This window comes from Streptomyces sp. NBC_01197, from assembly GCF_036010505.1.
In the GTDB taxonomy this organism is placed as follows: Bacteria; Actinomycetota; Actinomycetes; order Streptomycetales; family Streptomycetaceae; genus Streptomyces.
In genome coordinates this window covers 2,030,686-2,086,233 of record NZ_CP108569.1, presented here as the reverse complement: position 1 = coordinate 2,086,233, position 55,548 = coordinate 2,030,686, and the positions used below count along the sequence as shown (strand labels likewise).

56 protein-coding genes and 1 riboswitch (2 of these 57 cut by a window edge) are annotated in these 55,548 nt (G+C 69.5%); of the genes, 38 read left to right on the top strand and 18 right to left on the bottom strand.

The window, feature by feature from the left end:
• The 4 genes from OG452_RS09310 to OG452_RS09295 form a co-directional block, all read left to right on the top strand.
• Positions 1-448: the 3' portion of an enoyl-CoA hydratase/isomerase family protein gene (locus OG452_RS09310; protein ID WP_327295144.1), read on the top strand. It extends 320 nt beyond the left edge of the window; 448 of the gene's 768 nt are visible here — the last part of the coding sequence; its start codon lies beyond the left edge, outside the window; it ends in the stop codon at positions 446-448.
• 221 nt (positions 449-669) lie between these two features.
• Positions 670-1,194, top strand: coding sequence for an ATP-binding protein (locus tag OG452_RS09305; protein WP_327295143.1), 525 nt, complete (start codon positions 670-672; stop codon positions 1,192-1,194).
• A 288-nt stretch (positions 1,195-1,482) separates the two neighbouring features.
• On the top strand, positions 1,483-2,286 hold the full coding sequence (locus tag OG452_RS09300; RefSeq protein WP_327295142.1) for a polysaccharide deacetylase family protein: 804 nt from the start codon (positions 1,483-1,485) through the stop codon (positions 2,284-2,286).
• Positions 2,283-3,488 carry a YncE family protein gene (locus OG452_RS09295; RefSeq protein ID WP_327295141.1) on the top strand — a complete coding sequence of 402 codons (1,206 nt, stop codon included), beginning with the start codon at positions 2,283-2,285 and terminating at the stop codon, positions 3,486-3,488. The genes OG452_RS09300 and OG452_RS09295 overlap by 4 nt, the downstream gene beginning before the upstream one ends.
• A gap of 24 nt (positions 3,489-3,512) precedes the next feature.
• Here the strand turns inward: OG452_RS09295 and OG452_RS09290 are convergent, their stop codons facing one another.
• Positions 3,513-4,175, bottom strand: coding sequence for a GNAT family N-acetyltransferase (locus OG452_RS09290; RefSeq protein WP_327295140.1), 663 nt, complete (start codon positions 4,173-4,175; stop codon positions 3,513-3,515).
• 176 nt (positions 4,176-4,351) lie between these two features.
• Between OG452_RS09290 and OG452_RS09285 the strand changes: the two genes are divergently transcribed.
• Positions 4,352-4,564, top strand: a complete 213-nt coding sequence (locus OG452_RS09285) for an EF-hand domain-containing protein (protein ID WP_327295139.1) — start codon at positions 4,352-4,354, stop codon at positions 4,562-4,564.
• A 44-nt stretch (positions 4,565-4,608) separates the two neighbouring features.
• Here OG452_RS09285 and OG452_RS09280 read toward each other — a convergent pair whose 3' ends face one another.
• A complete protein-coding gene (locus OG452_RS09280) occupies positions 4,609-5,829 on the bottom strand; it encodes a glycoside hydrolase family 64 protein (protein ID WP_327295138.1) in 1,221 nt (406 codons plus the stop codon).
• A 300-nt stretch (positions 5,830-6,129) separates the two neighbouring features.
• Between OG452_RS09280 and OG452_RS09275 the strand changes: the two genes are divergently transcribed.
• Positions 6,130-6,921, top strand: coding sequence for an NADPH-dependent F420 reductase (locus OG452_RS09275; protein ID WP_327295137.1), 792 nt, complete (start codon positions 6,130-6,132; stop codon positions 6,919-6,921).
• Positions 6,922-6,978: 57 nt separating this feature from the next.
• Here OG452_RS09275 and OG452_RS09270 read toward each other — a convergent pair whose 3' ends face one another.
• Positions 6,979-7,536, bottom strand: a complete 558-nt coding sequence (locus OG452_RS09270; RefSeq protein WP_327295136.1) for a GH25 family lysozyme — start codon at positions 7,534-7,536, stop codon at positions 6,979-6,981.
• 83 nt (positions 7,537-7,619) lie between these two features.
• Positions 7,620-8,843 (bottom strand): beta-ketoacyl-[acyl-carrier-protein] synthase family protein, encoded by a 1,224-nt coding sequence (locus OG452_RS09265; protein ID WP_327295135.1) that lies wholly within the window; start codon positions 8,841-8,843, stop codon positions 7,620-7,622.
• A 56-nt stretch (positions 8,844-8,899) separates the two neighbouring features.
• On the opposite strand from OG452_RS09265, the gene OG452_RS09260 reads away from it, so the two are divergent.
• On the top strand, positions 8,900-9,514 hold the full coding sequence (locus OG452_RS09260) for a TetR family transcriptional regulator (RefSeq protein ID WP_327295134.1): 615 nt from the start codon (positions 8,900-8,902) through the stop codon (positions 9,512-9,514).
• Here the strand turns inward: OG452_RS09260 and OG452_RS09255 are convergent.
• On the bottom strand, positions 9,487-10,317 hold the full coding sequence (locus tag OG452_RS09255; RefSeq protein ID WP_327295133.1) for an SAM-dependent methyltransferase: 831 nt from the start codon (positions 10,315-10,317) through the stop codon (positions 9,487-9,489). The two genes, OG452_RS09260 and OG452_RS09255, sit on opposite strands and share 28 nt — an antisense overlap.
• Before the next feature lie 342 nt (positions 10,318-10,659).
• Between OG452_RS09255 and OG452_RS09250 the strand changes: the two genes are divergently transcribed.
• Positions 10,660-11,268 (top strand): sigma-70 family RNA polymerase sigma factor, encoded by a 609-nt coding sequence (locus tag OG452_RS09250; RefSeq protein ID WP_327295132.1) that lies wholly within the window; start codon positions 10,660-10,662, stop codon positions 11,266-11,268.
• Positions 11,269-11,271: 3 nt separating this feature from the next.
• Positions 11,272-11,880, top strand: coding sequence for a hypothetical protein (locus tag OG452_RS09245; RefSeq protein WP_327295131.1), 609 nt, complete (start codon positions 11,272-11,274; stop codon positions 11,878-11,880).
• A 49-nt stretch (positions 11,881-11,929) separates the two neighbouring features.
• On the opposite strand, the gene OG452_RS09240 is transcribed toward OG452_RS09245, so the two are convergent.
• On the bottom strand, positions 11,930-12,661 hold the full coding sequence (locus OG452_RS09240) for an alpha/beta hydrolase (RefSeq protein ID WP_327295130.1): 732 nt from the start codon (positions 12,659-12,661) through the stop codon (positions 11,930-11,932).
• Between the two features lie 151 nt (positions 12,662-12,812).
• Between OG452_RS09240 and OG452_RS09235 the strand changes: the two genes are divergently transcribed.
• Both OG452_RS09235 and OG452_RS09230 read left to right on the top strand, forming a co-directional pair.
• Complete coding sequence (locus tag OG452_RS09235; RefSeq protein WP_327295129.1) at positions 12,813-13,442, top strand: dihydrofolate reductase family protein; 630 nt, start codon at positions 12,813-12,815, stop codon at positions 13,440-13,442.
• Between the two features lie 420 nt (positions 13,443-13,862).
• Positions 13,863-14,351 (top strand): GtrA family protein, encoded by a 489-nt coding sequence (locus OG452_RS09230; RefSeq protein ID WP_327295128.1) that lies wholly within the window; start codon positions 13,863-13,865, stop codon positions 14,349-14,351.
• 285 nt (positions 14,352-14,636) lie between these two features.
• Here OG452_RS09230 and OG452_RS09225 read toward each other — a convergent pair whose 3' ends face one another.
• Positions 14,637-15,539 carry a LysR family transcriptional regulator gene (locus OG452_RS09225; protein ID WP_327295127.1) on the bottom strand — a complete coding sequence of 301 codons (903 nt, stop codon included), beginning with the start codon at positions 15,537-15,539 and terminating at the stop codon, positions 14,637-14,639.
• A gap of 99 nt (positions 15,540-15,638) precedes the next feature.
• On the opposite strand from OG452_RS09225, the gene OG452_RS09220 reads away from it, so the two are divergent.
• Positions 15,639-16,385, top strand: coding sequence for an SDR family oxidoreductase (locus OG452_RS09220; protein ID WP_327295126.1), 747 nt, complete (start codon positions 15,639-15,641; stop codon positions 16,383-16,385).
• Between the two features lie 183 nt (positions 16,386-16,568).
• Here the strand turns inward: OG452_RS09220 and OG452_RS09215 are convergent, their stop codons facing one another.
• From OG452_RS09215 to gcvT, 6 genes are all read right to left on the bottom strand, one after another.
• Positions 16,569-16,961, bottom strand: coding sequence for a type II toxin-antitoxin system VapC family toxin (locus OG452_RS09215; protein WP_327295125.1), 393 nt, complete (start codon positions 16,959-16,961; stop codon positions 16,569-16,571).
• The gene (locus tag OG452_RS09210; protein WP_327295124.1) at positions 16,958-17,230 is read right to left on the bottom strand and encodes a hypothetical protein; all 273 of its coding nucleotides are present in this window, start codon (positions 17,228-17,230) and stop codon (positions 16,958-16,960) included. Before OG452_RS09210 ends, OG452_RS09215 begins: the two co-directional genes overlap by 4 nt.
• Positions 17,231-17,480: 250 nt before the next feature.
• Positions 17,481-18,848, bottom strand: a complete 1,368-nt coding sequence (locus tag OG452_RS09205) for an L-serine ammonia-lyase (protein ID WP_327295123.1) — start codon at positions 18,846-18,848, stop codon at positions 17,481-17,483.
• Positions 18,849-19,020: 172 nt separating this feature from the next.
• On the bottom strand, positions 19,021-20,283 hold the full coding sequence (gene glyA / locus OG452_RS09200; RefSeq protein ID WP_327295122.1) for a serine hydroxymethyltransferase: 1,263 nt from the start codon (positions 20,281-20,283) through the stop codon (positions 19,021-19,023).
• Positions 20,284-20,292: 9 nt separating this feature from the next.
• Complete coding sequence (gcvH, locus tag OG452_RS09195) at positions 20,293-20,673, bottom strand: glycine cleavage system protein GcvH (RefSeq protein WP_327295121.1); 381 nt, start codon at positions 20,671-20,673, stop codon at positions 20,293-20,295.
• Positions 20,674-20,740: 67 nt separating this feature from the next.
• The gene (gene gcvT / locus OG452_RS09190) at positions 20,741-21,856 is read right to left on the bottom strand and encodes a glycine cleavage system aminomethyltransferase GcvT (RefSeq protein WP_327295120.1); all 1,116 of its coding nucleotides are present in this window, start codon (positions 21,854-21,856) and stop codon (positions 20,741-20,743) included.
• A 140-nt stretch (positions 21,857-21,996) separates the two neighbouring features.
• A riboswitch (glycine riboswitch) is annotated at positions 21,997-22,092 on the bottom strand.
• A 143-nt stretch (positions 22,093-22,235) separates the two neighbouring features.
• Between gcvT and OG452_RS09185 the strand changes: the two genes are divergently transcribed.
• The 11 genes from OG452_RS09185 (at position 22,236) to OG452_RS09135 (ending at position 34,691) form a co-directional block, all read left to right on the top strand.
• A complete protein-coding gene (locus OG452_RS09185; protein WP_327295119.1) occupies positions 22,236-22,937 on the top strand; it encodes an ABC transporter ATP-binding protein in 702 nt (233 codons plus the stop codon).
• A gap of 92 nt (positions 22,938-23,029) precedes the next feature.
• A complete protein-coding gene (locus OG452_RS09180; protein ID WP_327295118.1) occupies positions 23,030-23,779 on the top strand; it encodes an enhanced serine sensitivity protein SseB in 750 nt (249 codons plus the stop codon).
• 331 nt (positions 23,780-24,110) lie between these two features.
• Positions 24,111-24,881: an enhanced serine sensitivity protein SseB C-terminal domain-containing protein gene (locus OG452_RS09175; protein ID WP_327295117.1), complete on the top strand. Its 771-nt coding sequence runs from the start codon at positions 24,111-24,113 to the stop codon at positions 24,879-24,881.
• A gap of 337 nt (positions 24,882-25,218) precedes the next feature.
• Positions 25,219-26,217 carry an ABC transporter permease gene (locus OG452_RS09170; RefSeq protein ID WP_327295116.1) on the top strand — a complete coding sequence of 333 codons (999 nt, stop codon included), beginning with the start codon at positions 25,219-25,221 and terminating at the stop codon, positions 26,215-26,217.
• 46 nt (positions 26,218-26,263) lie between these two features.
• On the top strand, positions 26,264-28,009 hold the full coding sequence (locus tag OG452_RS09165; protein ID WP_327295115.1) for an ABC transporter substrate-binding protein: 1,746 nt from the start codon (positions 26,264-26,266) through the stop codon (positions 28,007-28,009).
• A gap of 95 nt (positions 28,010-28,104) precedes the next feature.
• The gene (locus OG452_RS09160) at positions 28,105-29,112 is read left to right on the top strand and encodes an ABC transporter permease (protein WP_327295114.1); all 1,008 of its coding nucleotides are present in this window, start codon (positions 28,105-28,107) and stop codon (positions 29,110-29,112) included.
• Entirely contained in the window at positions 29,109-30,203 is a 1,095-nt protein-coding gene (locus tag OG452_RS09155) for an ABC transporter ATP-binding protein (RefSeq protein ID WP_327295113.1), read from the top strand. The genes OG452_RS09160 and OG452_RS09155 overlap by 4 nt, the downstream gene beginning before the upstream one ends.
• Before the next feature lie 104 nt (positions 30,204-30,307).
• Entirely contained in the window at positions 30,308-31,597 is a 1,290-nt protein-coding gene (locus OG452_RS09150) for an ABC transporter ATP-binding protein (protein WP_327299563.1), read from the top strand.
• 123 nt (positions 31,598-31,720) lie between these two features.
• Positions 31,721-33,112, top strand: coding sequence for a M1 family metallopeptidase (locus tag OG452_RS09145; RefSeq protein WP_327295112.1), 1,392 nt, complete (start codon positions 31,721-31,723; stop codon positions 33,110-33,112).
• Between the two features lie 56 nt (positions 33,113-33,168).
• A complete protein-coding gene (locus OG452_RS09140) occupies positions 33,169-33,831 on the top strand; it encodes a trimeric intracellular cation channel family protein (protein WP_327295111.1) in 663 nt (220 codons plus the stop codon).
• 23 nt (positions 33,832-33,854) lie between these two features.
• Entirely contained in the window at positions 33,855-34,691 is an 837-nt protein-coding gene (locus OG452_RS09135; protein WP_327295110.1) for a thioesterase family protein, read from the top strand.
• Positions 34,692-34,820: 129 nt separating this feature from the next.
• Here OG452_RS09135 and OG452_RS09130 read toward each other — a convergent pair whose 3' ends face one another.
• Positions 34,821-35,447, bottom strand: a complete 627-nt coding sequence (locus OG452_RS09130; protein ID WP_327295109.1) for a TetR family transcriptional regulator — start codon at positions 35,445-35,447, stop codon at positions 34,821-34,823.
• A gap of 132 nt (positions 35,448-35,579) precedes the next feature.
• On the opposite strand from OG452_RS09130, the gene OG452_RS09125 reads away from it, so the two are divergent.
• The 3 genes from OG452_RS09125 (at position 35,580) to OG452_RS09115 (ending at position 37,316) form a co-directional block, all read left to right on the top strand.
• Positions 35,580-35,753, top strand: coding sequence for a hypothetical protein (locus OG452_RS09125; protein ID WP_327295108.1), 174 nt, complete (start codon positions 35,580-35,582; stop codon positions 35,751-35,753).
• 49 nt (positions 35,754-35,802) lie between these two features.
• On the top strand, positions 35,803-36,081 hold the full coding sequence (locus OG452_RS09120) for a DUF4190 domain-containing protein (protein WP_327295107.1): 279 nt from the start codon (positions 35,803-35,805) through the stop codon (positions 36,079-36,081).
• Between the two features lie 71 nt (positions 36,082-36,152).
• Positions 36,153-37,316, top strand: coding sequence for a cysteine desulfurase family protein (locus OG452_RS09115; protein ID WP_327295106.1), 1,164 nt, complete (start codon positions 36,153-36,155; stop codon positions 37,314-37,316).
• A gap of 84 nt (positions 37,317-37,400) precedes the next feature.
• On the opposite strand, the gene OG452_RS09110 is transcribed toward OG452_RS09115, so the two are convergent.
• Positions 37,401-38,105 carry an N-acetylmuramoyl-L-alanine amidase gene (locus OG452_RS09110; protein ID WP_327295105.1) on the bottom strand — a complete coding sequence of 235 codons (705 nt, stop codon included), beginning with the start codon at positions 38,103-38,105 and terminating at the stop codon, positions 37,401-37,403.
• A gap of 60 nt (positions 38,106-38,165) precedes the next feature.
• Here OG452_RS09110 and mnmA point away from each other — a divergent pair, with 60 nt between their 5' ends.
• Positions 38,166-39,350, top strand: a complete 1,185-nt coding sequence (mnmA, locus tag OG452_RS09105) for a tRNA 2-thiouridine(34) synthase MnmA (RefSeq protein WP_327295104.1) — start codon at positions 38,166-38,168, stop codon at positions 39,348-39,350.
• Between the two features lie 26 nt (positions 39,351-39,376).
• Here the strand turns inward: mnmA and OG452_RS09100 are convergent, their stop codons facing one another.
• Positions 39,377-39,700: a DUF427 domain-containing protein gene (locus OG452_RS09100; RefSeq protein ID WP_327295103.1), complete on the bottom strand. Its 324-nt coding sequence runs from the start codon at positions 39,698-39,700 to the stop codon at positions 39,377-39,379.
• Between the two features lie 61 nt (positions 39,701-39,761).
• Between OG452_RS09100 and OG452_RS09095 the strand changes: the two genes are divergently transcribed.
• Both OG452_RS09095 and OG452_RS09090 read left to right on the top strand, forming a co-directional pair.
• Positions 39,762-40,301, top strand: coding sequence for a TIGR00730 family Rossman fold protein (locus OG452_RS09095; protein ID WP_327295102.1), 540 nt, complete (start codon positions 39,762-39,764; stop codon positions 40,299-40,301).
• 7 nt (positions 40,302-40,308) lie between these two features.
• Complete coding sequence (locus OG452_RS09090; protein ID WP_327295101.1) at positions 40,309-41,007, top strand: SDR family oxidoreductase; 699 nt, start codon at positions 40,309-40,311, stop codon at positions 41,005-41,007.
• Positions 41,008-41,106: 99 nt separating this feature from the next.
• Here the strand turns inward: OG452_RS09090 and OG452_RS09085 are convergent, their stop codons facing one another.
• Positions 41,107-42,318: an outer membrane protein assembly factor BamB family protein gene (locus OG452_RS09085; protein WP_327295100.1), complete on the bottom strand. Its 1,212-nt coding sequence runs from the start codon at positions 42,316-42,318 to the stop codon at positions 41,107-41,109.
• A 266-nt stretch (positions 42,319-42,584) separates the two neighbouring features.
• Between OG452_RS09085 and OG452_RS09080 the strand changes: the two genes are divergently transcribed.
• From OG452_RS09080 to OG452_RS09045, 8 genes are all read left to right on the top strand, one after another.
• Positions 42,585-43,589, top strand: a complete 1,005-nt coding sequence (locus OG452_RS09080) for a methionine synthase (RefSeq protein ID WP_327295099.1) — start codon at positions 42,585-42,587, stop codon at positions 43,587-43,589.
• A 33-nt stretch (positions 43,590-43,622) separates the two neighbouring features.
• Positions 43,623-45,803: an NAD-dependent DNA ligase LigA gene (gene ligA, locus OG452_RS09075; RefSeq protein WP_327295097.1), complete on the top strand. Its 2,181-nt coding sequence runs from the start codon at positions 43,623-43,625 to the stop codon at positions 45,801-45,803.
• Positions 45,804-46,097: 294 nt separating this feature from the next.
• A complete protein-coding gene (locus OG452_RS09070) occupies positions 46,098-48,263 on the top strand; it encodes a putative bifunctional diguanylate cyclase/phosphodiesterase (protein WP_327295096.1) in 2,166 nt (721 codons plus the stop codon).
• Between the two features lie 153 nt (positions 48,264-48,416).
• Positions 48,417-48,713: an Asp-tRNA(Asn)/Glu-tRNA(Gln) amidotransferase subunit GatC gene (gene gatC, locus OG452_RS09065; protein WP_327295095.1), complete on the top strand. Its 297-nt coding sequence runs from the start codon at positions 48,417-48,419 to the stop codon at positions 48,711-48,713.
• A gap of 3 nt (positions 48,714-48,716) precedes the next feature.
• Entirely contained in the window at positions 48,717-50,216 is a 1,500-nt protein-coding gene (gene gatA / locus OG452_RS09060) for an Asp-tRNA(Asn)/Glu-tRNA(Gln) amidotransferase subunit GatA (RefSeq protein WP_327295094.1), read from the top strand.
• Positions 50,213-50,452 (top strand): hypothetical protein, encoded by a 240-nt coding sequence (locus OG452_RS09055; RefSeq protein ID WP_327295093.1) that lies wholly within the window; start codon positions 50,213-50,215, stop codon positions 50,450-50,452. The genes gatA and OG452_RS09055 overlap by 4 nt, the downstream gene beginning before the upstream one ends.
• 16 nt (positions 50,453-50,468) lie before the next feature.
• Positions 50,469-51,977 (top strand): Asp-tRNA(Asn)/Glu-tRNA(Gln) amidotransferase subunit GatB, encoded by a 1,509-nt coding sequence (gene gatB / locus OG452_RS09050; RefSeq protein WP_327295092.1) that lies wholly within the window; start codon positions 50,469-50,471, stop codon positions 51,975-51,977.
• A gap of 157 nt (positions 51,978-52,134) precedes the next feature.
• The gene (locus OG452_RS09045) at positions 52,135-53,391 is read left to right on the top strand and encodes an SLC13 family permease (RefSeq protein WP_327299562.1); all 1,257 of its coding nucleotides are present in this window, start codon (positions 52,135-52,137) and stop codon (positions 53,389-53,391) included.
• Between the two features lie 53 nt (positions 53,392-53,444).
• On the opposite strand, the gene OG452_RS09040 is transcribed toward OG452_RS09045, so the two are convergent.
• Positions 53,445-53,831, bottom strand: coding sequence for an RNA-binding S4 domain-containing protein (locus tag OG452_RS09040; RefSeq protein WP_327295091.1), 387 nt, complete (start codon positions 53,829-53,831; stop codon positions 53,445-53,447).
• 163 nt (positions 53,832-53,994) lie between these two features.
• On the opposite strand from OG452_RS09040, the gene OG452_RS09035 reads away from it, so the two are divergent.
• On the top strand, positions 53,995-55,548 hold the 5' portion of the coding sequence (locus OG452_RS09035) for an MMPL family transporter (RefSeq protein WP_327295090.1). It continues 645 nt past the right edge of the window; the window shows 1,554 of its 2,199 coding nt (coding positions 1-1,554); it begins with the start codon at positions 53,995-53,997; the stop codon falls past the right edge of the window.

Sequence of the window (55,548 nt, the reverse complement as noted above, 5' to 3'; positions counted from 1 at the left end):
CTGCGAACTGGCGCTCTGCGCCGACTTCCGTATCGCGGCCGACAACGCCAAGCTCGGCCAGCCCGAGATCCTGCTCGGCCTGATCCCCGGCGCGGGCGGCACCCAGCGGCTCTCCCGGCTGATCGGTCCCTCCAAGGCCAAGGACCTGATTTTCACCGGCCGTCAGGTCAAAGCGCCCGAGGCGCTCGCCCTCGGCCTGGTCGACCGGGTCGTCCCGGCGGCCGAGGTGTACGAGCAGGCGCAGGCCTGGGCGGCTCGGCTCGCCCAGGGGCCGGCCATCGCGCTGCGCGCCGCCAAGGAGTCCATCGACGCGGGTCTGGAGACGGACCTCGGCACCGGACTGGCCATCGAGCGCACCTGGTTCGCCGGTCTCTTCGCGACGGAGGACCGTGAACTGGGGATGCGCAGCTTCGTCGAAGAGGGCCCCGGCAAGGCCAAGTTCCGCTGAGGGGCACCCGGTTGGGTGGATTTTCCACGCCTTAAGGGAACCTTAAGGCGTGGGCGATCGTTACTCTTGAATTTCGTTCATGAGGAGAGGGTTCTTGCAGCTCAGGGTGGGTGTCACGGCCCCTGCAATGCCAAGTGCATATGCCAAAACGTGGGGTGTCCGGCCCCGGTCCCTGGCTGCGGATTCCGCCGGAACGGCCCCGGAGGCCGCTTCGGGCAGCCATGATGGGGGGCATGGCGGGCCTGGAGGGTGTGGAGCAACCGCGGCAGCGCGTTCAAGCGGATGCTGCGCGATGGGTACCGGCCGTTGAGGACGAACAGGCCCTGAAAGCACTGGAGTTGTTCGGAAGCCCAACGGACGCGGAGGTGCGCCTGGCGTCCCGTCCGGAGTCGGCGGCGACCGCGCGGCGGCTCACCCGGGGCGTCGTACTGCGTCAGTGGGGGCTCTCCGCGCAGACCGCCGAGTACGCGGTGTTACTGGTGTCGGAGCTCGTCGGCAACGCGGTCCGCCACACCGGCGCCCGGGTCTTCGGGCTCCGGATGCTGCGTCGCCGGGGCTGGATCCGGGTGGAGGTGCGCGATCCGTCCCGCGGGCTGCCCTGTCTGATGCCGGTCCAGCCGATGGATGTCAGTGGCCGCGGCCTCTTCCTGGTCGACAAGCTCTCGGACCGCTGGGGGGTGGACCTGCTGCCGCGCGGCAAGACCACCTGGTTCGAGATGAGGGTCGCCGACCGTCAGTCCTCGTGACACCCGGCGGGCCACGTCAAAGTGCGTGCCCGTGGAAGTCCGTACTGGTGAAATCGGGTCCCGTACGGCTGGGGCGCCACCCGGTTGTACCCATCCGGATCGCGGCGTGGCTGCTGTGAATCCCAGGTGAGGTGACCGACCCACCTGGAAATCAGTGAGTGAGCGCGAGTTCAGACGGATGATTGCCGGTTCAGGGGCGCGATCGCCCGCTCCTAGGGGCCTCGTGTCGCCGCTGGGCGGAAAGAGGCAAAAAAGGCCGGGTCGGGCGATTCCTCATTAAATGGTCGCGTGACTGATATAAGCCGCCGCAGCGCACTGCGGGCAGGAGCCGGCGCGGCCGTCGCCGGGGCGTTCACCGCGGGCTGTTCCGGCGGTGGCGCACCCGCGGCGGCCCCTTCCCCGGCCGGAGCCCGCCCCGCACGCTCCCCTTCCGGGCCCGCGAAGCCCCCGGCCCCCCTCCACGCCCCGGCCCCCCTCGCCTTCGCCGGGCAGCCGGTCCAGATCGCGAACGGCCCCCGCGGCCGCCCCCGCGTCGCGCTCACCTTCCACGGCCAGGGCAAACCCGCCGTCGCCGAGTCCGTGCTCGCAGAGGTGGAACGGGCCGGAGCGCGGGTCACCGTCCTCGCCGTCGGCACCTGGCTCGACGAGTATCCCGCGATGGCCCGCCGGATCCTCGACGGCGGTCACGACCTGGGCAACCACACCCTCCATCACACCTCCATCTCGGCGATGAGCGAGCGGGAGGCGTACGCGGAGATCACCGGCTGTGCCGACCGGCTGCGGCGGCTCACGGGCTCCATCGGCACCTGGTTCCGCCCCTCGCGCACCCAGTACGCGACCCCCCTGGTCCAGCGGCTCGCGAGACGCGCGGGGTACCCGCACGTGCTCTCGTACGACACCGACTCTCTCGACTTCACCTCGCCCGGCAGCGCGGCCGTCGTCCGCAACGTCACCGGCGCGGTCCGGCCGGGGTCGGTGGTCTCGATGCACTTCGGCTACGCGGACACGGTCGCCGCGCTGCCCGCCATCCTCGACGCCTTCGACCGCCGCGGGCTGCACGCGGTGACGACTACGGAGCTGCTGACCTCATGATCACCAAACGCACCACCGGGCTGTTCGCCACCGCCGTCATCACCGGCCTCACCGTCGCACTCGGCGGCTGCGGGTCGTCCGGCGGGGCCGGGCACGCACACCCGGACACCACCAGGCCCACCACAGCGGCCGTCGCGAAGCGGGGCACCGTGGCGAAGCCGGCGGAACCCGCGCCGCTGGCCGGTATGCCCCCGGTTCTCAATCCCAAGGACCTGTACGCGGCCGACCATCCGGGCAAACTCTCGCCCGTCGTAAGGAAGTTCCCGTCCCTGGTCTATGTTCCGAACACCAACTCCAACACGGTCGATGTGATCAACCCCAGGACGTACAAGGTCATCCGCACCATCCCGGTCGGTGTGCAGCCGCAGCACGTCGTGCCTTCCTGGGACCTGAAGACGCTCTGGGTCAACAACGACCGCGGCAACACGCTCACGCCGATCGATCCGGCGACGGGCAAGGTGGGGAAGGCGCTCGCCGTCCACGACCCGTACAACCTCTACTTCACACCCAACGGCAAGTACGCCATCGTCATGGCCTCGCTCGACCGTCAGCTCGTCTTCCGCGACCCGCACACCATGAAGGTCAAGAAGGCGCTCCCGGTGGCGTGTGCCGGCGTCAACCACGCGGACTTCTCCGCCGACGGGCGGTACTTCATCGTCTCCTGTGAGTTCTCCGGTGAACTGCTCAAGGTCGACACCGAGAAGATGAAGGTGGTCGGTCAGCAGAAGCTGCCCTTCACGGGGGCGATGCCGCAGGACGTGAAGATCTCGCCGGACGGACGGACCTTCTACATCGCCGACATGGTGGCCGACGGGGTGTGGGTGCTCCCGGCGGACAAGTTCACCACCCCGAAGCTGGTGCACACCGGCAAGGGCTGCCACGGGCTCTACATCAGCCGCGACTCCAAGGAGATGTACATCTCCAACCGGGGCGAGGGCACGATCTCGGTCTTCGGCTTCGCGCAGAACAAGCTCATCAAGAAGTGGGTCCTGCCCGGCGGCGGGAGCCCCGACATGGGCGGCGTATCGGCGAACGGCAAGGTGCTCTGGCTGACCGGGCGTTACAACGCGGAGGTGTACGCGATCGACACCACCAGCGGCAAGCAGCTCGCCCGCATCCCGGTCGGCAGCGGCCCGCACGGCCTCGCGGTGTACCCGCAGCCCGGCCGCTACTCGCTGGGCCACACCGGGATCTTCCGCTAGAACCTTCAGGAGTACGTGAGCGGGTCACTCCGCCACCAGCGGTGCCTCCGAGCCCACCGGCAGGTACCCCGCCCGCTGGAACGCCCGCACGCTGCGGGCGTTGCCCGGCGACTGCTGTGCCCATACGACCTCCCCCTTGACGAGGTGCCGCGCGGCCACCGCCAGCCGTGGTCCCAGCCCCCGGCCGCGCGCCGCCTCGTCCACCTCGATGGCGGCCTCCTGGCGCCCCGCGACCCCGCGCCCCATGATCAGCACCCCGCCGTCAGCCGCCCACACCCGGACGCCGTCGCGGAACGTCCGGGACCGGGCCACCCTCGGGTGGTCCGGGTCCTCGATCTCCCGCAGCGCGACCGGGGGTTCGCCCCGCAGCGCGGGGGCGGCCGTCAGCAGGTCGATGGTGTTCATCCGGCGGCCGGTACGGGCCATCAGCGCGGCCAGGAAGGCCGGGTTCATCGCTGCGGCGAGCGGATCCGCCGCGATCCCGGCCAGCGTCCTCCGTACCCACAGCGGATCCTCGTCGAGGAAGACCACCGAGTGGGCGGTCAGGGCCAGCACCCCGGCGTCCCGGGCGTTCGGCTGGGCGATCACGGTCGTCGCCCCGTCCGCAGGCGGGAAGGAACCGCGGGCCGCCGCTGCCAGGACGGCTGCCAGAGTGCCGCGTGACGCGCCGTTCCTGGGCGAAGGCATTTCTGGGGTATCTCCTCGGCTTGAGTCTCCACCGGCTGGGAGGACCACACTCGCAGACATGGACGGCGAAGGCCCGAAGTCTTCCCGGCGGGAGGCCCACCCCGCCGGGTCATGCGGCTCCACCCCGCCGGTTAATCTGACTACCGTCAGGCACGTACCAAGAAGGGGTGGACCCAGTGGCGGACAAAGAAGAGGCCCGCAAGGCGTTCGAGCGTCTCGACGTGGACGGCGACGGCCGGATCACGGCGAGCGAGTACAAGAGCGTCATGGCGCAGCTCGGTGACTTCCATGTGACCGAGACCGTGGCTCAGTCCATCATCAGGTCCAAGGACGCCAACGGCGACGGCAGGCTCTCCTTCGAGGAGTTCTGGGCGTCGCTGGACAAGTAGCGCGTACGCCCCCCGGCACCCGTGCCGGGGGGCGTCGTGCCGCGTCAGGACCCGACGGACACCGTGAAGCGGACCGGATTGCCGTCGTTCGCGGCGCCCGAGACATCGGGCTGGCCGTCGGGGACCACGTCGTCGTACGGGAAGGCGTACCCGATCGGCGAGTTGGCGTGGACCACTCGCGCCCAGTGGTTGGTCACGTCCCCCTGGTAGTAGTCGGCAGCGGTGGTTCCGTTCGGCTGGCCGGGGTGGGTGAGCATGATCGACCGGTTGAACCCGGCCGCGATCCTGGCGAGCAGCGCCTTCTTGTCGTCGGGGTCCCCCGGATTGTTGGCGAACGGGCCGTCGTTGCAGGTGAAGATGGACTTCGAGTCGGGCTTGGTGAAGGTGTGGCCGCCGTCGAAGGTGAGGGTGCCGCCGCTGACCCGGCCCTTCAGGCTGCCCCTGCCGCCCTGCAGGTCGATGGTGAGGTCGGTGGAGCTGTACTTCTCCCAGACCTGGTCCACGTAGCCGGTCCACAGATCGCCGAACGGCATCGCGTCGGGGGGCGCGGACGCCATCAGGTTCTGCGGCGAGATCACCCGTAGCACCTTGCCGTCCGAGCCGCGGATGACCAGCTTGTCCCAGGGCCGGCCGTCCTTGCCCGCCTGGGCGGTGAGATCCGCGGCGATCTTGTCGACCGCGCCGTCGGGGAGCGGCGCCACGGTGTGGTCGCTGTCGCCCTTGAGCGAGAGCCCGATGGGCAGGGCGGTCACCAGGTCGACGTAGGAGATGTTGGCGTACAGCTGGTCCGGGTTGAAGGTGAACTCGCAGAACGACCAGGTGCGGCCGTAGTTCGGGTCCGCGGCGGTGGCGAAGGCCGGCTCTACCAGGGCAGGGCCCGGGTTGAGGAAGAAGTCGAGTTTGTCGTCGCGAACGAAGTAGACGCGGGCACCGTACATCTGGGGCAGCGTCAGGACGACCGGCCCGGCGCCTGCGGCCTTCAGGGGGATGGCGCAGTCGACCGGCAGCGGTGTCTGCGGGGCCGACGGCGACTGTGGGTGGTACACGCTGCCGTCGGCGCGCAGCAGCACCCACTGGTTGGTGCCCTGCTCGTGGCCGGTGACGTAGGCGTTGACGTTGCCGGGCAACGACTTGTTCTCCAGGGCCAGTTCGCAGGTGGCGGCGGAGGCCGAGGCGCGTGGACTCAGCGCGCTTCCCCAGGCGGGGTAGGTGAGAGCGGTGGCGGTCGCCGCGGCGCCGGTCAGGAACAGTCTGCGGGATATCACGCAAGTCTCCTGTGTCTGTGGGGGGTGAGCGCGGGAGACGGAGGCGCTGTGGGGGTGGTCGCCCGCTTGGCCCTTACTGTCGCGAGGCTCGGGAGACAGGTCAATACCTATGGCTGAGAGCGCTCTCATATTCTTCTCCGCCTTCACCACTTGAAGGCGGAGAAGGCAGGCATCCGGGCTGAAGCGGGCGCGGCATGCGGGCCCGTACGGGGGCGGCCTCAGCTGCGGCATCCGGCAGGGCATCCGGGTGAACGGGCAATGGTGCCGGAATAGCCCGGCCCGCACGGAGGTTGGCGATCGATGCGCCGGCGCGGAGCAGCGCACCGGCCGGCAGCGCACGGTACGACACCGGGTGAGAACACAGCACCACACAGCCACAGCACACGCACGAACACAGCACCGCACCAGGAAACCCCTAGCGGAGGGCACATCATGAAGATCGGCATCATCGGCGCCGGAAACATCGGCGGCAATCTCACCCGTCGGCTCACGGCGCTCGGGCACGACGTGTCCGTGGCCAACTCGCGCGGCCCGCACACCCTGGGCGATCTCGCCGACGAGACGGGGGCCACCCCTGTCCCGGCCGCCGAGGCGGCGCGCGGTGCCGAGGTCGTCGTGATCGCCATCCCGCTGAGTGCCGTACCGGATCTCCCGTCCGGTCTGCTCGACGGCGCCGCTCAGGGCGTCGCCGTGATCGACACCGGCAACTACTACCCGCGGGAGCGGGACGGGCGGATCGACGCCATCGAGGACGGGCTCACCGAGAGCCGCTGGACCGAGCAGCAGATCGGCCACCCGGTCATCAAGGCGTTCAACGGCACCTACGCGCACAACATCATCGACGCGGCCCGGCCCCAGGGGGCTTCCGGCCGGTTCGCGCTGCCGGTCGCGGGGGACGACGAGGCCGCCAAGCGGGTCGTACGCGAGCTGATCGACGCGATCGGTTTCGACACCGTTGACGCGGGCGGTATCGACGACTCCTGGCGCCAGCAGCCGGATACGCCTGTCTACGGGCTCTCGGCCGACGCGGACGGGATCGCCAAGGCGCTCGCCGATGCCCCGCGCGAGCGCCCCGCTGCCTTCCGGGCCTGATCCCTGCGGCGCAGCCGACTCCTGAGGTACAGCCGATTCCTGCGGTGCAGCCGCTTCCTACGGTGTGGCCCACTCCTTCAGCGCGCTCTTGCTCGCGAAGCGCGAGTGGGCCACGTCCTTGTCGAGCGGGCTGTCGGTGTACTGGTGGAAGGTCCAGGCCGCCTTGATCCTGGGCTTGCCCGCCGTGGTGTAGTCCGCGATCCACAGTCCGTCCCCGGCGTACGACGTGGTGTCGTGGTGCAGCCAGAAGTCGCGGTTGGTGTACAGCAGCACCCGGTTGTGCGGCCGCAGCTTCTTCACCGCGCGGATGAAGCTGTCCTTTTCGGAGTTGCTGGCCCGGGTGTGGTCGCCGGTGGTCTCCCAGTCCACCGCGAGCAGGTCGCCCCCCTTCTCAGGGGCCTTGCTCACGAAGTACTCAGCCTGCGTCTGGATGTTGCCCGGCCACAGGAAATGGTAGAAGCCGACGACGCACCCGCCGTCCCGCGCCAGTTTGGTCTGAGCGGTCAGCCGCGGATTGACGTAGGTGTGGCCCTCGGAGGCCTTGATGAACACAAAGGCCAGACCGCCGGTTTCGAATGACGTCTGGTACGTACTGACATCGATGCCGTGCAGCATGTGCACCGCCTTCCGGTGTGTGGTCGGAGATTCAGGTATTCCATATTCCACTTACCCATTCCGGAGGGCTCAACTGCATTCGGTCACCTGGGCGAAGTGAGAACCAGGGATACGTTGTGGCCGCCGAAGCCGAACGAGTTGGCCAGGGCCGCGTCCCAACTCCCCCTGCGAGCAGCGCCTTTGACGACGTCCAGCGGTACCCGGTCGTCGAGCCGGGTAAGGTTGCGGATCGGCGGGACGGTCCCGTCCTGCAGCGCCAGGATCGCCGCCATCGCGCCCAACGCGCCGGAGGCGCCCAGCAGATGACCGGTCATCGACTTGGTGGCCGTGACCACCGGATGGGTGCCGACAGCCGCGGCGACCGCTTCCGCCTCCGCGAGATCCCCCTGCGGGGTTGACGTGGCGTGCGCGTGGACGTGCCCGATGTCCCCGGGGGCGAGCTCCGCGTCCCGCAGCGCCTTGCGGATCGCCCGCACCTGGCCCTCGGGGTCGGACGCGGTGATGTGCTGCGCGCTGGACGTCGTCCCCGCCCCGGCCACCGCTCCGTGCGCCCGCGCGGCGCGGGCGCGGGCGTGCTCGGCGCTCTCCAGGACCAGTACGGCGGCGCCCTCACCGAGCACGAAACCGCTCCGCGCCGCGTCGAAGGGGCGTGAGGCGCCGTCAGGGTCGTCGTTGGCCGTCGACAGCGCCATCATCTGTGCGAAGGCGGTCAGCGGCAGCGGGTGCAGGCTCGCCTCGGAGCCGCCCGCCACGACGATGTCGGCCCGCCCCGCCCGGATGAGGTCGAGCCCGTACGCGATGGCCTCCGCCCCGGACGCGCAGGCGCTCACCGGTGTGTGCGCCCCACCCCGGGCTCCCAGGTCGATGGAGACCCAGGCGGCGGGGCCGTTGGCCATGAGCATGGGGACGGTGTGCGGGGAGACCTTCCTGGGGCCCGACTCCTCCAGTACGCGGTTCTGCCCCAGCAGGGAGAGCACGCCGCCGGTACCCGTACCGATCACCACGGCGAGCCGGTCCGGATCGACGCCGGGCGCTCCCGCGTCCGCCCAGGCCTCGCGTGCGCAGACGAGTGCGGCCTGTTCGCACCGGTCGAGCCGGCGGGCCTCGGTGCGCTTCAGTGACTCCGCCGGGTCCTGGCGCATCCGGGCCCCGATCCGTACCGGCAGCTGCCTCGCCCAGCTCTCACCGTCCAGGCTGCCGATTCCGTTCTCGCCCGCTGTCATCGCGGCCCAGGTACTCGGGACATCGCCGCCGAGAGGTGTGGTGGCCCCCAGCCCGGTGACCCAGACATCCGTTCTTGTCGCCATGCGAGGGGACGGTAGCCAACCATCCAGTTGGTTGGCAACTTGCGTATGATCTCCCCATGACGACAAGCGCCCGCACCCAGGGGACCCGCGCCCGCCTGCTGGCGGCCGCGCGCACGGAGTTCGCCGAACACGGCATGGGCGGCGCCCGGGTCGACCGCATCGCCGTGCGGGCGGGGGCCAACAAGGAGCGGATCTACGGGTACTTCGGCAGCAAGGAGAAGCTGTTCACAGCGGTCGTCGCGGAGGCGCTGAACGAACACGCGGTCCGGGTCGGGCTGCCGGACGGCGACCCGGGCGAGTACGCGGGACGGATGTACGACTACCACCTGAGCAACCCCGAGCTGACCCGGATGCTGATGTGGGAGGCCCTGCACTACGGCGACCGGGCGGTGCCCGACACCGAGGTGCGCATCGCGCACTACGAGCGGAAAGCCGCCGCGCTGGCGGAGTCCACCGACGGGCGGCTCGCCGGGGACGCCGCCGCCACCTTCCTCGCCCTCATCGGGGTGGCGGTCTGGCCGCTCGCGTTCCCGCAGATGGCCCGGCTGGTCCTGGGTGCGGGGGAGGGGCCGCCGGATGCCGACGCGCTGCGGGCCCACGTGGTGGAGACGGCCCGCAAGCTGGCCCCGCCGCGCCCCGGGGATCAGGGCTTGCGGGCCACGGCCACGTAGCAGGCGGCGTCGGCATCGCTGACCTGGCCGGACTCCCGGTGGTCGTCGGGCCGCCACCGGTGGGACACCGTGACGCCCGGCTCGACGAGCTCCCAGCCGTCGAAGAAGCGGCTGAACTCCGCCCGGGTGCGGAACTGCAGCGGTGTGCCGGCCGCGGTGTAGATGTCGATCATGCGGTTCATGGTCTCCGCGTCGAAGTCCGGGGTGGCGTGTGACAGGGCGAGTGTGCTGCCCGGCGCGAGCGCGTCCTTGTACCGCTCGATGATCGAGTGGGCGTCGTCGGCGTCGGTGACGAAGTGCAGCAACGCGTTGAGGCTCAGCGCGACGGGCCGGCTCAGATCGAGGGTGTCGCACAGGGCGGACGCCTTCAGCAGGGTGTCGGGATCCGTCGCGTCGGCCTCGACGTACGCGGTCCGCCCCTGTGGCGTGCTGCGCAGCAGCGCCTGGGCGTGGGCGAGCACGATGGGGTCGTTGTCCGCGTACACCACACGCGCGGTCGGTACGGAGAGCTGGACGACTTCGTGGAGGTTGGGGGAGGTGGGGATGCCGGTGCCTATGTCGAGGAACTGGCGCAGCCCGTTCTCCGCGGCCCACCGGGTGGCGCGGTGCATGAACTCCCGGTTCGTCCGCGCGGCGATGCGCACACCGGGGAACGCGGTGAGCACCCTGCCGACCGCCTCCCGGTCGGCGGTGAAGTTGGTGGTACCCCCCAGGTAGTAGTCGTACATCCGGGCCGAGTGGGCCCGGTCCAGCTCCAGGTCGACCGAACTCGCACCGGGCGCCTGCCCGTTGTGGTCCGTCATGACTGCCTCCCCTTGTCGGTGCGCCGCTCGGGAGCACCATGCCCGCCGAGCGGCGCGGAAACTCCGGCCGGCTCCAGTCAACTCCGGCCAAGTCCGTCCAGTACTGGCCTACTTCGGTCCCATCCGGTCCAGGCCGGGAAACGGAACCACCACACTGTATTTTTCAGGTACACACATACGAGCCCAACGTAACGGAACGAACACCGATGGCAGCTTCTGTATGCGTCACGGCATGGATGTGCGGACCATGGTGTGTGCCGGCGTACGGGGGCGTATCCCTGATCACCGGACGCCGGTTCCAGCGGGGGAACCGGCGCGGGGCACAGCAGAGCAGGTACGTGAATGCGGCGGACGACCGCGGTAGATGACGGCAGCTTACGGGCGCTGACAGCCGGACTGTCGGCGCGCCGGCTGCACATGGTCTGCGAGGCGTTCTGCGCCGAGCACCACGAGGAGTGGCAGTCCTATGCCTTCCTGCAGGTCGGCGACAGCGCGACGGCTCACGGCCTGGTCGGTGAACTCAAGGGCAGACTGACACTGCACTGGGAACACGCGCTGCGCCGGGAGTCGGTCGAGGGGCACTCCTGGAAGATCTTCAAGGAGATCATCTTCGAGTGGCTTGACGAGCGCGGCCTGGAACCGGCACTGACCCGAATCGCGGCGCCCGCCAAGGTGTACCAGAACATTTTGGGCACCTGCGGGCCCCCGGCCCCCGGCGCGGGACGACCCGGCCCTGACCGTAGGCAGCCGGGGCTCTACGCCGCCATCGCGGCCCTCCCGGAGCGCCAGTACGACGTGCTGCTGCTCCGGTACGTACTGGAATACGATCAGGCCCGCACCGCGTTCATCATGGGCGTCCCGCAGGAGACAGTCCGCTCGCACATCCGGCACGCGAAGCGGCGACTGGCCCTCGACCTGGGCCTCAACTGGGCGCCCGGCCCGGGGGAGTAACGCATGTACGGGAAGCATGAGGACGTCCCGCCCGTCCCGTACGCCCCGCAGAACGCACCCCGCCTCCGGGCCACGGGTGACGCCGACCGCCCGCACACCCCGGCACGTCCCGGCGCCCCGGCCCCGGCGCCCTACCCGACGGCGTACGAACAGGCCGCACACGAACTGGGCCTGGCCTGCGCCCTGGTCCTGAACGCCCCGCAAGCGGCGGCCGGCCTCCTCCGCCTGATCGACGAGCAGCGCCCCGACCCGGAGGGCGCGCTGGTCCTCGCCGCGCTGCTGCACATCACCGGCAGACACGACGCGGCCCGCTCCTGGTGGCATTTCGCCGCGGGCGCGGGCAGCAGGACGGCCGCGTACGCACTCTTCCTCGACCACCGCAGGCGCGGTGAGTACCGGGACGCCAAGTACTGGCGCGCGCAGTCAGCGAAACTGGCCACGGCCCGCCCCGGCCCCCGCCCGGAACCCCCCGGACCCGCCGCACCCAGCCCGGACCTCCTCCCGGAAGAAGCCCGCCACAGCCTGCTGGCCCAGCTCCACCATGGCCTCCCGCCCCACCTGCCCCGGGCCCTGGCAGAGGTGGTCGACCGGGTGTACAGGCGGGAGGGGTGACGGGGCCGGGGAACGTGTGGCCCCGCGGTCGCCCGGGCCGCACGTTCATCTACGGTCGGCGGTCCCTCGTGAGACCACCGATCACGGACTTCCGGTCCTCCGGGTGTTCGGCGAGCCAGTGGTCGAGCAGATGCCCGGCGCCGTCGATGACCAGGGTGCTCGACCGGGGGTTGCTCCGCACGCTTCGCTCGATGAGACCGGCCATTCCCGGCGGCACTGCCTCGTCGTGCCCGGGGAGTATGAGCAGCGTCTGCCCGTGGAACGTAGCCATGACCTCGAGCGCTGGGCTGTCCGGCCATAGCTCCGGTCTGTTGAAGACCAGATCGGTGAACGTATCGTCCCCGAAACGGGTGTCCCGGATGGTGCTCCCGTACACACCGGGAGCAAAGAGAGCGATCCGCTGAACCCGGTCGCCGAACCGGCCGACCAGGTCAGTGGCGGTCTGGCCGCCCATGCTGAAGCCGATGAGTATCAAGGGCGAGCTTGCGGGAACGTGCGCATCAATGAGGGAGGCGGCCTGATCCTGCCTGCGGTTCAGAGTCATCCCGGACCAGGTGCCCGAACTCTGACCGCTTCCCATGAAGTCGAGTCCCAGGACGTGAAACCCGAGCGCGGCGAAGTCTTCGGCGAGCGCAAGACTCGGCTCCTTGCTGTCGCCTGGGCCCCCGCCATGCATGAGGACCACCCGCTCCCGCTCGGTGGCGCCCGCGTCCGGTGTCACCTCGAAGTAGCTGAGCTTCTCCCCGCCCCACGCGTGCACCGACCTGACGATCCTGGCCATGGCTGGCTCCTCCTCCACCGGGGACCTGCGCGGACCGGCATGGTGTCACGACTGGTCGTACAGCGGGCGATGAGTTCTCGCCGGCCCGGGAGTCAACCCTGGTGCAGCCGGTTTTCGCATCCGGTCACACGCACACGTGAAGGGCAGCACCATGAGCAAGCTGATCGTCACCGCGTTCGTCACTCTGGACGGCGTCATGCAGGCCCCGGGCGGCCCGGGCGAGGACGTCGACGACGGCTTCGAGCACGGCGGCTGGCAGGTTCCGTACGTCGACAACGACTTCATGGGCCTCATGAAGGGTGTTTTCGAGCGGACCGCCGACCACCTCCTGCTCGGCCGGAAGACCTACGACATTTTCGCCGCCTACTGGCCTCGTATCACCGACGAGAACAACCCGATCGCCGTGAGACTCAACGCCATGCCCAAGTACGTAGCCTCGCGCACCCGTTCCAGCCTGGACTGGCACAACTCCCATCTCCTGGAGGGCGAGGCGGCGGAGTCCGTCGCAGAGCTCAAGGAGCGGCTCGACGGTGTGATCATGACGCAGGGCAGCAGCGACCTCATCCGCACCCTGCAGCGCCATGACCTCGTCGACGAGTACCGGCTGCTCGTCAATCCCGTGATCATCGGCACCGGCAAGCGGCTCTTCGCCGAGGGCGCCGCCCCTGCCGCCTGGACGCTCACGGAATCCCGCGTTACCAGCGTGGGAGTGCAGTACTGCGTCTACGAACGGGCGGGAATGCCCGAGTACGGATCCTTCTTGCCTGACGACCAGGAGTGAGGGCGGGAAGCACGGGCCCCGAGGCTTTTCAGGGGCCCGGCGGCCGCCCTGATCCGCCCACTTCTTGATCGTCTTGACAGGCCGACCTCCGGTGGGAGTCTGGAGGGGATGGTGTCGCGCAGCCCCCACGGGGGAGCCTCCGCCACACCGAAGCCGCCGTCGGCCTTCAACGGCGCTTCCGTACGGCTCCCCGTACGGGCCCGCCCGACCAAGTGGTTCCGAGCAGCCACGCGTCTCAGCCAAGTGGTTCCGAGCAGCCACGCGTCTCAGCCAGGTGCCCGCGCGCCTGAGTGCCCGGTTGCTCCATCGAACCCACGCTCCACGCCCTCGTGCCCCCACGCCTCCGGTGTGGGAAGCCGGTGGCCGTTGGGGTGGAAGGACGATCGACTCCCGCCGGCCCTCCCCGAAGGAACTGTGCCGATGTCCGTAAGAGGTGAGCAAGCGGTACGAGCAGCGGCGCCGTCTCCGAAAGCGCCGCCTCCGAAGACGCGGGAGGTCGTGAAATTCGCAGCGGTCGGCGTGTCCGGCGTGGCGGTCAATCTTCTGGTGTTCAATCTCGTGCGCCACACGACCTCGATACCGGTGGTGAGCGCGAGTGTGATCGCCACCGTCGTTTCGATCATCTTCAATTACACCGGGCTCAGATATTTCGCCTACCGGGACCGGGACAAAAGCGGCTGCACCCGTGAGATGGGACTGTTTCTGCTGTTCAGCGCCATCGGCCTGGTGATCGAGAACGGTGTTCTCTATCTGGCGACCTACGGCTTCGGCTGGGACAGCCCGCTGCAGAGCAACGTATTCAAGTTCGTCGGCATCGGAATCGCCACCCTCTTCAGATTCTGGTCGTACCGAACCTGGGTGTTCCGGGTGATCCCCGCCTCCTCGAACGAGTCCCCCAGCACTCGATGATGTTCACCGCGAGGCCGCCCGGCCGTCTCCTTGTACTTGACCCATATGTCGGCTGCATCCGGGTGCCGTTCTGACCTGCGGTTCTGGGGCGACAAGCACGCTTTGCGTCGCTTCAGGGATTTTCCAGGGACTTCTGGCCTCGATCTTGCGTGACGGTCCGCCGACGGCGCGCGATGCTGCTGCTGGCTCCGCTGGCGGGAACGGGGGGCCGTTGATCGTCCAGCTGGTGCAGGCCGACGAGGGCAGCGCGGCGACAGCCCTATGACACCTCGCAGAGGCAGGGGGTCAGTGGACCGGCAGTTCGTTGTTCTCCCAGCGGGAGGCTGTGCCGAGCACTGTGCGTGCGACGTCTTCGAGTGATCCGAGCAGCGGGTTGGGGTCGTCAGCGCGCGTGACGAGCACGACTTCGCAGGGATCGATGTCGATGACAGGCACCAGGGCGATGTCCTCACGCATAGCGGCGCGTCGATCGCTGGCAGGGAAGATCGCGACACAGTGGCCGGTGGCGATGAGTTCCAGCTTGTCCTCATAGCTGTCGTCGATTGCGGGCGGGGGTGGTGCAGGTCGGTCGCCGACCGGCTTGGGCGTGCTCCAGACGACCGGAGTGCTGACGCAGGTCACCAGTTCCTGGTCCGACAGAGCCCGCAGGCTGACGGGTTTCTCGTTCGCCAGATCATGGCTCGCCGACGTGACGAGCACCCGCGGCTCCACATGGAGCTTGGTCACCCGGAGGCCGTCCGTGGGCAAGGGCAGGGGTTTGTATGCGATGACGGCGTCGACCCGACCCTCGGCGAGGGCGTGCGTGTCCCGCCAGTCCAAGTGCCGGGTGCGGACCTGGCTTTCGGGGTGCCGGCGGCGCAGTTCCTGCACGCAGGAGGTGATGACCAGTCCTTCGGCGCAGCCGACAGTGATGGTAGGGGGCTGGACGGCGGCTCTGGCCGTGTAAGCGGCTTGCTCGGCCTCGTGGAGCAGTATCCGGGCTCTGGGAAGAAAGGCCTGACCGGCGTCGGTGAGGCTGCTGCCCTGCGGCGAGCGGTCGAAAAGCCGGACACCGAGCTGGGCTTCCAGTCGCTGGATCTGGCGGCTCAGCGACGGCTGCGCCAGGTGCAGCTTGGTGGCGGCCCGACCGAAGTTGCCGTACTCCGCCACGACCGTGAAATAGCGCACGAGCCGCAGATCGATGTCCATTCGCTCAGGGTACGCCGTGCGCCGTCATACGCCTGGGGCATGGCGGCATACGGAACAGGTCTTGGACATGGTGCGCGGGTGGGTATTTGGCTTGAGGGCATGACCACTTATGACGGCAAGAAGATCGTGATCACGGGCGGAAGCAACGGTATCGGCCTGTCTACGGCCCAGTTGTTCGCGGACGGTGGGGCGCACGTACTGATCACAGGCCGTACCCGTTCCTCCCTGGACACCGCGTTGGAACAGTTGGGGAACAAGGCGATCGCCGTCCGAAGCGACGCCGCGTCCCTGAAGGACATCAAGGCGCTGGCCGACACGGTGCAGGAGCGGTTCGGCGCAGTGGACGCGCTGTTCGTCAACGCCGGCGTCACTGCGTCCGCGCCGTTCGACTCGACGACGGAGGAGATGTACGACGAGCTGTTCGGCGTCAACGCCAAGGGCCCGTACTTCACGGTGCAGGCGTTGGCGCCGCTGTTGCGCGAGGGAAGCGGCGTGGTGCTCACCACGTCGGTGGTGAACGTCCTGGGCCTCGACGCGCTCAGTGTCTACTCGGCGAGCAAGGCAGCCCTGCGGTCGATGACGCGCACCCTGGCCCGCGAGCTGCTGCCGCGCAAGGTGCGCGTCAATGCCGTGAGCCCCGGCCCGATCGACTCGGGCATCCTGGACCGCTCCTCGCTGCCCGCCGATGTCGTCGAGGCGACGAAGGACACCTACCGGAGCACCATTCCGATGCAGCGGCTGGGGTCGTCCGAGGAAGTGGCTGCCGCGGTGGCGTACTTGGCGTTCGGTGCGACCTTCTCGACGGGAACGGAGTTCCCTGTCGACGGAGGGGCTTCGCAACTCTAGCCTCGATCTTGCGTGACGGGGTGGGCTGCTCGCCAGGCGACCACGATGTTCACCAGCAAGCTTGCGGCAGCAAGGCCATTGCTGACGAACATGTTGATGAGGAGCTGCGTACCGGCTGGGCACTGGCCTTCGACGCGGCGCTCTGATCCGCGCAAGGGGTGGGTCGAGGCCGCGGCCTCACGGTCAGACCTTGATGATGCGGACGCGGGGGCCGCAGAGCAGCAGGAGGTCTTCGGGATCCGATGTCAGGACGGTCGCTGGGGCTGGTGAGGTGAGCGCGGTGGCGGCCACGATGGCGTCGAGGGCGTACTTGTGGCCGTGTAGTCCGGCCGTGGCCAGGAGCTTGCTTGCATGGCGGGCGATGGCTTCGTTGGGCGGGATGATGTTCACTCGGGAGACGGCGTAGTCGAAGCGGGCCTGGTTGATTTTGGGGTCGCGTGCTTCGACGAGGGTGACGGAGCTGGTGACGACGCGGATGTCTTCGGCTTCGGCTGCCGTCAGCCACTCGGTGATCTCAGGTGTGCGTCGTACCAGTTTGGACAGACCTTCGCAGTCCAGGACGAGCGTGCCGCTCACGCGGCGTCCGCCGAGCCGGCCGTCTCGTCGCGGAGGATCGCACGTTTGGCATCGACGGCCGACTGGTCGACTCGACCATGCTCGGCTTCCGCATCCTCGATGAGTTCGCGCAGCCGGTCCCGTTCCAGTTGGCGCTGGACTAGCGACTCGACGTAGGCGGACATGCCTCTTTTGCCCGTACGTGCTTTGAGGGCGGCGATGGTGCCTTCGTGGAGTGAGACCGATACAGGCCGGACGGGTCCTTCACCGGGCGCCGGGGAGATAGCCATGGAGCAGAGTTTAACAAGACTCTTGTTATTGGATGGGGGTGATGGGTTCGATCTGCCGTGTCCGAGTCATCCATCACCGCGCGGACGCCGCGAACTCCTAGCTCGGACGCCCATCAGCGGGGAACCCGTCAGGGACTTCTCAGGGCCTTCGCGTCTGTCCGAGGGAGATCTCAGGGACTTTCCATTGTGTGAGCAGGGAAGGCACTGACAGCACCGAAAGATATGAATGCGCTGGTCAGGACCCATCTGTCTAGCACTCGATGATGTTCACCGCGAGCCCGCCCCGCGCCGTCTCCTTGTACTTGACCGACATGTCGGCGCCGGTCTCCTTCATCGTCTTGATGACCTTGTCCAGGGACACCTTGTGGCTGCCGTCGCCGCGCATCGCCATCTTGGCCGCCGTGACCGCCTTGACCGCTGCCATGCCGTTCCGCTCGATGCAGGGGATCTGGACCAGGCCGCCGACCGGGTCGCAGGTCAGGCCCAGGTTGTGCTCCATGCCGATCTCCGCTGCGTTCTCCACCTGCTCGGGGGAGCCGCCCAGGACCTCGGCCAGGGCGCCCGCCGCCATGGAGCAGGCGGAGCCGACCTCGCCCTGGCAGCCGACCTCGGCGCCGGAGATCGAGGCGTTCTCCTTGAAGAGCATGCCGATGGCGCCCGCGGAGAGCAGGAAACGGACGATGCCTTCCTCGTCAGCCCCCGGGACGAAGTTGATGTAGTAGTGCAGGACGGCGGGGATGATGCCGGCCGCGCCGTTCGTGGGGGCGGTGACGACTCGGCCGCCGGCCGCGTTCTCCTCGTTCACGGCCATCGCGTAGAGCGTGATCCACTCCATGGCGCGGGCGAGGGGGTCACCCTCGGCGCGCAGCTGGCGGGCCGAGTTGGCCGCGCGGCGGCGGACCTTGAGGCCGCCGGGGAGGATGCCCTCGCGGGACATGCCGCGGGCGACGCAGGACTGCATGACGCCCCAGATGTCCAGCAGCCCCGAGCGGATCTCCGCCTCGGTGCGCCACGCCTTCTCGTTCTCCAGCATCAGCGCCGAGATGGAGAGACCCGTCTCCCGGGTCAGCCGCAGCAATTCGTCGCCCGTGCGGAAGGGGTGCTTCAGGACGGTGTCGTCGAGGACGATGCGGTCCTCGCCCACTGCGTCCTCGTCCACCACGAAGCCGCCACCCACCGAGTAGTACGTCTTCTCGAGGAGTGGGGCGCCCTCGGTGTCGTAGGCGGAGACCGTCATCCCGTTCGCGTGGTACGGCAGTGCCTTGCGACGGTGCAGGACCAGGTCCGTGTCGTAGTCGAAGGCGATCTCGTGCGCACCGAGGACGCTGAGGCGGCCACTGGTGCGGATCTGCTCGATGCGCTCGTCGGCGTGCTCGACGTCGACCGTACGGGGGGACTCGCCCTCCAGTCCGAGGAGCACCGCCTTCGGGGTGCCGTGTCCGTGACCCGTCGCGCCCAGCGAGCCGAAGAGCTCGGCGCGGACCGATCCGGTGTGGGCCAGCAGGCCCTCGTTCTTCAGGCGGGCGGCGAACATCCGGGCGGCCCGCATGGGGCCCACCGTGTGGGAGCTGGAGGGGCCGATGCCGACCGAGAAGAGGTCGAAGACCGATATGGCCACGGGGGAACTCCTTGGTGTGGGTAGACGCCGTTGTCTGCCGGGGTGGTGCAGAGGAAGCGCGGTACAGCGGTGAGCGGGGTGCCTACGTGGTGCGGGGCACCCTGCTCACTTGTCCAGTGTGCGGGGTGCCCCGTGGTTCGTACAAAACCGTACTGATCCGGACCGACCGGTCCTACTTCAGCCCGGGGTACAGCGGGAACTTCTCGGCCAGCGCGGTGACCCGGGCGGCCAGCGCCTCCCGGTCGTAGGCAGGCTTCAGCGCGGCCGCGATGATGTCCGCGACCTCGGAGAAGTCCTCGGCCTGGAAACCGCGGGTGGCCAGGGCAGGCGTACCGATCCGCAGCCCCGATGTGACCATCGGCGGGCGCGGGTCGTTCGGGACGGCGTTGCGGTTGACCGTGATGCCGATCTCATGGAGACGGTCCTCGGCCTGCTGGCCGTCCAGCTCCGAGTTGCGCAGGTCCACCAGGACCAGGTGCACATCGGTGCCGCCGGAGAGGACCGAGACACCGTGCTCGGTGACATCGGCCTGCACCAGACGCTCGGCCAGGATGCGGGAGCCGTCCAGGGTGCGCTGCTGGCGCTCCTTGAAATCGTCCGTCGCCGCGACCTTGAAGGAGACCGCCTTGGCCGCGATCACATGCTCCAGCGGACCACCCTGCTGACCGGGGAAGACCGCGGAGTTGATCTTCTTGGCGAGCTCGGCGGTGGAGAGGATCACGCCACCGCGCGGGCCGCCCAGCGTCTTGTGCGTGGTCGTGGTGACGACGTGCGCGTGCGGGACGGGGGACGGGTGCAGGCCCGCGGCCACCAGGCCCGCGAAGTGCGCCATGTCGACCATCAGGTACGCGCCGACCTCGTCCGCGATCTTGCGGAACGCGGCGAAGTCCAGCTGGCGCGGGTAGGCGGACCAGCCGGCCACGATCAGCTTCGGCTGGGACTCCTTGGCCAGGCGCGCGACCTCGGCCATGTCGACCTGGCCGGTCTGCTCGTCGACGTGGTACGCGACCACGTTGTAGAGCTTGCCGGAGAAGTTGATCTTCATACCGTGGGTCAGGTGCCCGCCGTGGGCGAGGTTCAGACCCATGATCGTGTCACCGGGCTTGAGCAGCGCGAACATCGCGGCAGCGTTCGCCTGGGCGCCCGAGTGCGGCTGGACGTTGGCGTGCTCGGCACCGAAGAGGGCCTTGACACGGTCGATCGCGATCGTCTCGATCACGTCGACGTGTTCACAGCCGCCGTAGTAACGGCGGCCCGGGTAGCCCTCGGCGTACTTGTTGGTGAGGACCGAGCCCTGGGCCTCCATGACCGCGACCGGAGCGAAGTTCTCCGAGGCGATCATTTCGAGGGTGGACTGCTGGCGGACCAGCTCGGCGTCGACAGCGGCGGCGACGTCCGGGTCGAGCTCATGGAGGGAGGAATCAAGAAGTGACATCAATAGTCCCTAGTTGCCGGCGGAGAGAGCGGCGTACTCGTCGGCGGAGAGCAGGTCGTCCGGCTCGCCGGTGACGCGCACCTTGAACAGCCAACCGCCCTCGTACGGGGCGGTGTTCACCAGCGAGGGGTCGTCGATGACGTCCTGGTTGATCTCGGTGATCTCACCGGAGACCGGGGCGTACAGATCGCTGACCGACTTGGTCGACTCCAGCTCGCCGCAGGTCTCGCCCGCGGTGACGGTGGACCCGGCCTCAGGGAGCTGGGCGTAGACGACGTCACCGAGCGCGTTGGCCGCGAACTCCGTGATGCCGACCGTCGAGACGCCGTCCTCGGCGACCGACAGCCACTCGTGCTCCTTGCTGTAACGCAGCTGCTGGGGGTTGCTCATGACCTGATTCTCCTGGATGCGGGGGAGTGCTGATGAACGGTGGTCTTACGGGCTGAGATGGTGTGGGTCACTTCTGGCGCTTGTAGAAGGGGAGGGCCACGACCTCGTACGGCTCATGCGTACCGCGGATGTCCACGCCCACACCGGAGGTGCCGGGCTCCGCGTGGGCCGCGTCGACGTACGCCATGGCGATCGGCCTGCCCAGCGTCGGCGAAGGGGCGCCCGACGTGACCTCGCCGACGACCTGGCCGTCCGCGACGACCTGGTAGCCCGCGCGGGGGACCCGGCGGCCCTCGGCGATCAGACCGACCAGCTTGCGCGGCGGGGCCGCTGCGGCGCGCTCGGCGGCAGCCTCCAGGGCAGCGCGCCCGACGAAGTCGCCCTCCTTCTCGAACTTGACGACCCGGCCGAGACCGGCGTCGAAGGGGGTCAGCGCGGTGGTCAGCTCATGGCCGTAGAGGGGCATACCCGCCTCCAGACGCAGGGTGTCGCGGCAGGAGAGGCCGCAGGGCACCAGACCGGCCGGCGCGCCCGCCTCGGTCAGTGCCTGCCAGAGCTTCTCGGCGTCGGACGGGGCGACGAACAGCTCGAATCCGTCCTCGCCCGTGTAGCCGGTCCTTGCGATGAGCGCCTGGACGCCGGCGACGGTGCCGGGCAGGCCCGCGTAGTACTTCAGCCCGTCCAGGTCGGCGTCCGTGAGCGCTTTCAGGATGCCGGAGGATTCCGGGCCCTGTACGGCCAGCAGGGCGTACGCGTGGCGGTCGTCCCGTACGACGGCGTCGAAGCCGCCCGCGCGGGCGGTCAGCGCGTCCAGGACCACCTGCGCGTTGCCCGCGTTGGCGACGACCATGTACTCCTGCTCGCCGAGCCGGTACACGATCAGATCGTCCAGGATCCCGCCGTCCTCCTGGCAGATCATGGTGTAGCGGGCGCGGCCGTTGCCGACGGTGCTGATGTTGCCGACCAGCGCGTGGTCGAGCAGCCGCACGGCCTGCGGGCCGCTGACGGTGATCTCGCCCATGTGGGAGAGGTCGAAGAGACCGGCGTGCGTCCGTACGGCGATGTGCTCGTCGCGCTCACTGCCGTAGCGCAGCGGCATGTCCCAGCCCGCGAAGTCGGTCATGGTCGCGCCCAGCGAACGGTGCAGGGCGTCGAGTGCTGTGAGACGGGGCGTGGGGCTCATATGCGGTACTCCCGGGGCATGACAGACGAGGACGATCCTCCCCATCTGTCATCGGAACCTGAGAGGTTCGCCGGCGCCTGTTGAGAGGGACGGCTTGCACCTTGGGTGGGGCCGCAGGGCGGCCCGCTTTTCAGATCTGCCTCGTCCGCGCGGTACGGGGCCTGAGAGATTACAAGGGAGGGACTTGCTCCTTCGGCGCCCCGGCCGGTGGCCGGGAACTCTCCCGCGCGGATTCGAACGGCCTGTATGGAGTTGGCGCGCACATCATCGCATGCCGCGCGGGCGGCGCCTCACCTGTGTCGCATTACTCTTTCTTTACACTCCGTCAGCGGGGGTATGCAGGGGATACGCAGGCATACGGGCGCAGGGGGGAGTGGCCATGGTGGGGCAGGGGTGGCGCACGGATGTGGCGCCGACTGAGACATCCCGGGGGCCGGGGGCGGTGCCGGCGCAGTCCGGGCGGGCGGTTCGGCCCGGACGGGAGGCGGCCGGCGGCGAGCCGCCCGCGGTGAGGGACCTGCGTCGGCGGGCCGGCCGCAGCCCGCACCGTCTGGTGTTCGCCGCCGGGGACGTGGTGGTCCTGTCCGGTCTGCCGGGCAGCGGGAAGTCCACGCTCTTACGAAGGGCCGCGGGGGCGCGCGGGATCGACTCGCAGGACGCCCGGGACCGCTGGGAGCGCCGGATGCCCGGCTGTCTTCCGTACTGGAGCTACCGGCCGCTGGTGCGGGCCGCCCACTACGGCAGGCTGTGGCGCGCCCTGCGCTCGGGCGCCGGTGTCGTCGTGCACGACTGCGGCACGCACTCCTGGGTGCGCGCTCTGCTGGCCCGGGCGGCGCGGCGGCGCCGGAGCGCCCTGCATCTGCTGCTGCTCGACGTGGCACCCGGGGCGGCGCTGGCCGGTCAGGCGGAGCGCGGCCGGAAGGTCTCCGTGTACGCCTTCGCCCGGCACCGCAGGGCGGTCGCCGGGCTGATCCGCAACGCCGAGCGGGCGCGGCTGCCCGCGGGGTGCGGTTCGGTCGTGCTGCTCGACCGGGAAGCGGCGGCCGTACTGCGCCGGATCGGGTTCGGGGCAGCGGTGTGACGGTCCCGCTCCTTATGGTTGGGGGAGACCGAACGAGCGGCTCCAAGGCCGGTCGGCAGGTGAACAGGTGAGAAGGGGATACCTCGGTGGACATGGCATGGCCGGGAAACGAGCTCGAAGAGGTCCTGACCACATCGGTCGGGAACCCCGCCGCGGGCGGCCGGCTGATCGAGGTGCTGGGGCGCAGCAACCTCTGGGTACCGCTGCCCAACGGCGGTGGACAGGACAGCAGTTCGCTCGACCTGCCCACCGTGGACATCGAGGGCGGGGCCTATGTCCCCGTCTTCAGCTCCGAGGCTCAGTTCCTCCAGTGCGTCGGCTCGCACTACTCCTTCGCGGTGGCGCCGGCGGTCGAGTTCGCCCGCGGGCTGCCGCCGCAGCTGGGCGTCGCGGTGAACCCGGGCGGTGCGATCGGTATGCCGCTGCCGCCGCCCGCCGTGGCCGAACTGTGCCGCACCGGCCGTACCTCCCTCGACGGGCCCGCGACCGGCGGCCGGGTGCGGCTCTTCGAGCCGGACTGGCAGGAGGAGCCGGTCGATTTCCTCTCCGCCGCCGCCGGTGAGTTCGAGGAGTCGGGCGTGGTCCTTTCGGCGCGACGGGCCCTCGCCTCCATCGAGGGCGGCGACCCGGTCCTCTTCGTCGGGGTCGAGTTCGCGACGTGGGACGGCGCGGGACGCAACGCCCCGATGGACGCGCTCGGCCGGGCACTGCACCGGGTCGAGGTGCCCTGGCCGGTCAATCTCGTCCTGCTGGACGTGGCGCAGGACCCGGTCGCCGACTGGATGCTGGACAAGGTCAGGCCGTTCTACGTCAGGGCCGACGCCATCGGGCCGGTGCTGTAGGGGCCGGTGCCGCAGGGCCGGGACCTGCGGCGCCGGGACCGAGGCGGCCGGTGCCGCGCAGGCACCGGAAACCCGCCGCGGCCTAAGCTGGTCTGATGTGCGGGATGTGTGGGAGGGCCGGCGCGCGAGTTGGCCGGAATCGCATGGAACCGGAATCACACGGAACCGAGGCGCACCGAACCGGATCGAACTGATCGTACGGAACGGATCGTGCGGGCGGGGTCGTGTGAGCTGCGTCCCGGCGCGTGGAACGGCGACGGGCGATCAGAAGCGCGTGGATCAGAAGCGCGTGGGTCAACAACGGGTGGATCAAAGAGGGGCGGGACCCAGAGTGAGTGCGTCGGGCACGGCGGCCGGGCAGGTCGAGCAGATGCTGCTCCAGGTGACCCCCGGGCGGTACGACGCCTATGAGGCACTGCTGCAGGCGCTCGCCGACAGCCAGGTCTGGATGCTGCTCTGGCACGGCCAGGCCGGGTCGCCGGACGCCCAGTACGGGAACATGGAGATCGAAGGTCTCGGTTACGCCCCGTGTGTGACCTCGGCGCAGGAGCTGGCGGTCTCCGGCTGGAACCGTTCGCACGAGGTGGTCACAGGACGTGACGTCGCCCGCTCCCTCTACCCCGACCACTGGGGAATCTGGCTCAATCCACATGCCCCCGGCGGCGGCGTCGGCATCCCCTGGACCGATCTGCGGCGGATCGCCACCGGGCTGGACCGGATGCCGGCCGGGCCGCTGCGGCTGTCCGAGCCGGCCATCGAGATCCCGCAGTTCTACGCGCTGCTCACCCAGAGCGCCCATCACACCCCGGCGATCCGCGCGTTGAGCCGGGTCTGGGTGCAGCCCGCGCTCGGCACCCCGTATCTGGCCATCGGGCTCGATCTGTACGACACGAGCCAGCAGTCCGTGGATTCGGTGCGGGCGATGATGCAGCAGTCGATCGCCGCTGTGCCCGAGGGGCTGCCCGTCTCGACGGTGGCGCTGTCCGACCCGTACGACCCGGTCGGGATGTGGCTGCGGGCCAACTCCCGCCCCTTTTACGACCGCGAGGCCCACGCGGCGCCCTCTCCCGCGGCAGGATACGGCTACCCGCCGGTAGGCTGAGTGCACCAATTAGGCCGTCAATGGCGGCCGTTGGGCGTGATGTCCGAACTGGCGCTTTGGTGAGGAAGATTTCCGCTCAGCCGGTCCCGGCGTCCGGATAACGGAAGTTCATTAGCCGCATCACGGTTGCGCATACTTTCACCTTCAGGTCTGGCGGGTGATCGCAACCGCAATGAAGACTCCCTGCATTGAGCATCGTCGTGCCCTTGTGCGGCGAGTCATGAACACATTCCGTCACTTCAGCACAGTGGCATCACCCGATGCGCTTGATGCACAGCAGCCGCCACCGCGGCAGGTACGGGCCGGCCACCGCCGGCCGGGAGGGGTCAAAGGCACTGTGACCGCACCGATCGAGACCACCGGATCGACTGCCGAAGCGCAGCCGGAGGCAGTACTCACGGGGGCCACGCAGAGCCAGATCGAGGGCCGTTCACTCGGCCGGATCGCCTGGACGCGTTTCAAGCGGGACAAGGTCGCCGTGGCGGGCGGGGTCGTCGTGATCCTGCTGGTGCTGGTCGCCGTCCTGTCCAAGCCGATCCAGGCGATGTTCGGGCTCGACCCCAACGCCTTCCACCAGAACCTGGTCGATCCCGCTCTGCTGGCGCCCAAGGGCAGCTTCGGCGGCATGAGTTGGAGCCACCCGCTGGGTGTGGAGCCGCAGACCGGCCGGGACATCCTGGCACGCGTCGTCGAGGGCTCCTGGGTCTCGCTGGTGGTCGCCGCCGGGTCGACACTGCTCTCGGTCGTCATCGGCGTCGTGATGGGCGTGGTGGCGGGCTTCTACGGCGGCTGGGTGGACAGCGGCATCAGCCGCCTGATGGACACCTTCCTGGCGTTCCCGCTGCTGCTCTTCGCGATCTCCATTTCCGCCGCACTGCAGGGCAACGCCTTCGGCATGAGCGGTCTGACGCTCCGTATCTGCGTGCTGATCTTCGTGATCGGCTTCTTCAACTGGCCCTACATGGGCCGTATCGTCCGTGCGCAGACGCTCAGTCTGCGTGAACGGGAGTTCGTCGAGGCCGCCCGCTCCCTGGGTGCCCGCGGGCCTTTCATCCTCTTCCGCGAGTTGCTCCCGAACCTGATCGCGCCGATCCTCGTGTACGCGACGCTGCTGATCCCCACCAACATCCTCTTCGAGGCGTCCCTGAGCTTCCTCGGCGTGGGTATCCAGCCGCCGCAGGCCTCGTGGGGCGGCATGTTGTCCAGCGCGGTCGACCTCTACCAGGTCGACCCGATGTTCATGGTCATTCCCGGCCTGGCGATCTTCATCACCGTGCTGGCCTTCAATCTGCTGGGGGACGGGCTGCGCGACGCACTCGACCCCCGTGGCAAGTAATCGCGGCCATGCCGCACACCGGACAACCGAGGGGGCTTTCCTCAGCATGAAGAGCAGGAAGACGGCAGCGGCGATAGCCGCGACGGTAGCGCTGGGGCTCGCTGCCACCGCTTGCGGGAGCAGCGCCAGTGGCGGCGGGGGCAGCCACGGCAAGGTCGACGCGGGTCTGACGAGCATCGTCAACAAGACCGACAAGAAGGGGGGGACGGTCACCTACGAGCACGCCAGTGGCGCGGACTCCCTGGACCCCGGCAACACGTACTACGGCTGGGTGCAGAACTTCTCCCGGCTCTACGCGCGTGCGCTGGTGACCTTCAACCCGGCTCCGGGCAAGGACGGGCTCAAGATCGTGCCCGACCTGGCGACGAGCCTCGGCAAGGCCAGCCCGGATGCCAAGACCTGGACGTACCACATCCGCAAGGGCGTGAAGTTCCAGGACGGTTCGGTCATCACCTCGAAGGACGTCAAGTACGCCATCGAGCGGAGCTTCGCCCGTGAGGCACTCTCCAACGGGCCCACGTACTTCAGCACGTACCTCAAGGACGGCGACAAGTACAAGGGCCCCTACAAGGACAAGTCGCCCGGCGGTCTCAAGTCCATCGAGACGCCGGACGACTCCACGATCGTCTTCCACCTGAGCAAGCCGTTCGCGGACATGGACTATCTGGCCACGTTCTCGCAGACGGCTCCGGTGCCGCAGAAGGCGGACAAGGGCGCTGCGTACGTCCAGCACATCGTGTCCTCGGGCCCGTACAAGTTCGCTTCGTACAGCGAGAGCCGGGGCGCGACGCTGGTCCGCAACCCGCAGTGGGACCCGAAGACGGACCCGATCCGCAAGGCGCTGCCGAACAAGATCAACCTGAACTTCAACGTCACGCCGACGACCGTCGACGAGCACCTGCTCAACGACACCAGCACCGCGGACATCGCCGGTACTGGTCTGCAGTCCAAGACCCAGCCGAAGGTCATCACCAAGGCCACCGAGAAGGCGAAGACGGACGACCCGTACGCCGGCGCGCTGCAGTACCTCGCGCTGAACGTGCACGTGAAGCCGTTCGACAACGTCGAGTGCCGCAAGGCCGTGCAGTACGTCGCGGACAAGGCCGACATGGTCGACGCGATCGGCGGCGAGGTCCGGGGCGACCCGGCGACGACCGTCATCCCGCCGGGCGTCTCGGGCTACAAGAAGTTCGACCTGTACCCGACCCCGGGCAACAAGGGCGACATCGCCAAGGCCAAGCAGCACCTGGCCAAGTGCGGTAAGCCGAACGGCTTCAAGACGACGCTGACCGCCCGCACCGACCGTCCCGACGAGGTCACCAGCGCCACCCAGCTCCAGCAGAGCCTGAAGAAGATCGGCATCACCGCCGACATCAAGACGTTCCCGTCGGACAAGTACTTCACCGACTTCGCGGGTGTCCCGGACTGGGTCCACAAGAACAACGCCGGAATGATGATGATGGCGTGGGGCGCCGACTGGCCGGCCGGCTTCGGCTACATCGACCAGATCGTCGACGGAAAGGCCATCAAGCCGTCCGGTGGCACCAACCTGATGGAGCTCGACGACCCGAAGATCAACGCGGAGATCGTCAAGGGCATCGGGACGCTGGACAACGCGAAGCGCAACGCCACCTGGGGCAAGGTCGACCAGATGGTGATGGAGAACGCGTCGCTCGTCCCGCTCTTCTACCGCAAGAACCTGCTCTACCGCCCGGACTCGGCGGCGAACGTAACGGTCAGTCAGGCGTACCTGGGCATGTACGACTACGTGCTGATGACCTCGACCAAGTAACACACCTGTTCATCGACAGCACCCCCCTGAAAGGCAGGTGAAGGCGCCGGGACGGACGGGCCTACCCCGTCCGTCCGACCCGGCGCCGCACGGCTGTGGCTGCGTACATCATCCGACGCGTATTCGCCGCGGTGTTGCTGCTGCTGGTGGTCAGCGCAGTCACCTTCGCGATCTTCTTCCTCGTCCCCCGCCTCGGCGGGCAGACGACCGACTCCATGGCCGCCCAGTTCGTGGGCAAGAGCCCCGACCCCGCGACGCTCGCCGCGGTCAAGAAGAACCTGGGGCTCGACCAGCCCCTCTACGAGCAGTACTGGCACTTCATCAAGGGCATCGTTGTCGGCGCGAACTACCACTTCGGGCCCGACCCCGCCGTGTGTCACGCGCCGTGCTTCGGTTACTCCTTCAAGACCCACTCGGCGGTCTGGCCCGAGATCCAGCAGCGCATCCCGGTGACCCTGTCGCTCGCGATCGGTGCGGCGGTCATCTGGGTGGTCAGCGGTGTCGCGACCGGCGTGCTCTCCGCGCTCAAGCGGGGCACCCTCATCGACCGGCTGGCGATGGGCGTGGCCCTGGCCGGCGTCTCACTGCCGATGTTCTTCACCGGACTCGTCTCGCTCGCCCTGTTCAGCTTCCACTGGACGATCTGGGACGTGCACTTCGTGCCCTTCACGGACAATCCGGCGGAGTGGGCCTGGAACCTGGTCCTCCCCTGGTGCACCCTCGCCTTCCTGTACTCGGCGCTCTACGCCCGGCTCACCCGGGCCGGGATGCTGGAGACCATGGGCGAGGACTACATCAGAACCGCGCGGGCCAAGGGCCTGCGGGAGCGGAACGTGGTCGTCAAGCACGGTCTGCGCGCCGCGCTGACCCCGCTCGTCACCATCTTCGGGATGGACTTCGCGCTGCTCATCGGCGGCGCGGTCATCACCGAGACCGTCTTCGACTTCCAGGGGATGGGGGCCTACGCCATCCAGGGCGTGACCCGCAGCGACCTCCCGATCGTCATGGGTGTGACGCTGGTGGCCGCCTTCTTCATCGTTGTCTGCAACCTGCTGGTGGACCTTGTGTACGCCGCGATCGACCCCCGGGTGAGGCTCTCATGAGCGACGTGCGCAAGAAGGGTTCCGGCGAGCCCCCCAAGAGCGGCCAGGCCGGTGCGCCGTCCGCGGCCGGCAAGAGCTTCCTCTCGGTGCGGGACCTGCGGATCCACTTCGACACCGACGACGGCCTGGTCAAGTCGGTTGACGGCGTCAGCTTCGACCTGAAGGCCGGTCAGACGCTCGGCATCGTCGGCGAGTCAGGATCGGGCAAGTCCGTGACCTCGCTGGGGATCATGGGTCTGCACAACTCGGACCGGGCGCGGATCTCCGGTGAGATCTGGCTCGACGGCGAGGAGCTGATCGGAGCGGGGCCCGAGCGGGTCCGCAACCTCCGCGGCCAGAAGATGGCCATGATCTTCCAGGACCCGCTGTCGGCGCTGCACCCGTACTACAGCATCGGCGCGCAGATCGTGGAGGCGTACCGCGTCCACAACAAGGTCGACAAGAAGACCGCGCGCACACGTGCGGTCGAGATGCTCGACCGGGTCGGCATCCCCGAGCCGCACCGCCGCTTCGAGGACTACCCGCACCAGTTCTCCGGCGGTATGCGCCAGCGCGCGATGATCGCGATGTCCCTGGTCAACAACCCCGAACTGCTCATCGCCGACGAGCCGACGACCGCCCTGGACGTGACCGTCCAGGCGCAGATCCTCGACCTCATCCGCGACCTGCAGAAGGAGTTCGGCTCGGCGGTCGTCATCATCACCCACGACCTCGGCGTCGTCGCCGAGATCGCGGATGAGCTCCTGGTGATGTACGCGGGCCGCTGCATCGAGCGCGGCTCGGCCGAGAAGGTCTTCTACGAGCCCCAGCACCCCTACACCTGGGGGCTGCTGGGCTCCATGCCGCGCATCGACCGTGAGCAGACCGAGCGTCTCGTGCCCGTCAAGGGTTCCCCGCCCAGTCTGATCAACGTGCCGTCCGGCTGCGCCTTCCACCCGCGCTGCCCGTACGCCGACGTGCCCAAGGACAACATCACCCGCACCGAGCGTCCGGAACTGCGGGAGGGCACGGAGGGGCACTTCTCCGCCTGCCACATGACGAAGGCCCAGCGGGAAAAGATCTGGACCGAAGAGATTGCGCCGAAGCTGTGACTGATCAGAAGAAGAAGGCGGAGGAGAAGAAGGCTCCGCAGGCTGCCGAGGCTCCCGAGACGCCGAAGGTCCCGCAGCAGACGTCCAAGTCCACGGACGCCGCGGTGGCGGCTTCCGCCAAGGACACCGGGGCGGAGCCGCTGCTGAAGGTCACCGACCTGGTCAAGCACTTCCCGATCACCAAGGGCGTGCTCAAGCGCAAGGTGGGCGCGGTCCAGGCCGTGGACGGGCTGTCGTTCGACGTGTACCCGGGCGAGACCCTGGGCGTCGTCGGCGAGTCGGGCTGCGGCAAGTCGACCATGGGCCGGCTGATCACGCGGCTGCTCGAACCGACCGGAGGCAAGGTCGAGTTCGAGGGCAGGGACATCACGCATCTGTCCACCGGGCAGATGCGGCCGATGCGTCGCGACGTCCAGATGATCTTCCAGGACCCCTACGGCTCACTGAACCCCCGGCACACCATCGGCGGGATCGTCGGCACTCCCTTCCGGCTTCAGGGCGTCGAGCCCGAGGGAGGCGTGAAGAAGGAGGTCCAGGGCCTGCTGGAGCTGGTGGGTCTCAGCCCCGAGCACTACAACCGGTACCCGCACGAGTTCTCCGGGGGCCAGCGCCAGCGCATCGGTATCGCCCGCGCACTCGCGCTGCGGCCCAAGCTCGTCGTCGCGGACGAGCCGGTCTCGGCGCTGGACGTGTCGATCCAGGCACAGGTCGTGAACCTGCTGGACGACCTCCAGAGCGAGCTCGGTCTGACCTACGTGATCATCGCGCACGACCTCTCGGTCATCCGCCATGTCTCGGACCGGATCGCGGTGATGTACCTCGGGAAGATCGTCGAGCTTGCGGACCGCAAGTCGCTGTACGAGTCGCCGATGCATCCGTACACCAAGGCGCTGCTCTCGGCGGTGCCGGTGCCCGACCCGCGGCGCAAGGGGGTCAGGAGCGACCGGATCCGGCTGGAGGGCGATGTCCCTTCGCCGATCTCGCCGCCGGCCGGCTGCCGGTTCCACACCCGGTGCTGGAAGGCGACGGAGATCTGCGGGGTGCAGGAGCCGCCGCTGCTGACGCTGCGGACCGGACACCAGGTGGCCTGTCACCACCCGGAGAACGCACCCGACCAAGCGCCGGGCGAGGAACGGCTGCCGCAGGCACGGGAGGCGGCCGAGCTGGTGTCGGTCGCGAAGCCCGAGCCGGCGGAGAAGCCTGCGGAGGACGCGGAGAAGCCGCCGAAGGGCGCGGAGAAGCCTGCACGTGGCGCGGAGAAGGCGTCGGAGGGCAAGGCGAAGCCTGCACAGGGCGCGGAGAAGGCGGCCGAGGACGCTGCGGAGCCCGATGCCACTGCGGCGCCCGGTACCACTGCCGAGTCCGACGCCGCTGTGGAGTCGGACGAGAAGTAGTCCGCCACGAGATGCGGCGGCAGGCTTGCCCATGACAAGTTGGCAAAGTCATGTACATGCCGCAACGGGAGAGTGCAGAGTCAGCGTGTCCGTAACAACGGCGCACGCACGAAGGGCAGACTCTTGGCGCTCTCCCGTTCGGCACGTCTGGCCGCCCTCGCCACCGCGACGGCAGCCCTCTGTGTCATCGCGGCCGCTCCCGCACCCTCACCCGGTTCGGCCGGAATCGGCGACCCCTACTTCCCACAGCTGGGCAACGGCGGCTTCGACGCCCTGCACTACGGCCTCGATGTCGCGTACAACCCGGACACCGGCCGGCTCGACGGCCGTACGACGGTCACGGCGCGAGCCACCCAGAACCTCTCCTCCTTCGACCTGGACCTCCAGAAGCTGACGGTCGCATCGGTCGAGGTGAACGGCGCGCGAGCCGGCTTCACCCGCTCCGGCGACGAGATACGCATCACCCCGGCCGGCCCGCTGCACAAGGGCCGCACCTTCACCGTGCGGGTGGTCTACGGCGGTGTGCCGCAGGCGCTCAGCGGCCCGATCGTCTTCGGGTCCGACTACGGCTGGATGAAGACCAAGGACGGTGTCTTCGTCGCCTGCGAGCCCAACGCCGCCTCCACCTGGTTCCCTTCGAGCGACCACCCCTCCGACAAGGCCGCCTTCGACATCACCATCAAGGCGCCCAAGGGGCTGACCGGTGTCTCCAACGGGCGGCTGCTCTCCACCCGTACGCAGGGCGCGTCGACCGTCTCGCACTGGCGCGAGTCCCGGCAGATGGCCACCTACCTCGCCACCGCCTCGATCGGCAAGTTCGACGTCAAGACCGGCCGGACGCCCGCCGGTACGCCGATCTACGTGGCCATCGACCCAGTGCTCGCCAACAGCAACGCCGTTGACGTGTACGCCGTAACGGCCGAGGCCACCGACTACTGGTCGAAGCTCTTCGGGCCCTATCCGTTCGAGGAGACCGGCGCGGTGGTCGACGACATGCCGCAGGCGGGTTTCTCGCTGGAGACCCAGTCCAAGCCGAGCTACTCCGCCGTACGCAGCGCGTCGACGATCGTGCACGAGCTGGCCCATCAGTGGTTCGGCGACTCCGTCTCGGTGAAGCAGTGGAAGGACATCTGGCTGAACGAGGGCTTCGCCACGTACGCCCAGTGGCTCTGGGACGAGCACCAGGGCAAGCGCTCGGCCCACGACGCCTTCCTCAACGAGTACAACGCGACCCCCGCGAGCTCCGGTTTCTGGCGCACGAAGGTCGCTGACCCGCAGCGCGACACGATGTTCGCGTCGGCCGTCTACGACCGGGGCGCGATGACGCTCCAGGCGTTGCGCGAACGGATCGGGGACAAGGCGTTCTTCCGGCTGCTGCCCGCCTGGACGAAGGCGCACCGCTACGGGAACGCCGACACCGGGCAGTTCACCGCCCTCGCCGAGAAGATCTCCGGGCAGCGGCTCGACGGTTTCTTCGACGCGTGGCTGCGCACCTCGGCCAAACCGGAGCTGTAACGGGGAGAGAGCGGGGGCGCGCGGCAGGGGCGGGCGACGGGGGGTAGAACTGTCGGGTGCTCCATGACCTGTTCAACACCTCCGTCCAGCACGCGCTCGACCTCGCCGGGATCTTCGTCTTCGCGATCTCGGGCGCGCTGCTCGCCGTCCGGAAGAACTTCGACGTCTTCGGGATCGCGGTGTTCGCCGAGGTCACGGCGACGGGCGGCGGGCTGTTCCGCGACATCGTGATCGGCGCGGTGCCGCCCGCCGCCTTCACCGACCTCGGGTACTTCATCACACCGCTGATCGCGGCGGCGCTGGTCTTCTTCCTCCATCCAGAGGTCGAACGGATCCAGGTCGGGGTGAACGTCTTCGACGCGGCGGGGCTCGGGCTCTTCTGTGTGACGGGCACCACCAAGGCGTACGACTACGGGCTCGGCCTCACCTCCTCCGCCGTGCTGGGCCTCGCCACCGCTGTCGGCGGCGGTGTGCTGCGCGACGTACTGGCCAACGAGACGCCGTCGCTGGTGCGCTGGGACCGCGACCTGTACGCCGTGCCGGCGATGGTGGGGGCCGCGATGGTAGCCCTCTTTATCCGGTTCGACGTGCTGACCACCACCACGGGCGTCGTCGCGGCGCTCACCTGCTTCGTGCTGCGGCTGCTCGCGCTGCGCTTCCACTGGCGGGCCTCGCGGGCCTGGAACCGGCGTTCGGCGGCCGTCTCTACCGACGAGTAACCTTGCGGTGTACGGTGCTGTCCATGGCACAGGCATCCATCGGGGACAGCGAGTTCGACCGCGACACCGCAGTCACCCGTCGTGAAGAAGGCGTCTACGACGCGGAGCTCTCCGCGGGCTGGACCATCATCCAGGCGGTCAACGGCGGCTATCTGCTGGCCCTGATGGGCCGCGCTCTGGGCGACGCGCTCCCGCACCCCGACCCGTTCTCGGTCTCCGCGCACTATGTGAGCGCCTCCCGGCCGGGCCCCGCGGTGATCCGTACCCAGACCGTCCGCAGCGGCCGCACGCTCTCCACCGGCCAGGCGTCGCTGTTCCAGTACGAGGAGGACGGCACCGAGGTCGAACGGATACGGGTGCTCGCCTCGTACGGCGACCTCGACGCGCTCACCGATGACGTGCGCACCACGGCGAAGCCGCCGTCGATCCCGCCCATCGAGCACTGCCTGGGCTCCGGCGACGGACCGGCGCCCATACCCGGCTCCTCCGCGATCACGGGCCGCCTGATGCTGAAGCTGGACCCGGCGACCTGCGGGTGGGCGGTGGGCGCGCCGTCCGGCAACGGCGAGATGCGGGCGTGGTTCGGACTCTCCGACGGCCGCGACGCCGATCCGCTCTCGCTGCTGCTGACGGTGGACGCGCTGCCGCCGACCGCGTTCGAGCTCGGCATCAAGGGCTGGGTGCCCACGGTCGAACTGACCACCCACGTCCGCTGCCGCCCGGCGCCGGGTCCGCTGCGGGTGTCGATCACCACGCGCAACCTTGCCGGCGGTTTCCTGGAGGAGGACGCGGAGGTCTGGGACAGCGCGGACCGCCTGGTGGCCCAGTCCCGGCAACTGGCGCTGGCGCCACGGCGGTAGGGGTTGGCCCCAGCCCTTGGGGGGCACCTCCCGGTCCTGGCCGGGAGGCTGCTCGGGGCGGCCGGGCTGCAAGCGGGAGAGCTGGGCCCCGCTCCGTACCTGGGCGAGGTGCCGTGACTCAGCCGAGCCTCAGTCGAGCCAGTGCAGCCGGCCCAGACTGACCAGCCGCATCTGGCGCCGGGCCATGTCCCGCGCCCGCTCCGAGGCCTGCGGCCCGTCCTCCGCCGCCTCCAGCAGGACCGAGGCGGTCATCACCATGTGATCCACATAGACGCCTGCCAGCATCAGCAGGTCGTCCTCGCTCCACCCCTCGGACCGCGGCTCGCCTGTGAACGCGGCGGCCACCTCCTGTGTGAACAGGCGCAGTTGCGCCGCTATCGCCGCACGCACCGGCTGGACGCCGCCGTGCCGTTCGCGGGCGATGAACCGGACATGGGCGGGATGGGTGCGGACCAGCTCGGCGATCAGGTCCACTGTGGTACCGATCCGCATCTCGCTGTCGCCGGTGTCCGCGAGTGTCGCGGCGATCAGCCCGTGCAGCGAACCCAGGGTCTCCTCGACGAGCGCGACCCCGAGGTCGGCGGTGTCCCGGAAGTGCCGGTAGAAGGCCGTCGGCGCGACGCCCACGGCACGGGTCACCTCGCGCAGACCGAGGCTGGACAGACTCTGCTCCTCCAGCAGGCCGAGGGCCGCGTCCAGGAGGGCCTGGCGGGTCTTCTGCTTCTGGGCCTGACGGATGCCCGCGGTGTGACTCATGCCATTCAGTAAACAACCGTTCTCCGTCGAAGGGAAGCGTAGACTCAGAGTCAGTGAACAGTCGTACTCACAATTGTTCACTCAACCGATCCGTATGTGTGCGCCGAACCGGGCGCCCCGAAAGGAACAGTGATGATTGCCCTCGTCGCGCTTCTCCTCGTCTTCGGAGTCGTGCTGGGTGCCGTGGCTCACTTCCCGCTCTCCGTGTCCCTGATCGCCGCGGCCGTCATCGGCGGCTGGCTCGTCGTGTTCGCCGTGCGCGAGCGCCACGGCCGTGGGCGCCTCACCGAGCGTCTCAACAAGTAGCCGAGCGCCTCACCGCGTCCAGCGACTCACCACGTAAGGGAGCTGCATCATGGAACTCACCGCATCCGCCCGCACCCGCACCCGGACCGGCACCCGGGACGCCGACGGCATGGCCGTCGCCTCGTTCGTGCTGGGCCTGCTGGGCCTGCTGGTGCTGAACATCGTCCTCGGCCCCATCGCCATCGTGCTGGCCGGCCTCGCGCTCTGGCGCGGCACGGCCCGCCGCGGCCGCGCCCTGCTCGGCCTCGCGCTCGGCGTGGCCGACCTGGTGGTCCTGGCCACCGTCTTCACTTCGAGCGGCGCCGTGATCTGGAACTTCGGCGGCTGACCGGTCATCGGGCGCCAACCGGGGACGCGCGGCGGGGAGGCCACCCCGGAACTCGTAGAATCGTCGGCACCATGGCTTACCTCGACCACGCTGCGACCACTCCCATGCTTCCGGAGGCGGTCGAGGCGATGACCGCCCAGCTCGCCGTCACCGGCAACGCCTCATCGCTGCATGCCGCCGGGCGACGGGCCCGGCGTACCGTCGAGGAAGCCCGGGAGGCTCTCGCGGAGTCGCTCGGCGCTCGCCCCAGCGAGGTGGTCTTCACCGCGGGCGGCACCGAGGCCGACAACCTCGCGGTCAAGGGCCTCTTCTGGGCCCGCCGCGACGCCGACCCGCGCAGGAACCGGGTACTGGTCAGCCCGGTCGAACACCACGCCGTCCTGGACGCCGTCGAGTGGCTGGGCGAGCACGAGGGCGCGACGGTCGAGTACCTGCCGGTCGACGGCTACGGCCGGGTGCGCCCCGAATCCCTCCGCGAGGCGATCGAACGGGACCCGTCCGACGTCGCGCTGGCCACCGTGATGTGGGCCAACAATGAGATCGGCACGGTCATGCCGGTCCGTGAACTGGCCGAAGTGGCAGCCGAGTCCGGTGTTCCGCTGCACGCCGACGCGGTGCAGGCGTACGGCCAGCTCCCGCTGGATTTCGCCGCGGCGGGCCTGGCCGCGATGACGGTGTCGGGCCACAAGATCGGCGGCCCGTACGGGGTCGGCGCACTGCTGCTCGGCCGTGAGTACACGCCGGTCCCCGTCCTGCACGGCGGGGGCCAAGAACGCCACGTACGCTCCGGGACGCTGGACGCGCCGGCCATAGCCTCCTTCGCCGTGGCGGGAACGCTGGCCGCCGAACGGCGCGAGGTCTTCGCCCGGGAGGTAGGCGCACTGCGCGACGGACTGATCGCCGCGGTACGCTCCGCGGTCCCCACGGCCATCCTGGGCGGCGACCCGTGGGACCGCCTCCCCGCCAACGCCCACTTCACCTTCCCCGGCTGCGAGGGTGACTCCCTGCTGCTGCTCCTGGACGCCCAGGGCATCGCCTGCTCAACCGGCTCGGCGTGCACGGCGGGTGTGGCGCAGCCCAGCCATGTACTCCTGGCCACGGGCACGGACCCCGATCTGGCCCGCGGCACCCTGCGGTTCTCCCTCGGACACACCTCGACCGAGGCGGATGTGGCGGCGGTGGCGGAGGCGATCGGCCCGGCGGTGGAACGGGCCCGGTCGGCCGGACTGAGCTGAGGCGGCCGGAGCGAGCTGAGGCGGCCGGACTGAGCTGAGGCGGCCGGACTGAGCTGAGACGGACAGACCGCTGGGCCCGGGTGTTCACGGTCTGGACCGGCCCCGTGACGTTCCGGGCAGGTCCCGTTGCGGCCCGGACAGCTCCCGCGCCTTTCGCACCAGTCGTACGTACCAGGCCCAGTCCCAGTAGGGCCCGGGGTCCGTGTGGTCGGCCCCCGGGACCTCGACATGCCCGATGATGTGCTGCCGGTCCACGGGTATCCCGTACCGCGCGCAGATGTCCGCGGTCAGCCGCGCGGACGACCGGTACATGGCGTCCGTGTACGACGAGGCCCGTTCCACGAACCCCTCGTGCTCGATGCCGATGCTGCGTTCGTTGTAGGAGCGGTTGCCCGCGTGGAACGCCACATCCGGCTCCCGGACCGTCTGCGCCACCTTTCCGTCCCTGCGCAGGACATAGTGCGCGGCGGCCGCGTGGGCCGGATCAGCGAAGACCCGGAGCGCCATCGCGTAACTGCCCTGGACGGTGTGGATGACGACCCGGTCGATCGCATAGTCATGGGGCCGGTCGGCCCGCCGGTAGTTGGCCGGGGAGGCCGCAGCCCACTCGGCCCCCGCGAAATCCACCGCGCCCTTCTCGCCCGACGCCCCGCCACCGGACAGCCGGTCCCACACGTGCGCCAGCTCGCTCCTGCCCAGCGCGGCGGCGCCCGCCGCGGCGCTCAGCCCGCCGATCAGCAGGCCCCGCCGGCCCACGTGCCGGTCCGTGTCGCTGCCCGTACCTTCCATGTGCAGCTCAACGATCCGTGCGAGCGCGGGATTCCCCCGTACCCGTACCCTGGTACGGCTATGACTCAGACACCCCAGAGCCCCCGCCCCCGTTCCCTCCGGGTACTGGCCGCGATGTCCGGCGGTGTGGACTCCGCCGTGGCCGCCGCCCGCGCCGCCGAGGCCGGACACGACGTGACCGGTGTGCACCTGGCGCTCTCCGCCAATCCACAGTCGTTCCGCACCGGCGCGCGTGGCTGCTGCACCATCGAGGACTCCCGCGACGCCCGTCGTGCGGCGGACGTCATCGGCATCCCCTTCTACATCTGGGATCTGGCCGAGCGGTTCCGTGAGGACGTCGTCGACGACTTCGTCGCGGAGTACGAGGCCGGCCGCACCCCCAACCCGTGTCTGCGCTGCAACGAGAAGATCAAGTTCGCGGCGCTGCTCGACAAGGCGCTCGCCCTCGGCTTCGACGCGGTCTGCACCGGCCACTACGCCACGGTCGTCCTCAACGAGGACGGCTCACGCGAGATGCACCGTGCCTCCGACATGGCCAAGGACCAGTCATACGTCCTCGGGGTGCTGGACGAGCGCCAGCTCGCGCACGCCATGTTCCCGCTCGGTGACACCCTGACCACCAAGGACGAGATCCGGGCCGAGGCAGAGCGGCGGGGTCTGGCCGTCGCCAGGAAGCCCGACAGCCACGACATCTGCTTCATCGCGGACGGTGACACGCAGGGCTTCCTCGCCTCACGCCTCGGCGGCAAGGCGGAGGGCGACATCGTCGACGAGTCCGGTACGAAGGTGGGCAGCCACGACGGCGCTTTCGGCTTCACCATCGGCCAGCGCAAGGGGCTGCGCATCGGCCACCCGGCCGCCGACGGCAAGCCCCGCTACGTCCTCGACATCTCCCCGGTGAACAACACCGTGACGGTGGGACCCGTCGAGGCCCTGGACGTCACCGCGCTCACCGCGATCAAGCCCCGATGGTGCGGCGACGCCCCGGCCGGGGCCGGGACGTACACCGCCCAGCTGCGTGCGCACGGCGGCGAGACGCCGGTGACGGCCGAGCTGGCGGGCGGCACCCTGAACGTCACGTTCGACGAGCCGGTACGGGGCGTCGCGCCCGGCCAGGCCATCGTGCTCTACGACGGCACACGTGTCGTCGGCTCGGCGACGATCGCCACGACGGACCGGGCAGCCGGCACGACCCCGCCCCCGCAGACCGAGGCCGCCACTTCCGGGACAGCGGCGTCGTCCTAGGCAGTCGTGCCTGAGACCACTGCGCCTCAGACCACTTCAGTGTCGTAGAAGCAGAAGTGGTCTTTGATCTGGGCGACTTGGGCCAGCGGCTCCGGGTAGGCCCAGACGAGGTCGGTTGCTTCGGCCAGCGACCAGTAGGACGCGTCGCCCTTGAACGGGCAGTGGGTGCGCGTGTCCGAGGGGGTCAGCAGCTCGGTGCGCACGTCCTCCGCCGGGAGGTAGTAACGCACCGGGAGTCCTGTCTCGCGCAGCAGCAGGGGGCGGCGGCTCTCCGCCAGGACCCGGCCCTCGTGGATCACCCGTACATGCTCGGTACCTTGCTCGATAGTGATGCGATGTCCAGTCGTCATATGTGATTCAGCGCATCCGGGCCGGAACTTCTTCCCCGTGGGCGGCCTCTACCGTGGACGCATGAATATCTGTGTCTTCCTCTCCGCCGCCGATCTCGATGAGCGCTACACCCGCCCCGCCCGTGAATTCGCCGAACTGCTCGGCAGGGGTGGCCACACCCTGGTCTGGGGTGGCTCCGAGAGCGGTCTGATGAAGGTGGTGGCCGACGGCGTACAGGAGGCCGGCGGACGGCTCGTGGGGGTGTCGGTGGACTTCCTCGCGGCCAAGGCTCGTTCCAACGCCGACGAAATGGTGATTGCCTCCGATCTGGCCGAACGCAAGGCGCTGCTGCTCGCCAAGGCCGACGCGGTTGTGATCATGGTGGGCGGCACCGGCACGCTCGACGAGGCCACCGAGATCCTTGAGCTGAAGAAGCACGGGAAGACTGTGAAGCCGGTGGTGCTGCTGAACACGGCTGGCTTCTACGACGGTCTGAAGCAGCAGTTCCAGCGGATGGAGGATGAGGGGTTCCTGCCCGTTCCCCTCACTGACCTGGTCTTGTTCGCCGAGGACGGCGTGGCCGCGCTGGCGTACCTGGAGGAGTCGCAGGGCGTCCAGTAGTGCGACGATGGGGCCCATGGCTACACATGTGATCACTGGTGCTGGTTCCGGCATCGGGGCGGCCGTCGCGCGCCGCCTTCATGAGCGCGGCGACCACCTCGTCATCGTGGCGCGCGACACGGGGCGCGCCAAGGAGCTCGCGGGACGCTTCCCCGGCTCGGAGACACTCGTCGCCGACCTGGCGAATCCCGACCGCATCTCCTGGGCGCTCGGCAAGCAGACGATGCCGGAACAGGTCGACTCGCTGCTGCACATCGCGGGCATCGTAGACCTCTCTCCCATCGCGGAACTGCGTCCCCCGACGTGGCACCAGCAGCTCAACACCAACCTCATCGCTCCGGCCGAGCTGACCCGGCTGCTGCTGCCGCAGCTGCGGACCGTCCGCGGCCAGGTCGTCTTCGTCAACTCCGGCGCCGGCCTCAACGCCCATGCCGAGTGGGGCGCTTACGCCGCCGCCAAGCACGGTCTGAAGGCCCTGGCCGACGCCCTGCGCCAGGAGGAGCACGCGAACGGTGTCCGGGTCACATCCGTTTACCCGGGCCGCACAGCGAGCCCAATGCAGGCCAAGATCCACTCGCAGGAGGGCAAGGAGTACCGGCCGGAAGGCCTGATCGACCCCGAGTCGGTCGCCATGACCATCCTGACGGCCCTGGACCTCCCGCGCGACGCCGAGATCAATGACGTGACGGTCCGGCCGGGGCGCTGACGGCCGGTGCCCGCGCCGGTGCGGGCGGGCCGCTCCCGCTGGTCCGCCGTGACCGGTCGGGCCGCTACCGCGATCGGCCCTGCCGGCCCTGCCGGGCTCCTATTCGGCCAGAGTCACCTGGTCTTCGGGGGAGGCCAGGAAGCCGCTCAAGCCGACCCTTGCCACGCCGTACCCCGCTTCGAGGACTGCCATCGTGCTCACGTCGACATCGTCAGGGTTCCCGTAGAGGGAGGCGGGCAGCTCGGTCCGGTGCAGCTCGTGACCGGTCCGCGCGTCCAGTACGAGCAGTTGCGCCGAGCGGTGAGCCTTCTGCCGCTTCTCCTCCATCTGTGGCTGGTACTGCGGTATGTACACGCGGTCGTCGGCGGTCCGGGGAATCCCCAGTGTGCGCCCCTTGTCCGCCTTCACGGTCCAGAGAGCCTTGCTGCTGCTGTCGGTGCTCACCTGCCGTGCGGTGAATGAGGTGTCGTCGCCGGAGCTGAGAATGACCATGCCATCACTTATGCCGCGCAGACCCAAGTGGGGTGAGAGGAAGGCCGAGTGAGCCCGGGGCCGCGCCCCCGAGACGTCCACCGTGACCAGCGAACCGCGCGCTGTCAGGGAGACCAGCGTGTGATCGCCGAGACGTCCGTAGCCCAGGGTCTGGTCCTGCATGTGCCAGCGGGTCCGGCCGCTGGCCGGGTCCACTCCGTACAGCGCGTCCCTCGCCGGCCCGGAGCAGTCGATGGCATCGAACGCCTCGGCACCCGACAGTTCCACAGGCGGCCGGTCGTACCATCGCTTGCATCCCTTGGGCGGAGCGATGGACCAGAGCTGCTTTCCGCTGCGAGCGGACAGGCCGGTCAACCGGCCCTGCTGGTTGATGATCACGGTGCCCCCGCCCCGCCAGACACGGTCTCCGGAGTCCTCCCGTGCCTTCCCTGCCACTCTCGTGTGCCAGCGGGGCTTCCCGCTGCGCAGGTCCACCGAGACCGCGAGTCCGTCGTCGTACCAGAGAACGACGGCGCCGCTGACGACGGACTCCGATTTCAGCGCCGTCTTCTCGCGCCCGTAATGCCAGTAAGTCCGGTTGGTACGGACGCTGTTCGCCGTGATGCCGTCGTCCTGCTCGTGCAGAACCAGTCCGCCGACGACCGCCACAGGAGCGTCGGCGCCACTCGGCAGCACGCGGCCCGGCCGCTCCGGTGCGGTGGAGCCGAGAGCGGTGGGAAAGTCACCGTGTGGGCCGCTCATCTGCTCATGGAAGCGGGTGAGGTAGTCGTACGTCTGCCAACTGCCGATCGAGAGGGCCAGCACTGTCACGACAGTCACCAACTTGATCCACCTGGCCCGGACCCAGGCAGCCGCGGCTCCCGCCGACTGGGCCGGGGTCCGCCGTATCCGCGGAACGGCATACCGGTCCCTCGCAGGGGGCCCCGCACCGGCCTCCGTGTCACTGTCGCCGGAATTCCATGTCCAGCCGTCCAGCCGGTCCTTCATCGGTCTCCCCCTCGAAGTCCGTCCGCGATGGTCTTCACCGATACATACACCGCCCGGGCCGCCCCGGTTCCGTCCGGGCCCTCTCGTACCCTTCGAGGGTGAGCGAGAACAGCAAGTTCAGTTGGGGTCCTGCCACCGGGATCGGGTCCATGCCGGGCGGCGACGCGCGGAAGAGTGCGAAAACCGTCACCGGGTCCTTCGAGGACTTCCCCTTTCTTCCGGAGCTGCCGGCGCGCGGGCCCGGCGCCGACATGCTCGGACGCACCCTCGGGATGCTCGTCGAGATGTACGCGCATGTGGAGCCCAGCGGCTGGCGGGTGAGCGACCGGCCCGGACGTGATACCCGGCGTGCACGTTCCTGGCTCGGCGAGGACCTTGACGCGCTGGAGGAGTTCACCCAGGGGTACGAGGGGCCGCTCAAGGTCCAGGCGGTCGGCCCCTGGACGCTGGCCGCCGGGCTCGAACTGCGGGGCGGTGAGGCCGCGCTCGGGGACCCCGGGGCCTGCCGTGACCTCGCGGCTTCGCTCGCCGAGGGACTGCGAGGCCACCTCGCCGATGTGCGGCGGCGGGTGCCCGGCGCACAGGTCGTGCTCCAGCTCGACGAGCCCTCACTCGTCTCCGTACTGCGCGGACAGATCAGGACCGCCAGCGGCTACCGGACACACCGGGCCGTGGACAGGCAGGTGATCGAAGGCACGCTGCGGGACGTGATGGCGGTCGGCGACGGACCTGCGATCGTGCACTCCTGTGCGCCCGGCGTGCCGTTCGCCCTGCTGCGGCGGGCCGGTGCGGCAGGTGTCTCGTTCGATTTCAGCCTCCTCACCGAGCGTGATGAGGAGGCCGTCGGCGAGGCTGTGGAGGGCGGTACCCGGCTCTTCGCCGGTGTGGTGCCCGGCACCGACGCCGCATTGTCGGACCCTGCCGGTAGCGTCATGGGTGTCAGGACGCTGTGGCGCAGGCTGGGGCTGAATCCGGGGACTCTCGCCGAGTCGCTGGTGCTCACCCCGGCGTGCGGGCTCGCGGGCGCTTCACCCGGGTATGCCCGCACGGCGCTCGCCCACTGCGCCCGCGCGGCGAGGTCACTCGCTGACAACCCTGAGTAGCGGGATCGGTTTCATCAACGGGAGGACGAGACGGTGGCTGTCGAACAGCAAGGTGCGGTGCCTGCGGAGGCACGGGAGAACCACGCCCAGCTGGCCGAGCAGATCGAGGAGCACCGCTTCCGGTACTACGTGAGGGACCAGCCCGTCGTCAGCGACGCTGAGTTCGACACGCAGCTGCGTGCTCTGGAGGCCCTGGAGGAGCAGTACCCGGAGCTTCGGACTCCGGACTCACCCACCCAGAAGGTCGCCGGGGCGTACGAGACGGAGTTCACCTCCGTGCAGCACCGCGACCGGATGCAGTCGCTGGACAACGCCTTCGACGACGAGGAGCTGGCCGCCTGGGCCGAGCGTGTGGCACGCGAGGTCGGCTCGCCGGGCTACCACTTCCTGTGTGAACTCAAGGTGGACGGTCTCGCCGTCAACCTGACGTACGAGCAGGGCAGGCTGGTCCGCGCCGCGACCCGCGGTGACGGCCGCACCGGCGAGGACATCACCCCCAACGTCCTGACGATCGCCGACATCCCGCACCGGCTGCGCGGGGAGCGGATTCCGGAGCTCGTGGAGATCCGGGGCGAGGTGTACTTCCCCATGGACGCCTTCGAAGGGCTCAACGCACGGCTGGTGGAGGCCGGTGACAAACCCTTTGCCAATCCGCGCAACGCGGCGGCCGGTTCGCTGCGCCAGAAGGATCCGAAGATCACCGCGACCCGCCCGCTGCACATGGTCGTCCACGGCATCGGTGCCCGCGAGGGCTTCGACATCGACTGCCTGTCCCATGCGTACGAGCTGTTGCACGAATGGGGCCTGCCCACCGCCAAGCACAACAAAGTGGTCGACGACCTCGCGGGTGCCAGGGAGTTCATTGCGTACTTCGGCGAGAACCGGCACTCCGTGGAGCACGAGATCGACGGAGTCGTCATCAAGCTCGACGAGATCCCGCTCCAGGGGCGCCTCGGCTCCACCTCACGGGCACCGCGCTGGGCCATCGCCTGGAAGTACGCACCGGAGGAGGTCAACACCAAGCTGGTCAACATCCGGGTCGGCGTGGGGCGTACGGGCAGGGTCACGCCGTACGCACAGGTCGAGCCGGTCACCGTGGCCGGCTCCGAGGTCGAGTTCGCGACGCTGCACAACCAGGACGTGGTGAAGGCCAAGGGTGTGCTCATCGGCGACACTGTGGTGCTGCGCAAGGCCGGCGATGTCATCCCGGAGATCCTGGGCCCGGTCGTGGACCTGAGGGACGGCAGCGAGCGCGAGTTCGTGATGCCTGCCGAATGCCCCGAGTGCGGTACGGCTCTGCGGGCCATGAAGGAGGCGGACATCGACCTCCGCTGCCCCAACGCCCGCTCCTGCCCGGCCCAGTTGCGTGAGCGGCTCTTCTACCTCGCCGGCCGGAAGTCCCTGGACATCGAGAACTTTGGCTATGTCGCCGCGGCCGCACTGACCCAGCCACTGGAACCGGCCGAGCCACCGCTGAAGGACGAGAGCGATCTCTTCGACCTCACCATCGACCAGTTGCTGCCGATCAAGGCGTACGTCCTCGACCAGGACAGCGGCCTCCCCAAGAGGGACCCGAAGACGGGCGAGGAGAAGATCGCCACGGTCTTCGCCAACCAGCAGGGCGAGCCGAGGAAGAACGCGCTGGCCATGCTGGAGAACATCGCGGCCGCGAAGGAGCGCCCGCTCGCCCGGATGATCACCGGCCTTTCGATCCGTCATGTCGGCCCGGTGGCAGCGGAGGCGCTCGCACGTGAGTTCCGTTCCGTCGAGCGGATCGAGCAGGCCACGGAGGAGGAGCTGGCCGCCGTGGAGGGTGTCGGCCCGACCATTGCGGCCTCGCTCAAGCAGTGGTTCGAAGAGGACTGGCACCGCGAGATCCTCCGCAAGTGGCGGGCGGCCGGAGTCCGTATGGAGGACGAGGCCGGTGTGGACGAGGGTCCGCGGCCGCTGGACGGGCTGACCGTGGTCGTCACGGGGACTCTGGAGCACCACACACGGGATGGCGCGAAAGAAGCCCTGCAGAGCCTCGGCGCGAAGGTGACCGGCTCCGTTTCCAAGAAGACGGCGTTCGTGGTGGTCGGCGACAGCCCCGGCTCGAAGTACGACAAGGCGATGCAGCTGAAGGTTCCCGTCCTGAACGAGGAGGGCTTCGCCGTGCTCCTCGAACAGGGCCCTGACGCGGCCAGGGAGGCAGCGGTGCCGGTGGAGGAGTAGCGGGGGGAGCGGGTGTGAGCGGTGGGTCCAAGCTCACCCGTTCGGCCCATAGCAGATGGTTCGGGACGGTCGGGTCGCATTCGGGCAAGACCTGCGGAGCGCTGCCCTCAGGCCCTTCTGCGGCCTACTGTTGAAGGATGCGCCCGTCCCGCACGGCTGCAATGGGTCTGCCCTGCTCGTCTGGAGATTCTTCCTCTGGAGTTTCTTCCCGAGTCCGGGACAAGATATGAGTCGTGACGGCATGACAGCGGGCCATCACGTGCACGGGCACTGCCGGCTGTGAGAGGGACGGGCATGAAACCGACCGAGAGCGCCGATCCGGAGTCGCGGGGGCGCGGGTTCGCGCAGTTCGCTCACTCCGTGGCGAGGCTGCCCGCCTTCCCGTTCGTCGTGGGACTGGCCGCAGTCGTCCTGGTGACCGGATTGTTAGGTGCCGTGAGGGACGGCCGCGCACTGTTCCCCGACGGCACGGTGGGCTGGGCGCTCGCCGTCCTCACCGGCATCATCGTGGGCCATCTGGTCGCGCTCGGCCGCGACCGCTGGTGGGGCGGTACCGGCTCCGGTGCTGCTCTCACCCTCGCCGTCCTGCTGCTGTACGGCTGGCTTCCCGCGGCGCTGGTCAGCCTGGCCGTCGTCGTCCTCGTGGGGACTGCCCGCAGCCGCCGCTGGCGGCAGGGGCTGCTGCACGGTGCGGCCGACATCCTGGGACTCGGCGCCGCCGCCCTCATCCTCGCCGCGTTCGGCGAGACTCCGACGGTCGAGCACCCCTGGCAGCCACTCCACTGGGGGATCGGTTCCGCGGCGGAGATCGTGCTGGCGGCCGCCGTTTATCTGCTCGTCGCGCGGATGCTGCTCTGGTCCGCAGCGGCACCGCCCAGGCGCGGGCTGCCGACGGTCGCCCGTACGGCACTGGTCAGGCAAGGGCTCGTCGGCGTCGCGCTGCTCGGGATCGCCCCGCTGATCTGCGTGGTCGCGGTGTCCCTGCCGCTGCTGCTGCCGCTCTTCGCGGTGCCGCTGATCGCTCTGGACTCCACACTGTGGATCGCCAGGGCCCGCGCGGAGGAGCAGCTGCGCGACCCGCTGACCGGACTGCCCAACCGCCAGTGGCTGCTGGAGCGGACCTGGGCCGCGCTGGCGGAGGCGGAGAACGGCGGATTCAGATCGTCCCTGGTGCTGATCGACCTCGACCGGTTCCGCTCGGTCAATGACACGCTCGGGCATCTCGCGGGCGACCGGCTGCTGTTGCAGATAGCGGAACGACTGCGGTTCGCACTGCCGCGCGGCGCCGAGGTCGCCCGCCTCGGTGGCGACGAGTTCGCCGTACTGCTCCCGGCGGCCGACTCGGCGACGAGCGTGATGCGCATCGCGCGCCACCTGGTGGCCGAACTGGGCTCCCCGCTCGACCTCGACGGACTGACGCTGGTGCTGGAGGCGAGCGCCGGCGTCTCGGTCTTCCCCGACCACGCGCTGGACGCCGAGGGGCTGCTCCAGCGCGCCGATGTGGCGATGTACCAGGCCAAGCGGGACCGCACGGGTGTGGAGGTGTACGAGTCCAAGCGGGACTCCAACACCCCCGACCGGCTCGGGCTGCTCGGCGATCTGAGGCGCGCTCTCGACGCGGGCGATGTGGAGCTGCACTACCAGCCGAAGGTCCGGTTCGACGGACAGGTGGCGGGTCTTGAGGCGCTGGTCCGCTGGGTGCACCCGGAGCGCGGCAGGGTCCCCCCGGACGAGTTCATCGCCATCGCCGAGTCGTCCGGGCTGATGCCGCATCTCACCGAGTACGTCCTGGAAACGGCCCTGGCCCAGGTCGCCAAGTGGCGCCTCCAGGGCCTGAAGGTCCCGGTGGCGGTCAACGTCTCGCCGCGAGATGTGCACACCCCCGGCTTTGCCGGCGCGGTGGCGGCCCGGCTGGCCAGGCACGGGGTGCCGCCGGGCGCCCTCCAGCTGGAGATAACCGAGCACGTCCTGCTGGAGGACCCGCAGCGGGCCGCCGACACCCTCGCCGGGCTGACCGCACACGGCGTGAAGATGTCGCTGGACGACTTCGGCACGGGGTACTCGTCACTGGTCCACCTTCGGCGGCTGCCGGTGAGCGAGCTGAAGATCGACCGGTCGTTCGTGGCCCGGCTCGCGGTGGACAACGAGGACGCCGAGATCGTCCGCTGCACGGTCGACCTGGCCCACTCGCTCGGCCTGATCGTCGTGGCCGAGGGCGTCGAGGACGACGAGACCTGGGAGCGGCTCCGCGATCTGGGCTGCGACGCGGTACAGGGCTGGCTGGTGGCGGCGGCGATGCCGCCGCACGAGGCGACGGCGTGGCTGCTGGCCCGGGGCTCCCGGGGATGGCAGCGGCCGGCGGAGCTCGCGGCTGCGGCCGCGGCGGAGAAGGAGAAGCTGCCGTCCGGGCAGGTGGTGCTGCACAGCCGGCCGGGGCCGCAGCAGGAGCAGCGTCCGTAACCGGGCCCGCGCCCGTAACCCGGCCCCGCGCCCGGCTTTCCGTAGCGCGGATCCGTCTCCGCAGCCGTCCCCGGTGAAACCGTTTAGTGGCCACGGCCCCCGGCCCCATAGGATTGGGCCAAAATCCACACACTCACCCCTGAGGATCGCTGCATGCCTGGCATCACGCGCGAGGAGGTCGCCCACCTCGCACGGCTGGCACGTCTGGAGCTGAAGGACGAAGAGCTCGACCACTTCGCCGGACAGCTCGACGACATTCTCGGCGCGGTCGCCCGCGTATCCGAGGTTGCCGACCAAGACGTACCGCCGACCTCCCACCCGCTGCCGCTGACGAATGTCATGCGCGCGGACGAGGTCCGTCCGTCGTTCACCCCGGAGCAGGCCCTCTCCGGCGCCCCAGCCCAGGAGCAGCGGCGTTTCAAGGTGCCGCAGATCCTGGGGGAGGACTAAGCCATGACGGACATCAACATCATCAAGCTCACCGCCGCCGAGATCGCCGGGAAGATCGCTTCCGGCGAGCTCACGGCCGTCGAGGTCACCGAGGCGCATCTGGCCCGGATCGCGGCCGTCGATGAGAAGGTCAACGCCTTCCTGCACGTCGACCGTGAGGGCGCGCTCGCGCAGGCCCGCGCGGTCGACGCCAAGCGCGCGAACGGTGAGAAGCTCGGACCGCTGGCCGGTGTACCCCTGGCGCTGAAGGACATCTTCACCACCGAGGGCGTCCCGACCACCGTCGGCTCCAAGATCCTCGAAGGCTGGCTCCCGCCGTACGACGCGACCGTCACCAAGCGCCTCAAGGCCGCCGACGTCGTCATCCTCGGCAAGACCAACATGGACGAGTTCGCCATGGGGTCCTCGACCGAGAACAGCGCGTACGGGCCCACCGGCAACCCCTGGGACCTCTCCCGGATCCCCGGCGGCTCCGGCGGCGGCTCGTCCGCCGCGCTGGCGGCGTACGAGGCCCCTCTGGCCATCGGTACGGATACCGGCGGCTCCATCCGCCAGCCCGCCGCCGTCACCGGCACCGTCGGCGTCAAGCCGACCTACGGCGGGGTGTCCCGCTACGGCATGGTGGCGTTCTCGTCCTCCCTCGACCAGGGCGGCCCCTGCGCCCGTACGGTCCTGGACGCGGCCCTTCTGCACGAGGCCATCGCCGGGCACGACCCGCTGGACTCGACCTCCATCGACGCCCCGGTCCCGCCGGTCGTCGAGGCCGCCCGCAACGGCTCGGTCGCCGGGCTGCGCGTCGGTGTCGTCAAGCAGTTCCGCGGCGAGGGCTATCAGGCCGGTGTCATCCAGCGCTTCGACGAGTCGGTCGAGCTCCTCAGGGGGCTCGGCGCCGAGATCGTGGAACTGGACTGCCCCTCCTTCGACCTGGCGCTCTCCGCGTACTACCTGATCGCCCCCTCGGAGTGCAGCTCCAACCTGGCCCGCTTCGACGCCATGCGGTACGGCCTGCGGGTCGGCGACGACGGCACGAAGTCGGCCGAGGACGTCACCGCCCTCTCCCGCGAGGCCGGTTTCGGCGACGAGGTCAAGCGCCGCATCATCCTCGGTACGTACGCGCTCAGCTCCGGCTACTACGACGCGTACTACGGCAGCGCCCAGAAGGTCCGCACGCTCATCACGCGGGACTTCGAGACGGCATTCGGGCAGGTTGACGTCATCGTCTCGCCGACCACGCCCACCACCGCCTTCCCGATCGGTGAGCGCGCCGACGACCCGATGGCGATGTACCTGGCCGACCTGTGCACCATTCCGACCAACCTGGCCGGAAACTCCGCCATGTCGCTGCCCTGCGGTCTGGCCCCGGAGGACGGACTGCCGGTCGGCCTGCAGATCATCGCCCCCGCCATGAAGGACGACCGGCTGTACAAGGTCGGAGCTGCCGTCGAGGCCGCCTTCGTGGAAAGGTGGGGACACCCGCTGCTTGAGGAGGCTCCGTCGTTGTGAGTGCTGTGAGCAAGGCCAAGGGATTCAAGAAGTCCAAGGCCGGTACGTACCTGTCCATCGGAACCACCGCCTTCGGTGCGCTGAACGTGATCAAGCAGGGCAAGAAGGCCCGCACCGAGAACGACACGCTCCGTCTGGTCGACGCCGTCGTCTCCGCAGCCGCCATCGCCACCGGCATCGCTCTGCTCGTACGCGAGCTGAAGCGCCTGGGCGACGACGACGTCCTGCTGGGCTGAGAGGGAAAGTCTCATCGTGACCGTCACTGAACTCGCGTCGTACGAGGAAGCTCTCGCGACGTACGACCCCGTCATGGGCCTGGAGGTCCATGTCGAGCTCGGCACCAGGACCAAGATGTTCTGCGGCTGCTCCACCGAGCTGGGTGCCGAGCCCAACTCGCAGACCTGCCCCACCTGTCTGGGCCTGCCCGGCTCGCTGCCCGTCGTCAACGCGATCGGCGTCGAGTCGGCCATCAAGATCGGTCTCGCGCTGAACTGCGAGATCGCCGAGTGGTGCCGCTTCGCCCGGAAGAACTACTTCTATCCGGACATGCCGAAGAACTTCCAGACCTCGCAGTACGACGAGCCGATCGCCTTCGACGGCTATCTGGACGTCCAGCTGGAGGACGGCGAGACCTTCCGGGTGCAGATCGAGCGCGCCCACATGGAGGAGGACACCGGCAAGTCGCTGCATGTCGGCGGCGCCACCGGCCGTATCCACGGCGCGTCGCACTCGCTGCTCGACTACAACCGCGCCGGCATTCCGCTCATCGAGATCGTCACCAAGCCGATCGAGGGAGCAGGCGAGCGTGCCCCCGAGGTCGCCAAGGCGTACGTCGCCGAGCTGCGCGAGCTGATCAAGGCGCTGGGCGTCTCCGAGGCCCGGATGGAGATGGGCCAGATGCGCTGCGACGTCAACCTGTCGCTGCGCCTGCACGGTGTCGAGAAGCTCGGCACGCGCTCCGAGACGAAGAACGTCAACTCGCTGCGTTCGGTCGAACGTGCCGCGCGTTACGAGATCCAGCGGCACGCCGCGGTGCTCAGCTCCGGCGGCTCGATCGTGCAGGAGACCCGGCACTTCCACGAGGAGGACGGCTCCACCACGGCCGGCCGCATCAAGGACAACGCCGAGGACTACCGGTACTTCCCGGAGCCCGACCTGGTCCCCGTAGCGCCCGCCCGCGACTGGGTCGAGGAGCTGCGGAGCGCGCTGCCCGAGCTGCCGCGCGTACGCCGCAACCGGCTGCGCGAGGAGTGGGGCGTCACCGAGTTCGACATGCAGTCGATCCTCAACGCCGGTGCGCTCGGCCCGATTCTGGCCACGATCGACGCGGGAGCCCCGTCCGACCAGGCCCGCAAGTGGTGGATGGGCGAGCTGGCCCGGAATGCCAATGAGACCGGCCGTGACCTCGCCGCACTGCCCATCACGCCGGAGCAGGTCGCACGGGTGGCGGAGCTCGTCGCGGCGGGCGACCTCAACGACAAGCTGGCCCGCCAGGTCATCGACGGCGTGCTCGCCGGTGAGGGCGGCCCTGACGAGGTCGTCGAGAAGCGCGGTCTGAAGGTCGTCTCCGACGACGGCGCGCTCGGCGCCGCCGTGGACGAGGCCATCGCTGGCAACGCGGCGATCGCGGACAAGATCCGCAGCGGCAAGGTGGCCGCCGCCGGTGCACTCGTCGGCGCGGTCATGAAGGCGACACGGGGACAGGCGGACGCGGCGCGCGTCCGCGAGCTGATCCTGGAGAAGCTCGGCGCCGAAGGCTGACCCGCCCACACACCGTCTCGGGGCCGCGCCGCGGACCCTGCTCCACGGACGCCGGGGGTTGTGACCGCAGGCCCGGCCTGCGGTCACATCCCCCCGGCATCATGGGACACGCAGGTCCGGGGCGCGGCCCCGGCCCGCTTCCCCCACGGAGCACCCCCTGAACACCGTCCCCGCCGAGATCCTCTCCGTAGCGGCGCTCTTGGGCGTACTCGCCTTCGCCGTGACCCGTCCCCAGGGCAGGCCGGAAGCGGCAGCCGCCGTACCCGCGGCGGCACTTGTGGTGGCTCTGGGCGCGGTCTCGCCGTCCGAGGCGTGGGACCAGACGCGCACCCTGCTGCCCGTGGTGGCCTTCCTCGCCGCGGTGCTGGTGCTCTCCCAGCTCTGCGCCGACGACGGGCTGTTCGACGCCCTGGGCGACTGGGTCGCGCGGATCTGCGGCGGACGGCCGGTGCGGCTGCTCGGTGGCGTCTTCGTGGTCGCCGCCGTGGTCACCGCGGTGCTCAGCCTGGACGCCACCGTGGTACTGCTCACCCCGGTCGTCTTCGCGACAGCCGCGCGGGTCGGCGCGAGACCGCGGCCCCATGTCTACGCATGCGCGCACCTCGCCAACTCGGGCTCCCTGCTGCTGCCGGTCTCCAATCTGACCAATCTGCTGGCGTTCTCCGCGAGCGGTCTGACCTTCACCCGGTTCGCCGGTCTGATGGCGGTGCCGTGGCTGGCCGCCGTGGCGGTCGAGTACGCCGTGTTCCGCCGGTTCTTCGCGGCCGATCTGGCCGCACCCGCGCACCCGCCCGACGCGGCCGAGCGGCCCGAGACGCCGGTGTTCACCCTGGTGGTGGTCGGTCTGACGCTCGTCGGCTTCGTGGTGACCTCCTTCGCGGGCGCCGAACCGGTCTGGGCCGCACTCGCCGGGGTCCTGGTGCTCGGGGTCCGCGCGCTGCGCCGCCGACGGACCACCGTCACGGGCCTGGTGCGCGACGCCAACCCGTTCTTCTGCCTGTTCGTGCTCGCGCTCGGGATCGTCGTGCGGGCTGTCGTCGACAACGGACTCGGCGACGGGATCGGGCACTTGCTGCCCCGCGGCGCTTCACTGCCCGCGCTGCTCGCGGTGGCCGGGGTCGCCGCCGTCCTGGCCAACGCCATCAACAACCTGCCGGCGATCCTGGCGCTGCTGCCGGTCGTCGGCCCCGCCGGGCCCGGACCGGTACTCGCCGCGCTGATCGGCGTGAACCTCGGCCCGAACCTGACGTACGTCGGCTCGCTGGCCACGCTGCTGTGGCGCCGGATCATGAACGAGTACGGACAGGAGCCCGGGCTCGGCACCTTCACCCGGCTCGGCCTGCTGACTGTACCGGCGACGCTGACCGTGTCGACCGTCGCGCTGTGGGGAGCACTGTGGGCCGTCGGGGTGTGAGTCCCTGGGCGGTCCCTCCGGAGCGAATGCCCTCTCCGCACACACCGGACCGGTCAGCGCAGTCCGATCTCCCCGCGCAGCTGCTCCAGTTCACGCCGGTCCCGCTTCGTCGGTCGACCCGTACCCCGGTCGCGTACCGGGATGTCGAGAACGGCCTCCCGGGGCGGGGGCGGCGGGCTGTTGTCCACGTAGCACTCGGCCGCGACCGGCGGCCCCACCCGCTTGCGCACCAGGCGCGACACCTCGACGATCCGCTCACGCCCCGCGTGGAACAGCCGCACCTCGTCTCCGGCCTGCACCGCATGGGCCGGCTTGACGCGCTCACCGTTGAGGCGGGCGTGACCGGCGCGGCAGGCGGCAGCGGCCTGCGAGCGCGTCTTGGTGAGCCGCACCGACCAGATCCAGGTGTCGAGCCGTACGGTCCCCTCTTCAGCAGCCATACCCCGACCCTACGGCGGCGCGGACCCTTGTGACTAACCCCACGAATCAGTCAAAGGATCACGTTTCGATGTCAGAGTGATGCGCTAAAGGTCTGTGCTCTTTACGGTTTATTCCCGATAAAGGCTGACGAACCACCCAGGTCGACCCCGAGGGAGCAGTCCGTTGGCAGCCATCGCGCGATGGTGCATCAAGCACCGCCTTCTGACTGTTCTGCTCTGGCTCCTCGCCCTCGGCGGTACGGCGGCGGCCGCGGGTTTCGCCGGGTCCGCGTACTCCAACGACTATGAAGTGCCGGGTACGGAGTCCGGCCGGGCCACTGCCCTGCTCGACCAGGGATTCCACGGCCAGGGCGGCGACAGCGACACCATCGTCTGGCACACCGCGCAGGGCAGCGTGCGCGCGTCGGGGGTCGAACAGCGCATGACGCAGACCCTCAACAAGATCGGCGACCTCCCCGGGATCTCCTCCGTCGGGACGCCGCGGACCAGCGCCGACGGGCACACCGCCTACGCCGTGTTCACCTTCGACGCGCAGTCCGACGAGATCCCGGTGCAGCAGGCCAGGACCGTCGTCGAGACCGCGAAGGCGGCCGAGGCCGACGGGCTCCAGGTCGAGCTGGGCGGCAGCGCCGTCGCGCTCACCCAGACCACCGGCGTGCATCTCAGCGAGGCCATCGGGGTCGTCGTCGCCGCACTCGTGCTCTTCCTCGCCTTCGGTGCCCTCGCCGTGAGCCTGCTGCCCATCGCCACCGCCCTGGTCAGCGTCGGCACCGCGTACGCGGCCATAGAACTGCTCGGGCACGTCATGACCGTCGCCGACTTCGCGCCGATGCTCGGGATGCTGGTCGGGCTCGGGGTCGGTATCGACTACGCGCTGTTCATCGTGACCAGACACCGCAAGGCGCTGCGCCGCGGTCTGCCCGTCGCCGAGGCGGTGACACAGGCGGTGAGCACGACGGGCCGGGCCGTCGTCTTCGCCGGAGCGACCGTCTGCATCGCCCTGCTCGGCATGCTCATCCTGCGGCTGGACTTCCTCAACGGTGTCGCCATCGCGGCCTCCCTCACGGTCGTCCTGACCGTGGCCGCATCGGTGACCCTGCTGCCCTCGCTGCTCTCGTTCATCGGGATGCGTGCGCTGAGCCGCCGGGAACGCGTACGGCTCGCCGAGCGCGGTCCGCAGCCCGATCCGCCCACCGGCTTCGCCGCCCGCTGGTCCGCCTTCGTGGAGCGGCACCCCAGACTGCTCGGGGCACTCGCCGCGGCCGTGATGCTGGTCCTCGCGCTGCCGACTCTGGGACTCCACCTGGGCACCTCCGACCAGGGCAATAGCCCGGCGGGCTCGACCACCCGGAAGGCGTACGACCTGACCGGCAAGGGATTCGGGCCCGGAGCCAACGGACCGCTCACCCTCGCCGCCAGGCTGGACGGCGCGGGGGACCGGGTGGCGCTGGACGAACTGCCCGCCCGGCTCCGTACGACCGAGGGCGTCGCATCCGTGAGCCCGGTCACCTACAACGGCAGCGGCGACACGGCCTTCATCACGGTCGTCCCCGACTCGGCCCCGCAGTCGCAGAAGACCAGTGACCTGGTCGACCGGCTGCGTACGGATGTCCTGCCCCGGGCCGAGAGCCGGACCTCGCTCGACGTCGAGGTCGGCGGTGTCACCGCGAGCTACGACGACTTCGCGGGGGTGATCATCGGCAAACTCCCCCTCTTC

What these genes read in the sequence shown, in the direction of transcription:
- OG452_RS09235 (WP_327295129.1), top strand. Translation starts at nt 12,813, where the DNA reads ATGAGCAAGCTGATCGTCACCGCGTTCGTCACTCTGGACGGCGTCATG.
- OG452_RS09240 (WP_327295130.1), bottom strand. Translation starts at nt 12,661, where the DNA reads ATGGCCAGGATCGTCAGGTCGGTGCACGCGTGGGGCGGGGAGAAGCTC.
- OG452_RS09220 (WP_327295126.1), top strand. Translation starts at nt 15,639, where the DNA reads ATGACCACTTATGACGGCAAGAAGATCGTGATCACGGGCGGAAGCAAC.
- OG452_RS09120 (WP_327295107.1), top strand. Translation starts at nt 35,803, where the DNA reads ATGGAACTCACCGCATCCGCCCGCACCCGCACCCGGACCGGCACCCGG.
- OG452_RS09090 (WP_327295101.1), top strand. Translation starts at nt 40,309, where the DNA reads ATGGGGCCCATGGCTACACATGTGATCACTGGTGCTGGTTCCGGCATC.
- OG452_RS09155 (WP_327295113.1), top strand. Translation starts at nt 29,109, where the DNA reads ATGAGCGACGTGCGCAAGAAGGGTTCCGGCGAGCCCCCCAAGAGCGGC.
- OG452_RS09100 (WP_327295103.1), bottom strand. Translation starts at nt 39,700, where the DNA reads ATGACGACTGGACATCGCATCACTATCGAGCAAGGTACCGAGCATGTA.
- mnmA (WP_327295104.1), top strand. Translation starts at nt 38,166, where the DNA reads ATGACTCAGACACCCCAGAGCCCCCGCCCCCGTTCCCTCCGGGTACTG.
- OG452_RS09070 (WP_327295096.1), top strand. Translation starts at nt 46,098, where the DNA reads ATGAAACCGACCGAGAGCGCCGATCCGGAGTCGCGGGGGCGCGGGTTC.
- OG452_RS09165 (WP_327295115.1), top strand. Translation starts at nt 26,264, where the DNA reads ATGAAGAGCAGGAAGACGGCAGCGGCGATAGCCGCGACGGTAGCGCTG.
- OG452_RS09270 (WP_327295136.1), bottom strand. Translation starts at nt 7,536, where the DNA reads ATGCTGCACGGCATCGATGTCAGTACGTACCAGACGTCATTCGAAACC.
- OG452_RS09040 (WP_327295091.1), bottom strand. Translation starts at nt 53,831, where the DNA reads ATGGCTGCTGAAGAGGGGACCGTACGGCTCGACACCTGGATCTGGTCG.
- gcvH (WP_327295121.1), bottom strand. Translation starts at nt 20,673, where the DNA reads ATGAGCAACCCCCAGCAGCTGCGTTACAGCAAGGAGCACGAGTGGCTG.
- gatC (WP_327295095.1), top strand. Translation starts at nt 48,417, where the DNA reads ATGCCTGGCATCACGCGCGAGGAGGTCGCCCACCTCGCACGGCTGGCA.
- OG452_RS09180 (WP_327295118.1), top strand. Translation starts at nt 23,030, where the DNA reads ATGGCATGGCCGGGAAACGAGCTCGAAGAGGTCCTGACCACATCGGTC.
- gatA (WP_327295094.1), top strand. Translation starts at nt 48,717, where the DNA reads ATGACGGACATCAACATCATCAAGCTCACCGCCGCCGAGATCGCCGGG.
- OG452_RS09130 (WP_327295109.1), bottom strand. Translation starts at nt 35,447, where the DNA reads ATGAGTCACACCGCGGGCATCCGTCAGGCCCAGAAGCAGAAGACCCGC.
- OG452_RS09225 (WP_327295127.1), bottom strand. Translation starts at nt 15,539, where the DNA reads ATGGACATCGATCTGCGGCTCGTGCGCTATTTCACGGTCGTGGCGGAG.
- OG452_RS09260 (WP_327295134.1), top strand. Translation starts at nt 8,900, where the DNA reads ATGACGACAAGCGCCCGCACCCAGGGGACCCGCGCCCGCCTGCTGGCG.
- OG452_RS09245 (WP_327295131.1), top strand. Translation starts at nt 11,272, where the DNA reads ATGTACGGGAAGCATGAGGACGTCCCGCCCGTCCCGTACGCCCCGCAG.
- OG452_RS09210 (WP_327295124.1), bottom strand. Translation starts at nt 17,230, where the DNA reads ATGGCTATCTCCCCGGCGCCCGGTGAAGGACCCGTCCGGCCTGTATCG.
- OG452_RS09095 (WP_327295102.1), top strand. Translation starts at nt 39,762, where the DNA reads ATGAATATCTGTGTCTTCCTCTCCGCCGCCGATCTCGATGAGCGCTAC.
- OG452_RS09125 (WP_327295108.1), top strand. Translation starts at nt 35,580, where the DNA reads ATGATTGCCCTCGTCGCGCTTCTCCTCGTCTTCGGAGTCGTGCTGGGT.
- OG452_RS09305 (WP_327295143.1), top strand. Translation starts at nt 670, where the DNA reads ATGATGGGGGGCATGGCGGGCCTGGAGGGTGTGGAGCAACCGCGGCAG.
- OG452_RS09135 (WP_327295110.1), top strand. Translation starts at nt 33,855, where the DNA reads ATGGCACAGGCATCCATCGGGGACAGCGAGTTCGACCGCGACACCGCA.
- OG452_RS09290 (WP_327295140.1), bottom strand. Translation starts at nt 4,175, where the DNA reads ATGCCTTCGCCCAGGAACGGCGCGTCACGCGGCACTCTGGCAGCCGTC.
- gcvT (WP_327295120.1), bottom strand. Translation starts at nt 21,856, where the DNA reads ATGAGCCCCACGCCCCGTCTCACAGCACTCGACGCCCTGCACCGTTCG.
- OG452_RS09185 (WP_327295119.1), top strand. Translation starts at nt 22,236, where the DNA reads ATGGTGGGGCAGGGGTGGCGCACGGATGTGGCGCCGACTGAGACATCC.
- OG452_RS09295 (WP_327295141.1), top strand. Translation starts at nt 2,283, where the DNA reads ATGATCACCAAACGCACCACCGGGCTGTTCGCCACCGCCGTCATCACC.
- OG452_RS09115 (WP_327295106.1), top strand. Translation starts at nt 36,153, where the DNA reads ATGGCTTACCTCGACCACGCTGCGACCACTCCCATGCTTCCGGAGGCG.
- OG452_RS09250 (WP_327295132.1), top strand. Translation starts at nt 10,660, where the DNA reads ATGCGGCGGACGACCGCGGTAGATGACGGCAGCTTACGGGCGCTGACA.
- OG452_RS09265 (WP_327295135.1), bottom strand. Translation starts at nt 8,843, where the DNA reads ATGGCGACAAGAACGGATGTCTGGGTCACCGGGCTGGGGGCCACCACA.
- OG452_RS09230 (WP_327295128.1), top strand. Translation starts at nt 13,863, where the DNA reads ATGTCCGTAAGAGGTGAGCAAGCGGTACGAGCAGCGGCGCCGTCTCCG.
- OG452_RS09275 (WP_327295137.1), top strand. Translation starts at nt 6,130, where the DNA reads ATGCGCCGGCGCGGAGCAGCGCACCGGCCGGCAGCGCACGGTACGACA.
- OG452_RS09110 (WP_327295105.1), bottom strand. Translation starts at nt 38,105, where the DNA reads ATGGAAGGTACGGGCAGCGACACGGACCGGCACGTGGGCCGGCGGGGC.
- OG452_RS09255 (WP_327295133.1), bottom strand. Translation starts at nt 10,317, where the DNA reads ATGACGGACCACAACGGGCAGGCGCCCGGTGCGAGTTCGGTCGACCTG.
- glyA (WP_327295122.1), bottom strand. Translation starts at nt 20,283, where the DNA reads ATGTCACTTCTTGATTCCTCCCTCCATGAGCTCGACCCGGACGTCGCC.